The sequence below is a fragment of the Enterococcus sp. DJ147D b genome, assembly GCF_058216655.1.
Map to the genome: position 1 here is coordinate 2,364,529 of NZ_CM177104.1, position 52,972 is coordinate 2,417,500.

General features: G+C 37.8%; 32 protein-coding genes, 12 tRNA genes, 3 rRNA genes, 1 riboswitch and 1 other annotated feature (2 of these 49 running past the window's edge). Of the genes, 8 read left to right on the plus strand and 39 right to left on the minus strand.

The window, feature by feature from the left end; translation table 11 throughout:
• The 8 genes from AC4BD1_RS11170 to AC4BD1_RS11205 form a co-directional block, all read right to left on the minus strand.
• Positions 1 to 2,490, minus strand: partial view of an ATP-binding protein gene (locus AC4BD1_RS11170; protein ID WP_490485618.1) — the 5' portion only. It extends 204 nt beyond the left edge of the window; the window shows 2,490 of its 2,694 coding nt (coding positions 1-2,490); it begins with the start codon at positions 2,488 to 2,490; its stop codon lies off the left edge, out of view.
• Positions 2,487 to 3,707 carry a metallophosphoesterase gene (locus tag AC4BD1_RS11175; protein ID WP_206910347.1) on the minus strand — a complete coding sequence of 407 codons (1,221 nt, stop codon included), beginning with the start codon at positions 3,705 to 3,707 and terminating at the stop codon, positions 2,487 to 2,489. Before AC4BD1_RS11175 ends, AC4BD1_RS11170 begins: the two co-directional genes overlap by 4 nt.
• Positions 3,708 to 3,853: 146 nt before the next feature.
• Positions 3,854 to 3,969, minus strand: a 5S ribosomal RNA gene (gene rrf / locus AC4BD1_RS11180).
• Between the two features lie 92 nt (positions 3,970 to 4,061).
• Positions 4,062 to 6,975, minus strand: a 23S ribosomal RNA gene (locus AC4BD1_RS11185).
• A 229-nt stretch (positions 6,976 to 7,204) separates the two neighbouring features.
• Positions 7,205 to 8,764: ribosomal RNA gene (locus tag AC4BD1_RS11190) — 16S ribosomal RNA — on the minus strand.
• The 16S, 23S and 5S rRNA genes sit together here, the layout of an rRNA operon.
• Before the next feature lie 514 nt (positions 8,765 to 9,278).
• Positions 9,279 to 10,694 (minus strand): MFS transporter, encoded by a 1,416-nt coding sequence (locus tag AC4BD1_RS11195; RefSeq protein WP_490485619.1) that lies wholly within the window; start codon positions 10,692 to 10,694, stop codon positions 9,279 to 9,281.
• Between the two features lie 188 nt (positions 10,695 to 10,882).
• Positions 10,883 to 11,224: a YlbF/YmcA family competence regulator gene (locus AC4BD1_RS11200; RefSeq protein WP_067481657.1), complete on the minus strand. Its 342-nt coding sequence runs from the start codon at positions 11,222 to 11,224 to the stop codon at positions 10,883 to 10,885.
• A gap of 65 nt (positions 11,225 to 11,289) precedes the next feature.
• Positions 11,290 to 13,461, minus strand: coding sequence for a PBP1A family penicillin-binding protein (locus tag AC4BD1_RS11205; protein ID WP_490466538.1), 2,172 nt, complete (start codon positions 13,459 to 13,461; stop codon positions 11,290 to 11,292).
• 196 nt (positions 13,462 to 13,657) lie between these two features.
• Here AC4BD1_RS11205 and AC4BD1_RS11210 point away from each other — a divergent pair, with 196 nt between their 5' ends.
• Positions 13,658 to 14,512, plus strand: a complete 855-nt coding sequence (locus AC4BD1_RS11210; protein WP_206910383.1) for an RluA family pseudouridine synthase — start codon at positions 13,658 to 13,660, stop codon at positions 14,510 to 14,512.
• Positions 14,513 to 14,620: 108 nt separating this feature from the next.
• On the opposite strand, the gene AC4BD1_RS11215 is transcribed toward AC4BD1_RS11210, so the two are convergent.
• From AC4BD1_RS11215 to AC4BD1_RS11225, 3 genes are read right to left on the minus strand one after another with little or no spacing between them, the layout of a single operon-like run.
• Positions 14,621 to 15,484: an ROK family protein gene (locus AC4BD1_RS11215; RefSeq protein WP_206910381.1), complete on the minus strand. Its 864-nt coding sequence runs from the start codon at positions 15,482 to 15,484 to the stop codon at positions 14,621 to 14,623.
• Positions 15,485 to 18,169, minus strand: coding sequence for an alpha-mannosidase (locus tag AC4BD1_RS11220; protein ID WP_490485620.1), 2,685 nt, complete (start codon positions 18,167 to 18,169; stop codon positions 15,485 to 15,487).
• A gap of 10 nt (positions 18,170 to 18,179) precedes the next feature.
• Positions 18,180 to 19,469: a glycoside hydrolase family 125 protein gene (locus AC4BD1_RS11225; RefSeq protein WP_490485621.1), complete on the minus strand. Its 1,290-nt coding sequence runs from the start codon at positions 19,467 to 19,469 to the stop codon at positions 18,180 to 18,182.
• A gap of 151 nt (positions 19,470 to 19,620) precedes the next feature.
• Between AC4BD1_RS11225 and AC4BD1_RS11230 the strand changes: the two genes are divergently transcribed.
• On the plus strand, positions 19,621 to 20,688 hold the full coding sequence (locus AC4BD1_RS11230; RefSeq protein ID WP_206910375.1) for a GntR family transcriptional regulator: 1,068 nt from the start codon (positions 19,621 to 19,623) through the stop codon (positions 20,686 to 20,688).
• On the plus strand, positions 20,669 to 22,810 hold the full coding sequence (locus AC4BD1_RS11235; protein ID WP_490485622.1) for a GH92 family glycosyl hydrolase: 2,142 nt from the start codon (positions 20,669 to 20,671) through the stop codon (positions 22,808 to 22,810). The genes AC4BD1_RS11230 and AC4BD1_RS11235 overlap by 20 nt, the downstream gene beginning before the upstream one ends.
• A 202-nt stretch (positions 22,811 to 23,012) precedes the next feature.
• On the opposite strand, the gene AC4BD1_RS11240 is transcribed toward AC4BD1_RS11235, so the two are convergent.
• The 8 genes from AC4BD1_RS11240 to AC4BD1_RS11275 form a co-directional block, all read right to left on the minus strand.
• Positions 23,013 to 24,455, minus strand: a complete 1,443-nt coding sequence (locus AC4BD1_RS11240; RefSeq protein WP_206910371.1) for a response regulator transcription factor — start codon at positions 24,453 to 24,455, stop codon at positions 23,013 to 23,015.
• Positions 24,448 to 26,190 carry a sensor histidine kinase gene (locus tag AC4BD1_RS11245; RefSeq protein ID WP_490485623.1) on the minus strand — a complete coding sequence of 581 codons (1,743 nt, stop codon included), beginning with the start codon at positions 26,188 to 26,190 and terminating at the stop codon, positions 24,448 to 24,450. Before AC4BD1_RS11245 ends, AC4BD1_RS11240 begins: the two co-directional genes overlap by 8 nt.
• Positions 26,183 to 26,797, minus strand: coding sequence for a DUF624 domain-containing protein (locus tag AC4BD1_RS11250; protein ID WP_206910369.1), 615 nt, complete (start codon positions 26,795 to 26,797; stop codon positions 26,183 to 26,185). The genes AC4BD1_RS11245 and AC4BD1_RS11250 overlap by 8 nt, the downstream gene beginning before the upstream one ends.
• Before the next feature lie 85 nt (positions 26,798 to 26,882).
• Entirely contained in the window at positions 26,883 to 28,340 is a 1,458-nt protein-coding gene (locus AC4BD1_RS11255; RefSeq protein WP_206910367.1) for an ABC transporter substrate-binding protein, read from the minus strand.
• A 32-nt stretch (positions 28,341 to 28,372) separates the two neighbouring features.
• A complete protein-coding gene (locus tag AC4BD1_RS11260) occupies positions 28,373 to 29,293 on the minus strand; it encodes a carbohydrate ABC transporter permease (RefSeq protein ID WP_067481675.1) in 921 nt (306 codons plus the stop codon).
• A 12-nt stretch (positions 29,294 to 29,305) separates the two neighbouring features.
• Entirely contained in the window at positions 29,306 to 30,253 is a 948-nt protein-coding gene (locus tag AC4BD1_RS11265; protein ID WP_206899753.1) for an ABC transporter permease, read from the minus strand.
• Positions 30,254 to 30,508: 255 nt separating this feature from the next.
• Positions 30,509 to 31,228 carry a pseudouridine synthase gene (locus AC4BD1_RS11270; RefSeq protein ID WP_490485624.1) on the minus strand — a complete coding sequence of 240 codons (720 nt, stop codon included), beginning with the start codon at positions 31,226 to 31,228 and terminating at the stop codon, positions 30,509 to 30,511.
• Positions 31,229 to 31,308: 80 nt separating this feature from the next.
• A complete protein-coding gene (locus AC4BD1_RS11275; RefSeq protein WP_490466545.1) occupies positions 31,309 to 32,955 on the minus strand; it encodes a putative polysaccharide biosynthesis protein in 1,647 nt (548 codons plus the stop codon).
• 288 nt (positions 32,956 to 33,243) lie between these two features.
• On the opposite strand from AC4BD1_RS11275, the gene AC4BD1_RS11280 reads away from it, so the two are divergent.
• Positions 33,244 to 34,755, plus strand: a complete 1,512-nt coding sequence (locus AC4BD1_RS11280) for a UDP-N-acetylmuramoyl-L-alanyl-D-glutamate--L-lysine ligase (protein ID WP_490466546.1) — start codon at positions 33,244 to 33,246, stop codon at positions 34,753 to 34,755.
• A gap of 562 nt (positions 34,756 to 35,317) precedes the next feature.
• Here AC4BD1_RS11280 and AC4BD1_RS11285 read toward each other — a convergent pair.
• From AC4BD1_RS11285 to AC4BD1_RS11295, 3 genes are all read right to left on the minus strand, one after another.
• The gene (locus AC4BD1_RS11285; RefSeq protein WP_490466547.1) at positions 35,318 to 35,899 is read right to left on the minus strand and encodes an SGNH/GDSL hydrolase family protein; all 582 of its coding nucleotides are present in this window, start codon (positions 35,897 to 35,899) and stop codon (positions 35,318 to 35,320) included.
• Between the two features lie 425 nt (positions 35,900 to 36,324).
• Positions 36,325 to 38,739 carry a leucine--tRNA ligase gene (leuS, locus tag AC4BD1_RS11290; protein ID WP_206910357.1) on the minus strand — a complete coding sequence of 805 codons (2,415 nt, stop codon included), beginning with the start codon at positions 38,737 to 38,739 and terminating at the stop codon, positions 36,325 to 36,327.
• 103 nt (positions 38,740 to 38,842) lie between these two features.
• Positions 38,843 to 39,055: a binding site (T-box leader), on the minus strand.
• 69 nt (positions 39,056 to 39,124) lie between these two features.
• Positions 39,125 to 41,146, minus strand: coding sequence for a LysM peptidoglycan-binding domain-containing protein (locus AC4BD1_RS11295; protein ID WP_490466548.1), 2,022 nt, complete (start codon positions 41,144 to 41,146; stop codon positions 39,125 to 39,127).
• 343 nt (positions 41,147 to 41,489) lie between these two features.
• On the opposite strand from AC4BD1_RS11295, the gene AC4BD1_RS11300 reads away from it, so the two are divergent.
• From AC4BD1_RS11300 to mnmM, 3 genes are read left to right on the plus strand one after another with little or no spacing between them, the layout of a single operon-like run.
• Complete coding sequence (locus AC4BD1_RS11300; protein WP_490485625.1) at positions 41,490 to 42,122, plus strand: phosphatase PAP2 family protein; 633 nt, start codon at positions 41,490 to 41,492, stop codon at positions 42,120 to 42,122.
• A gap of 26 nt (positions 42,123 to 42,148) precedes the next feature.
• Complete coding sequence (mnmL, locus tag AC4BD1_RS11305) at positions 42,149 to 43,105, plus strand: tRNA modification radical SAM protein MnmL/YtqA (RefSeq protein WP_490485626.1); 957 nt, start codon at positions 42,149 to 42,151, stop codon at positions 43,103 to 43,105.
• Complete coding sequence (gene mnmM / locus AC4BD1_RS11310; RefSeq protein WP_490485627.1) at positions 43,106 to 43,690, plus strand: tRNA 5-(aminomethyl)-2-thiouridylate-methyltransferase MnmM; 585 nt, start codon at positions 43,106 to 43,108, stop codon at positions 43,688 to 43,690.
• A gap of 65 nt (positions 43,691 to 43,755) precedes the next feature.
• Here the strand turns inward: mnmM and AC4BD1_RS11315 are convergent, their stop codons facing one another.
• Positions 43,756 to 45,525 (minus strand): ABC transporter ATP-binding protein, encoded by a 1,770-nt coding sequence (locus AC4BD1_RS11315; RefSeq protein ID WP_206910350.1) that lies wholly within the window; start codon positions 45,523 to 45,525, stop codon positions 43,756 to 43,758.
• A gap of 3 nt (positions 45,526 to 45,528) precedes the next feature.
• Positions 45,529 to 47,241 carry an ABC transporter ATP-binding protein gene (locus AC4BD1_RS11320; protein WP_206910349.1) on the minus strand — a complete coding sequence of 571 codons (1,713 nt, stop codon included), beginning with the start codon at positions 47,239 to 47,241 and terminating at the stop codon, positions 45,529 to 45,531.
• Between the two features lie 114 nt (positions 47,242 to 47,355).
• Between AC4BD1_RS11320 and AC4BD1_RS11325 the strand changes: the two genes are divergently transcribed.
• Entirely contained in the window at positions 47,356 to 48,009 is a 654-nt protein-coding gene (locus tag AC4BD1_RS11325) for a TetR family transcriptional regulator (protein ID WP_206910348.1), read from the plus strand.
• A 47-nt stretch (positions 48,010 to 48,056) separates the two neighbouring features.
• Here the strand turns inward: AC4BD1_RS11325 and AC4BD1_RS11330 are convergent, their stop codons facing one another.
• The 15 genes from AC4BD1_RS11330 to AC4BD1_RS11400 form a co-directional block, all read right to left on the minus strand.
• Entirely contained in the window at positions 48,057 to 48,845 is a 789-nt protein-coding gene (locus tag AC4BD1_RS11330) for an alpha/beta hydrolase (protein WP_490466607.1), read from the minus strand.
• 18 nt (positions 48,846 to 48,863) lie between these two features.
• Positions 48,864 to 50,339: an MDR family MFS transporter gene (locus AC4BD1_RS11335; protein WP_206911169.1), complete on the minus strand. Its 1,476-nt coding sequence runs from the start codon at positions 50,337 to 50,339 to the stop codon at positions 48,864 to 48,866.
• 130 nt (positions 50,340 to 50,469) lie between these two features.
• Positions 50,470 to 51,663, minus strand: a complete 1,194-nt coding sequence (metK, locus tag AC4BD1_RS11340) for a methionine adenosyltransferase (protein ID WP_206911166.1) — start codon at positions 51,661 to 51,663, stop codon at positions 50,470 to 50,472.
• A riboswitch (SMK box riboswitch) is annotated at positions 51,661 to 51,738 on the minus strand. Its footprint overlaps the gene before it by 3 nt.
• A gap of 214 nt (positions 51,739 to 51,952) precedes the next feature.
• Positions 51,953 to 52,024, minus strand: a tRNA-Glu gene (locus tag AC4BD1_RS11345).
• Positions 52,025 to 52,036: 12 nt separating this feature from the next.
• Positions 52,037 to 52,110: transfer RNA gene (locus AC4BD1_RS11350), tRNA-Ile, on the minus strand.
• Positions 52,111 to 52,127: 17 nt separating this feature from the next.
• A tRNA-Gly gene (locus AC4BD1_RS11355) sits at positions 52,128 to 52,198 on the minus strand.
• Positions 52,199 to 52,204: 6 nt separating this feature from the next.
• Positions 52,205 to 52,277 (minus strand) — tRNA-Phe (locus AC4BD1_RS11360).
• A 3-nt stretch (positions 52,278 to 52,280) separates the two neighbouring features.
• Positions 52,281 to 52,353 (minus strand) — tRNA-Asp (locus AC4BD1_RS11365).
• 20 nt (positions 52,354 to 52,373) lie between these two features.
• Positions 52,374 to 52,447: transfer RNA gene (locus AC4BD1_RS11370), tRNA-Met, on the minus strand.
• 12 nt (positions 52,448 to 52,459) lie between these two features.
• Positions 52,460 to 52,549: transfer RNA gene (locus tag AC4BD1_RS11375), tRNA-Ser, on the minus strand.
• Positions 52,550 to 52,561: 12 nt separating this feature from the next.
• A tRNA-Glu gene (locus AC4BD1_RS11380) sits at positions 52,562 to 52,633 on the minus strand.
• A 22-nt stretch (positions 52,634 to 52,655) separates the two neighbouring features.
• Positions 52,656 to 52,743: transfer RNA gene (locus AC4BD1_RS11385), tRNA-Ser, on the minus strand.
• A gap of 24 nt (positions 52,744 to 52,767) precedes the next feature.
• A tRNA-Ile gene (locus AC4BD1_RS11390) sits at positions 52,768 to 52,841 on the minus strand.
• Positions 52,842 to 52,858: 17 nt separating this feature from the next.
• Positions 52,859 to 52,929: transfer RNA gene (locus AC4BD1_RS11395), tRNA-Gly, on the minus strand.
• Position 52,930: 1 nt separating this feature from the next.
• Positions 52,931 to 52,972, minus strand: a tRNA-Asp gene (locus tag AC4BD1_RS11400) (it continues 34 nt past the right edge of the window).

Consider the following 52,972-nt stretch of genomic DNA (forward strand, 5'->3'; position numbering starts at 1 on the left):
AAGATAAGCAAATCGCATTGCCATGATTAATTGATCTTTGGTTCCTGTAGATAGCTCATAAATAGGAAATTCTGTCTTTCCATCTGTGAGAGTCAATAAATCTTCTTTTAATAAAATTCTTTGATACTTGTGGTCGGTTAGTAATCCCAAATAATAAGTAGCCTCTTTTAACAACTGCGGTAATTGCCGCTCACTCATTTCAGTCGATAAATCACCTAAAAAAGTACCAGCAATTTCATATGCTCCCCACTCCACCATCAAATGTTCTAATTCTGCCTTCTGGCGGCTTTCTTCTTGGTATAGTTCATCAAGTGTACCATCTTTTTGTAATTCTTCAACTTGAATATTTAAACGTTGTTGTTGTTCACTTGCAGCTTTTTCTTCCAACTGTAGTTGTCGTTGTAATTGATCTAAACGAAGGCTTTCTTGTTCTAAAAATGAGCGTGTCATTTTTTCAGGAAATAATGGTGTGAGTATTTTACTTAGTTCAGCAAGTCTTTCTTGTTTTTGGATTGTCTCATGTGCTTTTTGCAAAAAGAATGGTACTTCAGATGGATACGTAAGTTGTGCCTCGTTAAGTTGTTGTGCATACTCTTGGAGCCATGCTTTTTGCTTCTTCTTCAATTGATTAATTTCTTGCGTGAGTAATGTATTTTGCTGGTAGCTACGAGCAAATTTCATTTGTTCCATTTCTTGAACAAATTGTGCCAGTAATGCCATTTTTTCAGAAATATGCTTGTCTTGAACAGGTAGCCATTCTTGAACAATATCAAATTTTCGTTCTAAGAATAGCAACTTCTCTTGAATTTCTCTTTCTCTTTTTTGCTTTCGCTCATAAATAGCACAAAGTCGTTGATAGTCCATAACTTCTTGGCCGTATTCTTTCATTAACTCAACTGTATTTAGTTGGTTTAGACACCATTGATCAACAAAATACTGTACTTGTTGATTAAACTGTTGTTTCATTTGTTGATTTTGTTTCCTATTTTCTTCTACTTCTGCGATTTGTGCAGATGCAACATCTAATTGTCCTAGTTTTTCTTGCCACATTCCTTTGACTTCTAAAGAATTATTTTTGCTATTATTTTCTTGATGCAAGAAATAACTTCCTATAATCCCAGCTCCACTGAGCAAGAAAATAATTTTCCAAGGAAGAGGGAAAAATAATCCTAAGGCTATAACTATCCCACCTGCAATTATATAAGGAATACTATTTCGTTTTTCCTCCTTCTCCTGCTGATTCTGTAAAAGAAAGGGATAGCGTGCTTCCAACTGACTGATTTCTGCATCAATCAATTCCTGCTGTTCTTTTGCAACTTGTAATCGAATTGTCAATTGTCGGTCTTCTTCTAAAAATTGTTGATTTTGTGAAAATAACGTTTTCCATTCGGAACTTTGTTGAAATTCTACTGGTTGATTTTGTCTTTGCCAACCCCAACGCTGTTCTAAAATCTTTAACTCTGCTTCTGTTTCGCGTGTTTCTACCTGAAGTCTTTGCCATTCATTAACTAACTGCTCAACTTGAGCCTGTTCTTTTAAAAGATTTTTTAATTCCGTTTCTTGTTCTAAGAAAAAATAGTATTGCGCTGATTGCAGATCCATCCCGCTATGTTTTTCTAAAGTTGCTTCTAGTTCTTCCAAACGTTCACTCATTTGTTGATATCTGTTAGAAAACTCTTGTAGATCTGTCATTAGTTGCTCATTTGGTAATTCATTAAGTGTCTTTTCTTGTAATTCTTGCCATTCCTCGTAAAGTGAGAAATTGATTTTTTGCTGGTTTAAATGCAATAATTTTTCATTATTCTTTGATATTTCTTGTCTTAATTTATCTTGCTCTTTTTTTGCGGCTTGCTCTTGCATCACAAGCTGACTAAAAAAATCTTCTTGTGCTTGTTTTTGATGAATTTTTTCTTGTAAACTTTTCCAATTATTTAACTTTTGGTTGATAAGTAATTTTTGTCCTTTTTTCTTATATAAATTTTGAGCCTGATTATAATACTCTTGTCTTTTTTTAAAAACTTGTGAACTTCCAGTAATTCCTAATGATATCAACATATCATGTAATTCTTTTTCTCTAAGATGATCTAATTCTGATAACTGCTCTTGCTGAAAAGTAAACACCTGTTGAAATAATTCTCTAGTTAATGGTGAAATCAACTGAGCTAATAATGTTTCACTTCCTATTTGTTCGCCAAAAACAACTTTTGCCTTTCCACGATTCTGCTGCTTATAACGTTCAACCATGAATTCACCATGGATTGGATGTTCTAACCAGATACGACCACCATAAGCCGCTCCATCTTTTGGTGTATAATCTTTCTTTTTTCTTCCTTTTGATGGAAAACCAAAGAGAATTGCCTGTATAAACTGATAAACAGTTGATTTACCTGCTTCATTCTCGCCATAAATCAATTGATTACCTGAAGAAAAATCAAAATTCTTTTGGCGCCATTTTCCAAAAGCATTAATTTCAATCCGTAAAATTTTCATTCATTATCCTCCTCGAATTGAAAATCCTGATTGATTAATTCTTGTGCAGCTATTAATGTTTCACTCTGATAATCAGGTAACTCATTCAATAATTTTATTGCTCCTGGATGGCTATACAATTCACTTAAAATTTGTTTGAAATCTTGAGACGTTTGATAGCTTTCAAATAATTGATGTTTCAAATTTTTTGAGACAGTTAGAATTGTCTGTTTCTGAGCAGTATTCTTCATAAGAGAGATACGCCATATAAAAAAATTTGATGTATATTTGCTTAATTCTCCAATCAAATATTCTAATACCTCACCAGAATTAATTCGCTCTACAAAATCTATTCCTAAATGTTCATAATTAGTAATCTCTAGCTCAACTAGATGAAATTTATTATTAGGGACTTCCAGTTGTCGTTGAACCATTGAGAAAATCTCATTAGTTGTACGAATATGTTCAAAAGAAATTTTTTGACGATACCAATATACCTCTGCTACCTCTATAGGAATAGTTTGATACGCACTTTTTTTCAACTCTACTAATGAAACAGAAATTGAGGTCTGTTCCTTTCTCGTGTGTCCTTGAGGTGCGCCAGGATACACTATTCTCCCGTTAGTACTAAGGACAGTTGGAACATGGATATGACCTAACGCCCAATAATCATAATTTTTTTCTTGCATTTGATTAGAACTAAATGGCGCATAATTACCATGATCTCTTGTGCCCAATTCCCCGTGATACATTCCAATGTGATAATCTACATTTGCTCGAGAGGGAAACTCTAATACTTTTTCTTGTTGTATCCATGGATGACAATAGCTAAAAGCACTGATAGCAACTTTTTCTCCAGAATTCAGTTTAAATTCATTTGTTTTTACTTCTTCGTTCACAAACAAATGAACATTTTCAGGAAAATCAAACCAATATCTTTCTTTCTGGTAATAGTCATGGTTTCCAAAAATCATGTACACAGAAATGTTTAGTTTATTTAAACGTTCCATTTGTTCAAAAAAGTACTTTTGTGTTTTAAGCGAAGGTTTATTTTGATGAAAAGTATCTCCAGCAAATAAAACAAAGTCAACTTCATGGAACACCGCTTGATCTACAATATTTTTTAGAACCATTTGATTTGCCTGTAATAATTTTTTTTGCACACGTTTGTCAAATGGAATTGAGCCTTCAAAAGACCTATCTACATGTAAATCAGCTGCATGGATAAATTTCACTATCAAATTCCCTCCTTTTTTTCTTTTATCATAACATTTTTACGTGTTTTTTTCATCAAAATACGAAAGTTTGTTCGTATTACAGTGTGATATTTCGTGAGAATACAAAAAAACAGATGAGCTTGATTGCTCATCTGTTTTTTACCGTTGCGTGGCGACGTCCTACTCTCACAAGGGGCAACCCCTCACTACAATCGGCGCTAAGAAGCTTAACTTCTGTGTTCGGCATGGTTACAGGTGTATCCTTCTCGCTATCGCCACCACACTGTGGTGTTATCTTATTGAGTTTGCTTTTGCTCACTCAAAACTGGATTTGAAGTAATTTCAAACTCTTCCGAGTTTTTTCTTTTACCATTCTTGGTTAAGTCCTCGATCGATTAGTATCAGTCCGCTCCATACATCACTGTACTTCCACTTCTGACCTATCTACCTGATCATCTCTCAGGGATCTTACTTTCTTAAAGAAATGGGAAATCTCATCTTGAGGTGGGCTTCACACTTAGATGCTTTCAGCGTTTATCCCTTCCCTACATAGCTACCCAGCAATGCCCTTGGCAGAACAACTGGTACACCAGCGGTAAGTCCATCCCGGTCCTCTCGTACTAAGGACAGCTCCTCTCAAATTTCCAACGCCCGCGACGGATAGGGACCGAACTGTCTCACGACGTTCTGAACCCAGCTCGCGTGCCGCTTTAATGGGCGAACAGCCCAACCCTTGGGACCGACTACAGCCCCAGGATGCGACGAGCCGACATCGAGGTGCCAAACCTCCCCGTCGATGTGGACTCTTGGGGGAGATAAGCCTGTTATCCCCAGGGTAGCTTTTATCCGTTGAGCGATGGCCCTTCCATGCGGAACCACCGGATCACTAAGCCCGACTTTCGTCCCTGCTCGACTTGTTGGTCTCGCAGTCAAGCTCCCTTCTGCCTTTACACTCTTCGAATGATTTCCAACCATTCTGAGGGAACCTTTGGGCGCCTCCGTTACCTTTTAGGAGGCGACCGCCCCAGTCAAACTGCCCATCTGACACTGTCTCCCACCACGATTAGTGGTGCGGGTTAGAGTGGCCATAACGCAGGGGTAGTATCCCACCAGCGCCTCCATCGAAACTAGCGTTCCGATTTCTACGGCTCCTACCTATCCTGTACATGCGGTACAGACACTCAATATCAAACTACAGTAAAGCTCCATGGGGTCTTTCCGTCCTGTCGCGGGTAACCTGCATCTTCACAGGTACTAAAATTTCACCGAGTCTCTCGTTGAGACAGTGCCCAAATCGTTACGCCTTTCGTGCGGGTCGGAACTTACCCGACAAGGAATTTCGCTACCTTAGGACCGTTATAGTTACGGCCGCCGTTTACTGGGGCTTCAATTCGTACCTTCGCTTACGCTAAGCACTCCTCTTAACCTTCCAGCACCGGGCAGGCGTCAGCCCCTATACTTCATCTTACGATTTTGCAGAGACCTGTGTTTTTGATAAACAGTCGCTTGGGCCTATTCACTGCGGCTGATCTGACGATCAGCACCCCTTCTCCCGAAGTTACGGGGTCATTTTGCCGAGTTCCTTAACGAGAGTTCTCTCGCTCACCTTAGGATTCTCTCCTCGACTACCTGTGTCGGTTTGCGGTACGGGCCATTGTTTTCTCACTAGAAGCTTTTCTTGGCAGTGTGACATCAGGAACTTCGGTACTATTATTTCCCTCCCCATCACAGCTTGTCCTTAAAAGATTAAGCATTTGACTCAACCTAAGACTTACTGCTTGGACAGACATTTCCAATCGTCTGCTTTCCTTAGCCTCCTGCGTCCCTCCATTGCTCAAACAAAAACAACGGGTACAGGAATATCAACCTGTTATCCATCGCCTACGCCTTTCGGCCTCGGCTTAGGTCCCGACTAACCCTGGGCGGACGAGCCTTCCCCAGGAAACCTTAGTCATTCGGTGGACAGGATTCTCACCTGTCTTTCGCTACTCATACCGGCATTCTCACTTCTAAGCGCTCCAGTAGTCCTCACGATCTACCTTCAACGCCCTTAGAACGCTCTCCTACCATAACACCATAGGTGTTATCCACAGCTTCGGTAATATGTTTAGCCCCGGTACATTTTCGGCGCAGGGTCACTCGACTAGTGAGCTATTACGCACTCTTTAAATGGTGGCTGCTTCTGAGCCAACATCCTAGTTGTCTGTGCAACCCCACATCCTTTTCCACTTAACATATATTTTGGGACCTTAGCTGGTGGTCTGGGCTGTTTCCCTTTCGACTATGGATCTTATCACTCACAGTCTGACTCCCGGATATGAATGAATGGCATTCGGAGTTTATCTGAATTCGGTAACCCGAGATGGGCCCCTAGTCCAAACAGTGCTCTACCTCCATCATTCTCAATTCCGAGGCTAGCCCTAAAGCTATTTCGGAGAGAACCAGCTATCTCCAAGTTCGTTTGGAATTTCTCCGCTACCCACACCTCATCCCCGCACTTTTCAACGTACGTGGGTTCGGTCCTCCAGTGCGTTTTACCGCACCTTCAACCTGGACATGGGTAGATCACATGGTTTCGGGTCTACGACTACATACTCAAACGCCCTATTCAGACTCGCTTTCGCTACGGCTCCGTCTCTTCGACTTAACCTCGCATGCAATCGTAACTCGCCGGTTCATTCTACAAAAGGCACGCCATCACCCATTAACGGGCTTTGACTTGTTGTAGGCACACGGTTTCAGGTTCTATTTCACTCCCCTTCCGGGGTGCTTTTCACCTTTCCCTCACGGTACTGGTTCACTATCGGTCACTAGGGAGTATTTAGCCTTGGGAGATGGTCCTCCCGGATTCCGACGGAATTCCTCGTGTTCCGCCGTACTCAGGATCCTCCTAGGTGCTTTCCAAATTTCATCTACGGGGTTTTTACCCTCTTTGACTGACTTTTCCAAGTCATTCGATTATCTGAAAAAACTACCATATCGGAGTCCTACAACCCCAACAAGCAAGCTTGTTGGTTTGGGCTTTTCCCGTTTCGCTCGCCGCTACTCAGGGAATCGAATTTTCTTTCTCTTCCTGCAGGTACTTAGATGTTTCAGTTCTCTGCGTCTACCTCAAATATGCTATGTATTCACATATTTGTAACATCCTATAAAAGATGCTGGGTTCCCCCATTCGGAAATCTCTGGATCATAGCTTACGTACAGCTCCCCAAAGCATATCGGTGTTAGTCCCGTCCTTCATCGGCTCCTAGTGCCAAGGCATCCACCGTGCGCCCTTATTCACTTAACCTTATCAACCTTACGGTTGGGTTTTGACTTCATTTCTAGCGATAGAAACGTGTCAAGAAAAATAAGCAATTGAACTTATTAAAAAACTCATTCAACGCGGTGTTCTCGGTTTGTTTTGATCTTACTTCAAATATCCAGTTTTCAATGAACAAAATGTTTTGAGAGTAAACCTCTCAAAACTGAACAAAGTAATAATGACAAACCTGTGTAGTCTCCGTAATATTCCTTAGAAAGGAGGTGATCCAGCCGCACCTTCCGATACGGCTACCTTGTTACGACTTCACCCCAATCATCTATCCCACCTTAGGCGGCTGGCTCCAAAAGGTTACCTCACCGACTTCGGGTGTTACAAACTTTCGTGGTGTGACGGGCGGTGTGTACAAGGCCCGGGAACGTATTCACCGCGGCGTGCTGATCCGCGATTACTAGCGATTCCGGCTTCATGTAGGCGAGTTGCAGCCTACAATCCGAACTGAGAGAAGCTTTAAGAGATTAGCTTAGCCTCGCGACTTCGCGACTCGTTGTACTTCCCATTGTAGCACGTGTGTAGCCCAGGTCATAAGGGGCATGATGATTTGACGTCATCCCCACCTTCCTCCGGTTTGTCACCGGCAGTCTTGCTAGAGTGCCCAACTTAATGATGGCAACTAACAATAAGGGTTGCGCTCGTTGCGGGACTTAACCCAACATCTCACGACACGAGCTGACGACAACCATGCACCACCTGTCACTTTGCCCCCGAAGGGGAAGCTCTATCTCTAGAGTGGTCAAAGGATGTCAAGACCTGGTAAGGTTCTTCGCGTTGCTTCGAATTAAACCACATGCTCCACCGCTTGTGCGGGCCCCCGTCAATTCCTTTGAGTTTCAACCTTGCGGTCGTACTCCCCAGGCGGAGTGCTTAATGCGTTAGCTGCAGCACTGAAGGGCGGAAACCCTCCAACACTTAGCACTCATCGTTTACGGCGTGGACTACCAGGGTATCTAATCCTGTTTGCTCCCCACGCTTTCGAGCCTCAGCGTCAGTTACAGACCAGAGAGTCGCCTTCGCCACTGGTGTTCCTCCATATATCTACGCATTTCACCGCTACACATGGAATTCCACTCTCCTCTTCTGCACTCAAGTCTCCCAGTTTCCAATGACCCTCCCCGGTTGAGCCGGGGGCTTTCACATCAGACTTAAGAAACCGCCTGCGCTCGCTTTACGCCCAATAAATCCGGACAACGCTTGCCACCTACGTATTACCGCGGCTGCTGGCACGTAGTTAGCCGTGGCTTTCTGGTTAGATACCGTCAAGGGATGAACAGTTACTCTCATCCTTGTTCTTCTCTAACAACAGAGTTTTACGATCCGAAAACCTTCTTCACTCACGCGGCGTTGCTCGGTCAGACTTTCGTCCATTGCCGAAGATTCCCTACTGCTGCCTCCCGTAGGAGTTTGGGCCGTGTCTCAGTCCCAATGTGGCCGATCACCCTCTCAGGTCGGCTATGCATCGTGGCCTTGGTGAGCCGTTACCTCACCAACTAGCTAATGCACCGCGGGTCCATCCATCAGCGACACCCGAAAGCGCCTTTCAAATCAAAACCATGCGGTTTCGATTGTTATACGGTATTAGCACCTGTTTCCAAGTGTTATCCCCTTCTGATGGGCAGGTTACCCACGTGTTACTCACCCGTTCGCCACTCCTTTTCTTTCGGTGGAGCAAGCTCCGGTGAAAGAAAAAGCGTACGACTTGCATGTATTAGGCACGCCGCCAGCGTTCGTCCTGAGCCAGGATCAAACTCTCATAATAAAAGTTAGAACAATCTTTCGATTGTTAAGCTCAATTTGTTTGCTAGCATATTGCTTGCTGTTTAAAAATGTTTGTTGTCTTGAATTGAATCAAGACGCCCTACACATTTGGTTTGTCTTACTTTGTTCAGTTTTCAAAGGTCTACTTGAATTGCTGTAGCAACTTTCATATCATATCAGAGCGACGTTTAAATGTCAACTCTTTTTTGAAAAAGTTTTTTCGATTTCGTTCAAGAAATCTTTCAGCAACTCATTTATCATATCGTATCGTTTGTTATTTGTCAAGAACTTTTTTGAAGTTTTTCTTGATGAAATCAAGCTTCATAAGAGGTTCTTTTTAAACGACTTAGTTATCTTATCATGTGATAACTCACACGTCAATAACTTTTTGAAATTATTTTTTTAACTTTCAGTTGCTTTTTAACAACTCATTTACATTATCATTAAAAAAAAGAATGGTCAAGCAAAATTTTACATTTTGCTTGACCTAATTTTAATTTCTATCTCTTCATAACTTAACGATTGATTTGTTTTAATTCTTCACCCATTTTAATCGTTTCTTTCTTATTAAGTGGATAACCAAAGAATAAAATCACCGCAGATACTAATAAACAAACTGCTGGCAATAAATTAGCAACCGTATAAATACGCTCTTGCACTAAAGCTGATTGAATTGTCCCACCTACTGAAGATGACTGATAACCAATCATTGTTAACATAAACCCACCAATCGCTCCTGCACATGCTTGTCCCAGTTTTCTAGCAAAAGAATTAACACCGTAAACTGTTCCGTCTTCTCGTAATCCTGTTGTGTATTGATGATAATCAATTACATCTGTAATAAAGGCCCAAACCATCAAATTGAATAAGCCCGATCCCAATGTCGCAATAAATAGAAGGAACAAATAAACCCATACATTAGTAATATGTAGAAAATACATTAATAAATACATGACAGAGGAGAATATCAGAGCGACGACACTCGCCTCTTTCTTACCAAACCACTTTGTCAACACCGTTGCAAAAGGAGCCAACACAATAACTGTTCCATACGTAAATAACAAGGCAATCGACATTGCTTCTTTATTATGGAAGTAATCATTAAAGAGATAGGTCATATTTGTCCCTGCTAAAATCTGGTTGATCACAATAAAAATGTCCACGATAACTAGCACTACTAGCGCACGATTTGAAACTAATCCTTTGACCAATTTAGCTGCTTGAATCTCTTCTTTTTTCTCTACTCTTACTCGTTCTGTAGATAGTTTACACGTTAATGTATACGCTATAAACGCTATCGATGCACAACCAATAGCAATCCAGAAAAATCGCTCGCTTGAGACAACTTGTTGACCACTTTTATTTTGCGTATACATTAATATTGGAATAAAGAAACCTGTCGTTGATCCTCCGATCGCTGATCCAATACTTCTGAAAGTCGACAATGAGGACCGATCATCTGGATTCGAGCTGATTGCTGCCGCCATTGCTCCGTAAGGGATATTAATTGTTGAAAGAAAAATACCATAGACAATGTATGAAACAAAAATATAAATCATTCTGGCGGTCATTGGTAAATGCTGAATAATAGGCAAAAACATTAGAATCGTTATGGTACAAAATGGATATTTCATTCGGCGAATCCATGGGATGAATCGCCCAACCTTTGTTAGCTTTGAAACATCACACAGACGTCCAACAAAAACATCCGCAAATGCATCTAAAATTCTCGAAACTAGAAAAAGCGTACCTACTATTGCTCCAGAAACTCCAAGGACATTTGTGTAATAAATCATCAAAAAGCTATTAACCAATCCCAAAATAAAACAATTTCCTAAATCACCAAACATGTAGCCCATTTTGTCCTTTAAGCCAAATACGTTTGTTGTCTTACTGATTTTCTCCTCTGAAACTGCTTGTTGAAAAAGCATTTTGATCACTCCTTTTCCCTTTTGGTAAACGTTTTCAAAATTATAACCCCCATTTTTTTATTTTTATATTCACAATGTTGTTATTTTCTTGCATTATCTTGGTTGATAAAAACTAAGAGAAAGAATCATTTGATTACAAAAAAAAGAGCAAGGCTGCAATTAGCCCTGCTCTTTTTTATTTACTGCATTTATTCGCTATATAAGTCACGTACTGGCGTCATAATGATTCGATTCAAATCATTGATGATTGTACTAAAACCTTGTTCTTTTTCCATTAAATCATTGATAACTGACTCGGATTGAATTTTCATAGCCATTTCTTGTGCTTTCATTGCATCCTCATCAGAGAATTCTTCACCACGCATTTGTTTTTCTTGTAATTCAATTTGCATTGCTTGGAAGTTTTTGAATAGTTCATGTGCCTCTTTATTCTCTTTTACTTTACCGTATGCTTCTTGTAAAGCTTTAAATTCAGGAAGTTCACGAATTTCGCGTTCGATTTGATTCGCACTATCATAGATATTTGACATAATATTGCCTCTTTTCTTTCAGTAGTTGAGTTTATTGTAACATGCAGCTATCCGTTTTCAAAGAACTACTCACTTTGATATTTCCGCCACAAATCTTTGGCTGCATCACCAATTCCTTGTACACCATCTTTCACAAAGTCGCCAAAGTTCTTCAATCCTTCTTTTGCTTTCTCACCATATTGATCTAAGCTTTCTTTCCATTTTGCAGAATCATCCTCTGTTCCTGATGGATTATTCACTTGATCTGCTGGAACGACCTCTCCACCTGTTGCATACGCATCTGCAACACTAAAACTTGTATTTGAAGTATATGGAAGAATTCCCTCTGCAGCAGACTTGAAGACTCGTCCCACAACATTCCCACTCGTTCCTTCTAAATAATGCAGTTCGCTAGACTCTTCGTAACCCATCCAAGTTGAAATAACTACGTCTGGCGTATAACCAACAATCCACTGATCATTTGCTTTCGTGGCATCAAAATTCGTTTCTGTAGTACCAGTTTTACCAGCAACCGTATAACCGGCTGGATTGGCAGCAACTGCAGTTCCATTAGAAAATGTGCCAAGTAGCATACTTGTCATTTGTTCTGCTGTTTCTTTTGAAATCACTTGTTTAGGTTTTTTGTCCGTATTATCTACAATAACTGCACCTGTAGAATCAACGATTTTTGTAATCAAGTGTGGCGAATACATCTGACCATCATTTGCAAAAGCACTATAAGCTCCAGCCATCGTCAACGGTGATACGCCTTTTTCCAATCCTCCTAATGCTAAACCATAATATTTATCAGATTTCGATAAACTCAAACCGAATTCTTCTGCTTTATCATAACCTTTTTGAAGACCAATCTCATGAAGTAACCAGACAGCAGGTAAGTTCAAACTTTGAGCTACTGCTTGATACATTGGCACTTCTCCTTGGTACGTACCATCATAATTTTGAGCATCATAATAACTTTGTGGCGTATCTTGTAAGGTGCTAGAGGGTAAGTAGCCAGACTCTAACGCAGCAGAGTACACACTTAACGGCTTGATTGTTGAACCTGGTGACCGCTTCATTTGTGTTGCAAAATTAAATCCTCGGAAGACGTGTTCCCCACGTCGGCCTACCAAGGCTTGCACGCCCCCATTTTTCGGATTTAATGCAACAGAAGCAGACTGGACCATTGCGCCGTCGGAAGCATCTGCCGGAAATAGTTGTCCATTTTGATAAGTTGCCTCTAGCTGTTTTTGATAATTTTGATCTAAAGCAGTGTAAATCTTATACCCCTTGTTCATTACATCTGACTCGTCCAATCCATATGCTTCCACTGCCTCATCAATTACCGCATCAAAATAATAAGGATAGCGATAACCTGATTCCGAATCCGTATATGTGTCATTTAAATAATCCGCAATATTCGTTTGACTCTCTGCATTAGCTTGATCAGCTGTGATTTTTTCGTTTTCTTTCATCACACTCAACACAGTATTTTTTCGGTTATTAGCATTTTCTGGATTATCAATTGGATTATAAATCCCTGGTCCTTTCAGCATACCTGCAATCGTTGCCGCCTCTGACAATGTTACATCACTTGCGTTAACACCAAAATATCTTCTTGCAGCATCTTGAACGCCCCAAACGCCATTACCAAAATAAGCGTTATTCAAATACATAGTTAAAATTTCTTCTTTACTGTATTTCTTTTCTATTTCTATCGCCAAAAATAACTCTTTTGCTTTTCTATCAAAGGTTTGATCTAGTGTTAAATACGCATTTTTCGCCAATTGTTGCGTAATCGTACTACCTCCGCCACCAGCCGTACTCCCTGAAGTTAGCATACGCACCGCTGCTCGAGCAATTCCCTTCACATCGAATCCGTGATGGTTATAAAAATTTCGATCTTCTGTAGAAATAACTGCATCCTGAATATATGGAGAGATTGCATCTAATTCTACGTAGGTTCCTTTTTGAGCATAAAGCGTGCCTGCTTCTTCATTGTCTTTATCGTAAATAACAGTTGATTGACTTAATCCAGATTTTAAAGTCTCCACATTTGCTTGTTTTGCCAAGATAAATAAATAAACACTCGTTATCAAAATAAAAATCAATCCCAATAAAAGAATAACTTTATTGATATGATATTTTTTCCAAATTCGCCTTCGCCATTTATGAAATCGGCTTAAATATGGCTTGATCCAGCGCCAAAAGCTAATCAAAGAAGCTTTTATTTTTTCCCAAACGCGTTGAAAATCCATTTGCATGTTCTCCTATCTTTTTATTCACACGGTCAGTTTACCACAACTAACTGCGCCTTTCTTCCTGCTTAAGATGTAAGTTTTGCAGTTAATGACGGTAGTTTAGCATAATAAATAGCAGATTGACTTAATCTTTTTCTTAAATATATTTTAAAAATGGTAAAATAAAGCTGACTTCGACGAAAGGAGCTTCTTTATGGAAATCACAATTACCTTACCTGCTGACCACTCAGTAATCACTATTCAAGAATTATTAGAAAGAGAATGGCTAGTGCCAAGAAAAGTTCGTCATTTTTTGCGTACCCGAAAAAACGTTTGGGTGAATGCTCAACTTGCTCCTTTTCATTCAGAAATTCGCGGAGGCGACACAATTACTTTGCATTTTGAAAAAGACGACTACAGTCATCAAGAAATCATCTTAGGAAACGCCAAAAAAATCCAAGTTCTCTATGAAGATGAACAGCTAGTGATTGTAAATAAGCCAGCTGGTTTGAAAACTCATCCCAATGACGTCAAAGAAACCGGCACTTTGTTAAATGATTTAGCTGCTTATTTAGCCCCCAAAAAACAAAAACCGTATGTCGTGCATCGCTTAGATCAAGAAACAAGTGGCGCTATTTTGTTTGCTAAGAATCCTTTTATTCTGCCTATTTTGAGCCAATTAGTGGAACAAAAGAAAATTTATCGTCGCTATCAAGCTGTCGTCTGGGGCAAGTTAACTAAAGACCTCACTATTACTAAAAAAATGGGACGCGACCGACACAACCGCCGAAAACAAGTCATAGATGAGCGTAATGGAAAAACAGCTGTCACCCACGTAACCATTGCGAAGAATCTACCGACACAAACACAAATCTATTGTGTTTTATCAACTGGAAGGACACATCAAATTCGGGTCCATCTCGAAAGTTTAGGTCATCCAATTGTAGGTGATCCACTTTATCAATCACGACCAGCGAAACGAATGATGCTTCATGCAATTGAACTACATTTGACACATCCATTCACACAAGAAAGAATCCTTGTCAGAGCAGCCCCAGGATTATGGTAGTTCTGGTGCAAATAAAAAAGGATTTCACGAAACATTTCTTATGAATGTTCATGAAATCCTTTTTTAGTTTTTTTGAGGATGTTTTTGTATCATTCTCTTTTTTTTAATTTATTTTTGTCGATACTCTTTTTCTGCTAATAACAAACTACCAATAATTCCACTTTCATTCGGTAACCCCCAACGAACAATATATTCGCTAGCTTCCGGAACTTCCATGTATCCTGCCATTAGTTCGACAAATTGTTGACGAATTTTTTGTAGTAAATGATCTTGATTCATTACACCGCCACCAAGGATAATTTTTTCTGGTGCTAAAGTTAATGTATAGTTGATTAAAGCTTGTGCAATATAAAACGCTTGGATATCCCATACAGGATGGTCTACTGGTAAATCTTGACCTTTGATTCCTGTTCTTGCTTCTAATGAAGGTCCTGCCGCCAACCCTTCCAAACAATCCCCATGGTAAGGACAAGTACCAGCATATGTGTCATCTGGATGACGTTTCACCCAAATATGTCCCATTTCCGGATGAGCAATTCCTGAAAAAATGTCTTGATTCAAGACGACACCTGCACCAATTCCAGTACCAACAGTTAGATAGATACAGCTATCCTTTCCCTGTGCTGCACCTTTCTTTAATTCGCCATAGGCTGCAGCATTAACATCTGTTGTCCACGCAATTGGAATTTGATAACGTGCTTTAACACTCCCTAAAAAGTCAAAATCAGCCCAACCTTTTTTAGGTGTCGCTAAAACGTATCCATAATTATCTTTTGTTTGGTCAATGCCAATCGGGCCAAATGAGCCGATCCCCATAGCAGATAAGTCAAACTTATCAAAAAAAGCAAACACTTGTTGCAACGTTTCTATTGGAGTCGTTGTAGGAATACTTACTTTCTCCATAATTTTATGTTGATCATTGGCCACCGCACAAACAAACTTTGTGCCACCCGCTTCTATTCCGCCGTACATTTACTTTTCCTCCTCGAATCCGATTGTCCGAATTTCATAAGGCATCAATGTCGGCTCAATCGTTTGCTTACTGTCTTTTTCTAAAAGATTCAACAATCTGCTAGTTGTTCCTGTTTTTTGAACAACGATTTCTTCTTCTTTTTCTGACAGATTGAATCCTCTCAGTACTACTTTATCATTAAACTTGCTTCGCTTCAAAGCAGTAATTGCAAACGTTTTAGCTTTTACTTCCAAATAACTATTTTTATTGCTTAATTCACCTTGTTGATTCGTTAACTGTTGCGTCGTAAATGGAACTTGCGCAGCATACGCATGTTGATAAGATTCAAACTTTTCATTTGGTTCATGAATTTCCATACTATATTGGAAGTGTTGTTGTCCTAAACACTGTGCTTCAGGAGTTGGAAAGTATCCCCAGTCCCCTAACTCACCAACACAACGCAATAACGTCAATGCAATTTGTCCTTCATCTAAAATTTCGTATTCATTCAAACCATAGTTTCCAATTGTGACACCATAATTTTTATCATGAAGATTCACAAAAGCGTGTTGATGTTGCGGATTCGTTGGATTCTCCCAGCTTGCAGAAACTTTATTTGGTCGTGTAACGACTTCAAATATACTATCTGCTTCATGGTGTTCCACATGTAACTTCGTTGGAAATAGTGCACGTAATCGATGATCTTTCATTTGATTATCAATTGTTGTTTCAAAGTCGATTTTTCGACTATTTTTTCTTAAAGTAATTTTTGTTTCTATTAATAATGGTTTTAATTCGTTCGCTCGTTTTGCTTTACGGTAACGAAATTCAACTACCATTTGTTGTTCTTTTTCCAAAAGCTCATCGGCAGAAACGGGAATCATCATCGTCTGATTGAGTTGGATTTGAGCAATCTCCGGTGTATCAATCAAGATTTCTACTTGAGAATCCTCTTGTTGGTTCGAAAGAATCGGTACTGTATCAATTGACTGTTTATAGATATACTCATTTCCGACATCACCCGTGTCTTCAAAAACAAGAATATCTTCAAATTGACGAGCCATTTTTTTGTCCATTACTGTTAACGAACCATTCTCTTCAATTTTGATTTTGAGAAATTCATTTTCGATTACTCGTCCTTGGTCGTTGACCATTGAACCAGTAATAGTTGATGATTCTCCTTCAGCTAACGTAAATGTCTCCCATGAAAAAGCAGCCATTTCTTCAAGTGGAATAGTTACAGTCACTACTTTTTCCATATAAGGTATCCGGAATCGATCTTTTGGTAAGTCATAATCAAAACGAACAGTTGCTTCAGAAACAGTTGCAGGAATGACTTCTCCTTGTGCGTTTTCAACATGATAACTCTTAGCAGGAGCATCTTCCAACTCTTTAAACAACGTTTCTGGTAATCCTTCAGCAAACTTTTTACGTTCCAGTTCGATTTCAATAACCGCTTCACCCGTTTTTGCTGTTCCAGCTGTATTGACTACAACAAAAGGATACGTATCTTCTGGGAATTCACTTGTATCGATAACTTGCGCCAATTGTCTCATTGCTTCTTCTGCCACAAATTTCCCAACTTCATCTGCTTTTTCAAATCGTGTAATCATTTCTCGATGAACAGAGTCCACTGAACAACCACAAATACTATCATGTGGATGATTCTGCATTAATGTTTTCCAAGCATAATCTAATTGATCATGAGGATAACTTCCCGAAAATTCATATGCCATCGTTGCTAATGGCTCAGCAATATTTTCTAATTGTCTTTGAACTTTTGTATTCCATTGTTTTAAATATACGCGCGCAGATGCAGTATTTGCCAAAGTATACCAGCCGTCTGTTTCTTGACTCGTTAATTCGCCTTCCACTGTTCCCAAATCTTCAGGCAAATCATTTGTTACCGCTGCTAAGTAGTCTGTAAAATTAGAATGAATGAATTCATAATCTGGATACAAACGATTGGCTAACGCAATTGCCTTTGATATATCTTTTTGAACAGGCTGATGATCAACACCATTCATCATCAATAAATGTTCGGTTGAAGCATATTGTTCTGCATCAGCCAATTTTTGGTCCCAAAATATTTTAGCTTCTTGTTCTTCAACTGGTATTTCATTTCCATTGCTATACCAATTTGCGAATAATAAGCCGAAAATTTCAGAACTATCAGGACCTTTCCATTTCATTTCAGAATATTGGGAAGAATAATTTTCTGCCTCAAGCACTTGATTATCAAAGCCAATCGGTTTTACCCCTCGACCGAATGCTGCTGCTTCAATTCCAACTTGTTTCATCATTTGAGGCGTTTGACCCATATTTCCAAATGTGTCTGGGAAGTAGCCAAGCATTACTGGTACACCCCATTTTTGTGTTTCTTCCATCCCAATCAACATATTACGCACGTTGGATTCTGAGCTAATCAAAAAGTCATCTTGCAAAATATAAAATGGTCCAATACGTAGCTTGCCCACATCAATTGCTTGTTGAACTAATGCTCTTTTCTCCGGTCTTACTTGTAAGTAGTCATCTAAAATAATTGTCTGTCCATCTAAGTGAAAGCTATCGAATGCAGGGTCATTCTCAAAAAGTTCTAACAAATCATCCATCAATTCAACTAAACGCATGTGGTGTTGTTCATAGGCCATGTACCATTCTCGATCCCAGTGACTGTGGGAAATAATATATACTTTCTTTTTCATTTAATCACTCCTATTTTTCTACTCGAATATCAAAATAATCCATTACTAATTCACAAAACATCATATTTGCCCAAGAAAACCATTCTCTTGTGTAATTGTTCGGATTATCCACATCAAAACCTTCGTGCATCAAGTTTGTTCCAGCATCTGTTGCTACTAATAAATCTAAAATTCGTTCTTTTTCTTTTCGATCGTTAGTAGTCATGCCTTCCATTGCTAAAGCAATTGGCCAAACATAATTTTCAGGTGTATGAGAAGAGCCAATTCCTTTCGCGTACTTTCCTTCATAAAAGTAAGGATTTTCTGAGCTCAGCAAGGTTTTTCTTGTTTGTAAATACGTTTCATCTTCAGAAGAACAGTAGCCTAGATAAGGTGCAGACATTAGGTTTGGCACATTGCTGTCATCCATTAATGAGGAGTTTCCTTGACCATCTACTTCGTATGCGAAAATAGTTTCTTGTGCTTGATTTTTAGTTTTACCGTATGCTTCAATCCCTTGTTGGATCTCTTCTCGTAACGCAGTAGCTTTTGCTACGATTTGATTATTTGATAACACTGTTTGAAAAATTTCTTCAATATATCCTAAAACAACTACTGCAAACATGTTCGATGGGACTAGATACCCATATCGGCAAGCGTCATCACTTGGGCGAAAACCTGACCAAGTCATTCCTGTAGGGACTACTTTTGCACCTTTCCCATCATTTACAAGCGTGTCTTCCAGACGAGTAGTATCACGTTCAAATTGGTAAGGTGATTTAGTATGATCTTGTTCTGTTTGAAAAACACCTAGAATTTTTTGGATTCCTGAAACAAATGAGTCGTCAAATTGATCTGTTTGTCCCGTATTTTTATATAAAAGATAAGCAAGTTGAACAGGGTAACATAATGAGTCAATTTCATATTTCCTTTCCCAGATCCAATTATTCATTTCGGTATGGTCACTTTGATGTCCTGCCCCGTTTGCTTCTTCATTGAACGCATTTGCATACGGATCAATATTGATATAAAAGAATTGTTTTTTTACCAATCCACTAATCATTGCTGCTAAGTCTTTGTCTTCTTTAGCAATCACTAAGTAAGGACGTACTTGTGCAGTGGAGTCTCTTAACCACATAGCTGGTATATCACCGGTTAACAAGAAAGTTGTTCCATCAGAATGCCGTTTTACTGTGGTTAGCAATGTATTAGCAAAGGCAGTAGAAAAATTTTTTGCCCAATCTTCATGCTCACTTCCACATTTTTGTTCAATTTTCCCCATGAATTTTTCAACTGATTTTGGTATATCTTTATATGGCATGTCTCAATATCCTCTTTTCTATTTGATATATCTTAGTAGATTATACTTCTTGAAATAATTTTTGTCTACGCTTTCATAGTATTTTTTATTGTTTACTTTTATATTATTTATGCTATCATTTATACATGATATATCATTAAGAGGTGTTATTATGGAGCAACCATTATATAAGAAAATATTTATTGATCTACACAATGCAATCCTTGATGGAACATTAGCTATTGATAGCCAAGTCCCTACTGAAAAAGAACTTTCTCAAAAATATCAAGTAAGTCGAATCACTTCCAAACGAGCATTAACAGAATTGGAACAACTTGGTTTGATTTATCGAATTCGTGGAAAAGGTAGCTTTGTCAAAGCAGACAAGCCAGAGGCATCGATTGTCTCTATCCAAAAAACAAAGCGAATTCTATTTTTATTTCCGTTCTTAACTGATTTGTCTGTTGGTGATTTCACTGAAGGATTGAACCCAATCATGCAAGAAAATCAATTTGAAGTATTAATGACTTCCCTTGATTTTCTCCAAACAAAGACGGCGCAAGAAGTGATGGATGAATTCGATGGATTGATTTACTACGCTATTGATACTGAGCAGCACTTGGATTTATTATTTGAACTTTCGCTGAAAGAATTTCCTGTCGTTATCTTGGATAAGAAAATTTATGAACTGCCATTTCCAACCGTTCTTTCTGACAACTTTGCAGGTGGCGCGCTAGCCACAAATCAATTGATTGCTGATGGACATCAGAAAATTGGTTTCCTATTTGGTGAGCCAACTCATCCACAATCTGTGCGTCAACGCTACTTAGGCTATCTTGAAGCTCTTGATAAAGCTAATTTAGCTTTCCATACTGCACTTGATGACCAAAAAGCCACGAATAAAGAGTTATTAAACTATATCCAAGAACACCAGCTTACGGCGTTTGTCTGCGAAAATGATCTTGTTGCCATTCAAACAATGAACCAACTGAAACAAGCTGGATTTTCAGTGCCTGCCGACTTTTCGATTATTGGTTTCGATGATATTCAAGCTGCCTCTTTAGTTGATCCACCTTTGACAACTATCGCCCAAAATTTTAAAGAACTTGGAAAATCAGCTGGAGAAAAGTTGATTCACTGGCTTGAAACCAAAGAAACACCAATCGATACCAAATACCCAGTTACATTAATAACAAGACACTCAACAAAGGAGCTTAACAATGAACATTCAACAAATTGATACTCGTCACGGGACTGCTAACCAGTCCAACTATTCAAACGGGAATTGCCTGCCTTACACAGGCGTTCCGTTTGGAATGAATTATTTTGCCCCACAGACAACCGATCAAAAGGGAAGTTGGTGGTTCCACCCAGAAGACCGTGTCTTTCAAGGTTATCGTTTAACTCATCAACCAAGTCCTTGGATGGGTGATTTCAGTCATTTCCTAATGACACCTGTTAGTGGTACTCTCCCTGAAAACAGTCTTTTTCACGCACAGAGTTCTTATCGACCAGAAGAAAGTACATTTTGCCCTACACATTTATCTATCAATCAACTACGATATGCTATTTCATCCACGTTGATTCCTAGTATGTATGGCGGGATACTTACAATTGACTACCAGAAAAATGATAGCGGTTTACTTTTAACTTTCCCTGAACGATATCAGATAAACATTGTAGATTCGCATACTATTACGGGTTCTTTTATCAACTTTTCTGGGTGTGAAGATCCTGATTTTCGCTTTTATTTTATCCTTTCCTTTGAAAAACCATTAGCTGACACTGAGTTAATGGTTTCAGAAAGTGATTCTTCTATTTTGCTACCGTTTGGTTCAATCAAACAGCAAACGATTCGCTTTGGTACTTCTTTTATTAGTGAAGAACAAGCACAAGTAAATTTATCGAGAGAGTCTGCGCAGTCACCTGATGCATATCTAGAAAAAAATCGTCAAATTTGGCAAGAATATTTCGATAAAATCAAAATCAATCATCATGATAAACAACAAGTAAGTACTTTTTATCACAACTTGTATCGCATATTTCTCTTTCCTCAAACATTCTATGAAGTAACTGATGATGGTGAAAAAATCCACTATGATACATTTAGCAAAACTGTTCGCCCTGGTGTTCTCTATACAAATAATGGATTTTGGGATACGTATAAAACAGTTTATCCACTTTATTCGTTGATAGCCACTGAAAAATATGAGGAAATGCTTGAGGGATTTCTTACAAGTTATCGAGAAACTGGCTTTTTGCCAAAATGGCTATCACCTGATGAACGTGGCCTAATGCCCGGAACACTGATTGATGCAGTAATTGCTGATGCTGCAGTCAAAGGAATTCGTACTGACTTGATGCCTGAATTTTTAACGGCAATGAAAAAAAGTGCTACTGTTCAAAGCAAACTGCCTAATTACGGACGTCAAGGAACACTTGATTATTTAACATACGGCTATGTTCCTAGTACCTACCATGAATCAGTCAATCATACGTTAGATTATGCTTATAGTGACTTTTGTATCAGTCAAGTAGCCGCTATACTAGGTGATGAAGAAACTAGTACTTTTTATCAAAGACAGTCCTTAAACTATCGCAATATTTTTGATCCTGCTGTCGGATTCATGCGTACAAAAGATACTAATCAAGAATTCAGAGAAAACTTCCTAGCGACTCGCTGGGGCCAAGATTATGCAGAAGGTAGTGCATGGCAAAGCAGTTTTGCCGTCTACCAAGATTTTAATGGATTGATTCGCGAACATGGCGGAGAAGCCGTTTTTCAAGAAAAATTAATCGAGCTTTGTAACCAATCCCCCTCCTTTGAAGTTGGTGGATACGGTTTTGAAATCCATGAAATGAGTGAAATGGCTGCTATTGAATTTGGACAACTAGCTATCTCAAATCAGCCTAGCTTCCATTATCCTTATTTATTCAGTTATCTTGGTAAACCAGAGATGGCACAGCCATTAATTAAACAATTACTTACGCAAACATTTAATGACTCATCAACAGGGTATCCTGGCGATGAAGACAATGGTAGCATGTCGGGTTGGTATATCTTTAGTAGCTTAGGCTTTTATCCAGTCACACCTGGTTCAGGAGAATATGTTATCGGTCTGCCATTATTCGATCAAGTTCAACTAAAACTCTCAAACGGTCAGACACTTACGATTGAAAGTTCGCCAAATCGGCCACAACAACAGTTTGTTCATCAAGTTGATCGTAATGAACAAAACTATTCTAAGTTATTCTTTACACACGAAGACTTACTCACAGGAGGAACGATCCGTTATCATTTAGGTACTGTTCCTCACCCAAAAAAATACACGGCAGACGCTTTACCATTTTCTTTAACCTAGTGACCCTTCGCAATTAACTACGTGCAAAAATAAAATTTGATTTTTTTCATAAAAAAGACTGAACCCAAGCGTAAACACGTTGTGGTTCAGTCTTTTTGATTTTTTTCTTGGTCACTAACATTCCACAATCAGAAATTCCAATCTATGCAAAAAAGCATCTGCATCTAACCACCGTTCCCGCTACCTTTTCCTTGAAACTAGTTTAAGTAAGAGGTTTTTCTCGATACTCCTTTGGTGATTGTCCCACGATTTTCTTAAATAACTTAGAGAAGTAAGTGGTGTTATTGTAACCAATCTCGTTTGAAATTTCATTGATATTTTGTTCACTATGCAAAAGCAACCATTTTGCTTGCTCCATTCGCAAATGATTTAAATAAGTAGAAAAGCTTTTTTTCGTTTCTTTTTTAAACAGTTGTCCAAGATACATCACGTTTAGGTGTAAACTTTCAGACACTTCTTTTAACGTTAATGGTTCTCGGTAATTTTCGTGCAGTATTTGTAGCACTTGTTTGATATTTTCACTGTAGTTTTTTTGCTTTTGTTGCTTACGAATTAAAGAGAGCAATAATTCTTGAAGATCATTTACATTTTTTGCCTGATTAATTTGTTGAATGCCTTTTAAGTATTCATCATCTTCTAGTGTAATCAGCTCTCGTTGAATATCCATAAATAATAAAAAAGTAAAATGTCGAATGTCCTCAGGAGTCATGACTGCTGACTGGAATTGTTCAAAAAACTCACGAATCATTTGTTGAACTAAATCCAGCTGATTACTTTGAAGTGCACGACTAAACGTTGAAAAATCAATTAACTGATCTTGATTCTCTGCAGGAATCGACCGAATGATTTCATGTCTAGTTTCACCGTAAAATTGTTGAAGCTGTAACTGGTCTTTTGCTCGACGAAAGCTTTCAGGAATATCATCCACTTCTTTTATTTCATCCCCCACGCTAATCAACCAATCTTGCTTTGGATACTTCATTTGAAAATAGTGACAAAAATCGCTGCCTTTTTGAGGACTAAGCAAGATGGTAAAGCAAGTCATATCCCCAAAACTTCGCTGATAATAAGTAGTTACTTGATGCTCCTTTAACCATGGAATAATAGCAGATTCATAGATTCTTTCTAGCTGAATCAATAAAATTTGTTGTGTCCCTTGAGGTAATCCGCTCAAAAATTCTTCTTCGCTGGTTTCATCTAGTTCTTCATTCAGCCATTGACTAAATAAAAGTTCTTGATAAATTTCTTGCTGATTTTTTTGTTCATTTTGCTGATCCAAACGTTCCTTGACCTTTTTTAAGCTTTCAATCAACTCTATTTTATTTACAGGCTTCATCAAATAATTAACTGCCCCAAGTTGCATACCACCTTTGAGGTATTCAAATTCTTGATAGCCAGAAAGAATCATGAATTCAAAAGCGTATTGTTCCTTTTGAGCTGCTTCAATAAACTCTAAACCATTCATTTCTGGCATGGTTACATCTGTAATAACTAAATCAATACCTGTTTTTTCTAAAACTAATAACCCTTCCATCGCGTTTTCTGCTGTTGCTACGATTTCAAAGCCAAAACTGGACCAATCAACAATTTTTTTCAATCCATTCAAAATCATGTATTCATCATCAACCAGCAACACTTTATACATTTTCAGACTCCTTCTTCTTAAATGTAATTTTGATCGTCAAGCCACCTTCTTCATTTGCAAATAACCTCATCCGGTAAGTACTCCCGAAATTAGCACGTAAACGTTCATTTACATTTTGCAAACCAATTGACTCGTGCAACTCAACCCTTGGGTGTACCAATCGATTTTCAATTGCTACTAATTGCTCTGGAGTAACTCCTTTACCGTTATCTTTCACTTGAATTTGTACCAATGATCCTTGTTGAAAAACTTTTACACTCAACGCATTGTCATAACGAGTAAAATCAATACCATGTTTAAAATAGTTTTCAACTAATGGTTGGATCACAAATTTTGGTACTTCAATTTGTTCTAGAGATTCCTCAATCATAAAATGATAGGCTACACGATTAGGATAACGCATTTGGTAGAGAAATACATACTTTTCACAAAAATTCAGCTCTTCTTTAAGACTGATTTTTGTTTCTTGATTCGTGTTATTTCTTAATAATGCAGAAAAAGCATAGACCACTTCCGCAAGTTCTTCACTTCCCTCGCTCAACGCATACATTCGAATATATTCCAAGGTGTTATAAAGAAAATGAGGGTTGATTTGTGCTTGTAGTGCGCGCATATGTGCATCTTTTTGTTTGATTTCTAATTTATAGATATCTTCAACATATTGGTTGATACTATCCAACATTGTATTGATACCTTGTGCTAAATCTTTCAACTCGTACTCTGTTTGTTCTTGGGCGATTCGTGTGTCTAGATTACCATTTGCCGCTTCGTTCATCGCACGCATTACTACGTCGATTTGCTGAGAATAACGCTTAAATGTTTTGTATAAGAAGACTAATAAAATACTAACTAAAAGAATCACACCAATAATTAATGGCGCCAGACTTCTTGCCGTCTCTCGATACACATTTTGTTGGTCTAACGTTGCTAGTATACGATACTCACCGGATAATTCCTGATAGGAAACAAAATTATGTTCTTCCAATTTCGACAAAGGTAATCCAGAATTCTTATCCAATTCTTGTGTGATCAGCGCTTCTTGTTTTTTTCGACTTTCTGGCGTAAGCCCTGCGCTATGAAAAGTGTACAGGCGATTAGCAGAGCCAGAAATCATATATAAAGACAAGCCATTAAAAGCATTCAGACTTTCCAAACTAGACTCTAGTTCTTTCTTTTGAAACCCAACAAAGATACTTCCCAATTCCGTGCCACCTTGGGTAATCGGCATTTTGATATAAAAAGCATTTTTTAGTGTTGGTGTTCCTGTTTTGACAATACCAGCCTTATGATCTCTGGTAGATTCAAAATACTCTGGCAATTGACTAAAAACAATGTAAAGAGAACTTATCTCTTCATAGTTGACGTAAAGATCCAACATCTCATTGGGAAAAGATAAAAGTTCATTCGTTTTGCTTTGTTGCGTGTATGCATACATTAAATACTGATCAATTGGTTGAGTCAGATAAGTTGTCGCATTTTCAATTTTTTCTGGACTTCCAAGAAGTTGATCTTTGATAATTTTGCTTAATGTTGTTTTGTCATTTAACATTCGATTTGTCGTTTGCAGTGCTTCATTGGTAACATTTTCTGCTTGATTTTTATTTTGACTCCAAGTATGGATACTAAAAATAATTGTTGCACCAATTGTGAGTACAGTCATTACTACTGCGTACTTACGTAACAAACGGTTGAGCAACGTTCCTTTTGAAAATAAAACTTTGAATGGATTATTCATAGTTTTCCATTCGGATCGCTAATTCTTCGCGCCATTTTTTCGTTGCCAACACATTCCACACGGTCAATAAACCCAGTAACCCAAATAACAATAAGCCTTTGAAATGCCATGTCAACATAAGAATAACACCACTGCCAATAATCATCTTCAACAATGTAGAGAAACTCGATAAACTTGAAATAAAACTTAACTTGATCACATTGCCGAATGTCATTTCATATTCACTATCTAAAATCAAACTCCATTGATACGTTGCAAACAAATAAAGTAACCCAAATAACAAAATAAAATCAATTCCCAAAAATAAGAGTCCCTGTATTTGAACAGAAAGGTAAAGATTATAACTTAGAATAGCTAGTGCTGCGAAAAAGAAGAAAAACAAATAATTTCCTCGCTTAAAATATTTCTTGAAACAGTACCAGCCTTGCTTGATTGTGATGTCTTTGTACGCAAACTCATAATGATAAAATAATTCATTGATTGTTTTCAACGCTGGTCCAATTCCTAAAATAATTCCTCCGGCTAAACTAAACAACCAGAAAAAAAGTGTTAGTTTAACTACTACCCACACGCGAATGAACAATGTCTCCAAAGCTTTTCCTAACATAATATCTCCTTTTCAAAACATAATCTTTTCTCTCTTATTATATAAAGAACAGCGAGCAGATGGAACCGCTCGCTGTCAGACTTATTTATTTTCGAAATTCATCGTATTGTTTTTGCATCTCAGTTAACACTTTTTCGTAACCAGCTTTATCTAATGCCTCGAGCAATTTAGGCAATGTTTCATCTGGATCAACCGTTCCGGTGTTTAATCCATCCATATACTGATTCATAACGTTTGAGATATTACTGATTTCTGTTTTAACACTATCTGTATTAAAGCTGAAGCCTAAGATTGGTGAAGTTTCAGCTTCTTCAATTGATTTGTCGCGTTTAGCGATCATTTCATCAGTAATCGATTCTTGTGTATATAAGATTGCATTATTCCCTGTGTTCCAAGCAGACATGTGAGTTTTTGGTTGATAGCCATCTAACAATTTGATCTTGTCGTTGGTTCCATCTACTTTTTCCCAAGCCTCGCCTTCAATCCCCCAAACTAATCCGTTCAATAATTCAGCATCGCTGTTAAGCAAGCCTAAAAATTCAACAGCTTTTTCTTTGTTTTTTGAAGTATTTGAAACAACGAAGTTTGCCATTTGTGCTTGTCCTGTTGATTTTAAAGGAACAGTGATTGATTTAGAAACTAATTCTTGGTTGGCTGCATTACTTAAAATTGTGTCGCCATAATCGAAAGGTCCTTGTGTTTCGCCACGTAGTAACCAAGTATTTCCTTCTAAAGGATAATCTTTGCTACTTGTTGCCGCATCACTTGGAATCAATCCTTGTTGGTACCAACTATGCATCGTACGAAGTAAATCAACATAAGTTTTGTTGTCATATTGATTGATGATCTTTGCTTTGTCTCCATTTAAGTCAATCGCAAACGGTAAGGTATTTCCTAAAGGATAATCAAAATCGCCTTGAACTTTGAAACCTTGACCAATGGCAAAAGCAGCCGTATTTGGTTCTTTTTTGTGGAATTCTTGTAACACTTTTTCGGCATCTGCATAAGATTCGATACCATCGATTGAAAGGTTGTATTTATCTAACAGTGGTTTATTAAAAGTTAACACTTGTTGAGCAAAAACATTTCCATTTACTGGAAAGGCATATAATTTATCATTGACTAAGTTTCCCTTGATATAAGCTTCATCTAACGCATCATAAGCATCTTTAGCATATTTAGGCGCTAACTCCGTTAGGTCGGCAAAAGCACCTTTTTGAGCGTTAGAAACATAGTTGTTTGCATAAGCGATATCATAATTTTCACCAGAAGAAATGATTACGTTCATTTTTTTCTCGTAATCCCCAAAGCCAATATAGTTGATATTGACTTTCACACCAATTTTGTCTTCGATTCGTTTATTCGCAACTTCCATCAAGGCATCATAATTGTCTGGTTTATCACCAATTTGATACATTTGCAACGTTTTGCTGTCAGATCCTTCTGAATTACTACTTGCACTTGATCCTCCCCCACAAGCAGCTAACGTACCAACCATCAACGCTGAAACTCCTGTAAAGGCTAGTTTCTTCCATAACTTCATCTTACTTCCTCCTAAATAAAATAATTTATTATTTATTCCTTGACTCCACCAATCGTTAATCCTTTGACAAAATGCTTTTGGAAAAATGGGTAGCTAATCGCAATTGGCAATGTTGAGATAACAACAATCGCCATTCGTGCTGATTCTCCTGGTACAGCTGCTAAACCTCCGGCAAGCTGGCTTCCAGCACCCGCATTTTGTGTTAGATATTGAATATTACTTTGAATCTTCATCAACAAGTATTGTAATGGAACTAAGTTATCGTTTTGAATGTAAAGTAATGCGTTAAACCAATCATTCCAGTAACCTAAAGCAGCAAATAAACTAATTGTCGCAATTCCAGGAACTGCTAAGGGTAACACGATTTGAATAAAAATCCGCAACTCACTTGCTCCATCGATTCGAGCAGATTCAATAATCGAATCTGAAACTGAACGTTTAAAGAAAGTTCGCATCACGATAATATTAAATGGGCTAACTGCCATTGGCAAAATCAGTGCCCAAATCGTATCTTTTAATTGAAGTAAATTGGTCATCACCAAATAGTTTGCCACCATCCCTGGTGAAAACAACATCGTGATTAAACAAAAAACGGTAAAGAAACGACGGAATGGGAAATTAGAGCGGGAGATTGCATAGGCATACAGCGAAGTGGCTGTGCTATTGATCAAGGTTCCTAAAACCGTCACTAAAACTGTTACAAATAATGCTTGGAAAATTTTCTCTTGCATTTGCCCAAATAGATACGTATAACCAAATGTACTGAATTTTTCTGGCCAGAAACTATAACCATTAGTTGCTAACGCTGTTTCATCTGTCAAAGAAATCGCGATAACAAATAGAAACGGCAAGATACAGGAGAAGGCAAAAATCGCGATCAATAAGTTAGAAAAGAGATTCATTGGTTTGCTGAAAGCTCGCACTTGAACCTGCTCTACTTTTTTCTTTTTCATCGAATCCTCCTCCTAAAACAATGCTGATTCGCTGTCGAAACGACGTGCGATCGCATTCGTAGTCATTAACAAAACAAATCCTACAACTGACTGATACAATCCAGCTGCTGCAGTCATTCCAAAGTCACCTGTAGAAGTCAATCCATTAAAGATATACGTATCTAAAACTTGAGTCACATCATACAGTGCGCCTGAATTTCGTGGAATATTATAGAATAATCCAAAATCAGCTCGGAATATATTTCCGACAGCTAAAATCGTTAAAATCGACATCAAGGGTACTAATTGAGGAATCGTCACATGTTTGATTTGTTGCCATTTGCTTGCGCCATCAACCATAGCTGCTTCATAGTAAGTTGGGTCGATTCCCATGACTGAAGCAAAGTAAATGATACTATTATAGCCGATTCCTTTCCACGTCCCAATGAACAATAGAATAAATGGCCAATATTTCGGTTCATTGTACCAATTGATTGCTTCTCTTCCATGACCTAAAAGCCATTGGTTGAAAATCCCTTTGTCTGGGCTCAAAAAGGCATAAACGAAGTAACTAATGATAACCCAAGATAAGAAATAAGGTAGTAATGACATTGTTTGATACACTTTTACTAACTTTTTATTCCTTAATTCACTCATGATAATGGCAAAAACAACCGAAATCAGTAAGTTTAGTGTAATGAAGCCTACATTGTACAAAATCGTATTCTTAGTAATTAAAAATGCCTGATCTGAAGAAAATAAAAATTTGAAGTTCTCCCAACCAACCCACGGGCTCTCTCTCAAACTTGCCAAAAATCCATCTGCAGAGATATGGAAATTTTTAAAAGCAACCACGTTTGCTAACACTGGAATATAGAAGAAGAAGATCATCCACAACATCCCAGGAACAGCCATTAAAATCAAGGCTTTAAAACGCCAAGCCATTGAAAAAAAATGTTTTAACCCCTTTCTTTTTTTCATCAAAAAACTCCTTTCAACTTGTTCGCACCGTTATTATAGCGCTTTCAAAAACAAGATTGAATAAACAAATTATAGGTATAATGAAACAAACTATAGCTGAGATTGAACTATTTTTAATTGGTTGTTGGCTAATTCTGAATTTGTCCAATAAAAAAAGGAGAAATACAGCAAATTCCACCTTCCTTTGTTTGTGCTAAAAAATAGTTGATTTGACTACGTAACTACGCAGTTAAATCAACTATTTTTTTTAAGTATTCATTTTTCTTGGATTTTTGCTAATTCTTCTACCGTCAATTCTCGATATTCACCTAGTGCTAAGTCTGCAGGCAACACAACATTTCCCATTCGGATTCTTTTGAGATAGGTGACTTCTTTTCCAACTGCTTTCACCATTCGTTTTACCTGATGAAATTTTCCCTCATGAAGAATCAAACGAATTTCTGAAGTCTCTTCTACTTCATTCACTGCATCGATCATTAAAACAGCAGGTAATGTTTCTTCTCCTTGGCTGATGACTAATCCTTTTGAAAAAGCTTGAACGTCTTCTGCTGTCATCACCCCAGTTACTTTTGCAAAATATTCTTTTTCAACATGTTTCTTTGGTGACAATAATCGATGTGCTAAAGCACCATCATTGGTTATGAGCAGTAAGCCTTCTGTGTCCTTATCCAACCTGCCTACTGGAAACAGATCTTCACGATAATCAAAATCATTCAACAAATCCAAAACAGTTTCATCATAGTTATCTTGTGTTGCAGAAACTACACCTGCAGGTTTATTTAAAAGATAATAAAAATTTTTTTGATAAGTAAGTTTTTCATCTAAATAAGCAATTTCATCCGTGAGTTCTTTTACCTGAAACTTATCACTTTTGATTACTTTACCATTAACGGTCACTTGGCCTTTTTTGATTAGCCCTTTGACTTCCTTTCGGCTACCTAGCCCTACATCTGCTAAAAATTTATCTAACCGCACGCGTTTCCCTACTTTCTATAAAGAAAGGAACTTGCAACAACAGTCTATTGACGTTTGTCGCAACTTCCTCTTCTTTCTTTTTATTTGATTCGTAAGCGATAACGTAATCGGACCATACTACTGCCCAATAATTTCTCCGCTAAGCGAATTTTTAATGCTAAATAGCCATAAACTGCTGCACCAACACCAGCCACACAGACGACTAAAATCAATGATTCAAATTTACTATCTTGGCTTAGAAATAAACTTAAAAACTGCTTTGCTAATCCTGCTACTAACAACATCAATAACGTCATGATAAAAATCAGCAATGTTCTTCGCCAAACAAAACCAACTCGAAAACGTACAACTTGGTGCATTTTTCGGAGAATCAAAATACAAGAAACAGCAAACCCGATCATTGTTGCAAGTAATGGTCCGTAAACTTGAAATATTCTAATTGCGGGATACTGTAAAATTACTTTCACGATAAAGCCGATCAGCAAATACCGAATAGCTGCGCGATTTTCAAACATTCCTTGTAACATATTAGAGATCAACATATACAAACCTAAAAATAATCCTACAAAACTTGCTTGAACCAATACTTTACTACCTAATACATCTGGTGTGTAAAATAGTGTGTTCAAAGGATACGCTAACAACATCACACCCGCTGTAGCAGGAAACATGACAAAAGAAAAAAGCTGTAGATTCCCACTAGTTAACTTAGCCAATCCAGGACGGTCTTTCAATGTGACTGCTTCTGTAATCAATGGTAAACCTGTTGCCGCAATCGATGTCGCTAGAGCAATGACTACCATCGTTAATTTATCTGGATTTGCACTGAAAATAGAAAATAGATCAAGTAACTGAGCCTTTGAATATTCTGTCGTTGCAGACATGATTCGAATAAACGTAAACTGGTCAACCAATTTGAAAATCGTTACTCCAGATCCAACAATGATAAATGGAATAGCTTCTTTCATAGTATCCAATAATAGTTTTCTAGTTGCTACATTCACTTGGTTATTGCTGTGTTCAACCTGCTGAGTCATCAGAGGTTGTTGTTTGCGTAAATAATAAAGTAGAACGACAATACTAACTAACATTCCGACAAATGCCGCAAACGTTGACTGAGTGACTGCAGCTACGTAATCGCCTGTAGTCATCTTCATGATGATAAATGTCATCAATAACATGTAAAAAATTCGTGCAACTTGTTCAACAATTTGTGAAAGCGCATAAGGCATCATGTCTTGATTTCCTTGGAAATACCCACGAATCACACTCATACATGGAAATACTAATACAGCAATACTTAATGAACGCATCGTTGGAATCAATTCATCTCCGCCGCCAGAAGCATGGGCAAGCCACGGTGAAGCAAGATACATGAATGCTGCAAAAATAATACCTAAAATCCCCATCATTTGTAACGCACGGAAGAAAAGTCGGCGAGAAGTACCATATTCATTCAATGAATTATAACGAGCTGTTTGTTTGGCAATCGCTGCTGGAATCCCAGCTGTTGAAATCAATAAAAACAATGCATAAATATTATAGCCCATGTTAAACAAACCATTTGCTGCTTTGGCGTTTTCACCCATCCAGGCATACCATGGAATAATATAAATTGCCCCCAATAAACGCGAAAGGATATTACTTGTTGTCATCCAAGCAGAGCCTCGAGCCATTTTTTCTTGGGCTGTTAAAACTTTTTCTGTCGGTCCTCTTTGATTATTCATCTCAATTTTTCCAACTTTCTTCAAAACATTACTATTATTTTAATTGTTAAACAAGAAACTGGCAATCTCTTTTCTATGGTTTTTCTGTGAAGATGTGCTTTTTTTGGATTCGGTTTCTTTTTAAAGCAGATTTTCGAGTCCTTTCTGTTTCACCCACCAAACCATGGCTAATTTTCTTAGGTAGTTTGATCCTAAACGTTTTTCCTAAAAAGAACCCTGCATTAAAGAAAAACATTTCATGCTATGCTATAATTAGTTAGAAATTTCAACGAAGCGAGGGATCAATCAATGAGCTTCTCCTTAGAAGATATCCGTGAATTATTACTAAAAGAAAATTTATTAAAAGAATTTGTTTCCGATCAAGGCTGGCATTTAACTGCGCCAACTAATTTTTCATTTGAAAATATTAGTTATGATTCTCGCCAAGTAGATGAATCAACTTTGTTTTTTTGTAAAGGTCTGAACTTTAAAGAAGCGTATTTACAATCTGCTGTTTCGCAAGGACTCGCTTATTATGTCGCTGAACAACCTTACGAAGTATCTGCTGTGGGCATTATCGTTACGGACATTCGTAAAGCGATGGCAATCTTAGCGATGGCCTTCTATGATTACCCACAACAAAAGCTACAAGTTATTGGTTATACTGGGACTAAAGGAAAAACAACAGCAGCTTATTTCACCAAGGCAATTTTAGACCATACGACAAATAATAAAACTGCCTTACTTTCGACAATGAATACAACGTTAGATGGACAAACTTATTTCAAATCTCATTTAACTACACCAGAATCTTTGGATTTATATCGTATGATGGCTGAAGCAGTCGCGAATGGGATGACTCATTTAGTGATGGAAGTTTCTTCTCAGGCTTATAAAACACAGCGTGTCTATGGACTAATATTAGATGTCGGCATTTTCTTAAACATTTCACCCGACCACATTAGTCCAATCGAACATCCAACATTTGATGATTACTTTTACTGTAAACGCCAATTGATTTTAAACTCTAAAACAGTTGTCTTGAATCATGAAAGTGATTATTTCGAGCTACTGAAAGAAACTGCTGACCTTTACCACATACCTGCAATCGTATATGGGCGTTCGCCTGAAACAACTTATCAAGTCACAAGCCTAGCTGGCTCTGGTCATCCATTTACTTTGACAAGTAATCAAGGTCAATTACCAATTGAAGCAGATTATAATATTTTACTTGCTGGCGGTTTCAATCAAGAAAATGCGGCTAGTGCAATCATTGCAGCTGCTTTGACTGGTGCTTCAATCGAAGATGCACAAACTGGCTTAAAAACAGCCCGTGTTCCTGGACGAATGGATCAGCTGATTCAGCACAACGGCGCGCATGTCTATGTCGACTATGCACATAATTATTTAAGTTTAAAAACCTTATTGAAATTTGCTAAAAGTGAACATCCTAAAGGACGTGTTATTGTTGTCTTGGGCAGTCCTGGAAACAAAGCTATTTCTCGACGCCATGATTTTGGAAATGTCTTATCAGAAACAGCAGATGTTGTTTTCTTAACTGCCGACGATCCAGCTTTTGAAGATCCTCAAAAGATTGCCGATGAAATTGCTGAGGCAATCACGAACGAAGAGTTACTTATTCATTATGAAATGGATCGGCCAACTGCGATTGAACAGGCTTTGGCTGCAAGTACAGCCGAAGATTCCGTAGTCATTGCCGGAAAAGGCGTTGATCCTTATCAAAAAATCAATGGTGAAGATGTCCCTTATGAAGGCGATTATGCTATCGTGAAGCGACTCATCGAGGATAAACACCTTTAATTTTTTGCTTATGCCTGTACACATTAATTTGTTAATCCCAAATAATGCAAATGGACTGCGAAGAAAATCGCAGTCTATTTTTATGTAAGGCGATTTATTTTTAGGTTGTTTTGTTTCGTTCTTCGACATTTCGTTGTTCAGTGGCTAAAAAATCTTTTAAATCGATTTTATTTGCTTTATTCAGCCCACCCTATCCGGAAGTCAGCTATTTTTCTCATCCTGTTTGCTTCTTTCTTCTATTTGGTTCTTGATTCCTGTTGCGAATTTTTCACTTTTTCCCACTCATTTCTTTTGTAAATAAGCTTCAACATTCTCTGTGAATTTCATACCATCTACTCCTTTTTTTCTCCATTGAAAGAGCATGTAGTTATCCTATAAATGCTCACTATTTATTTGCTTGACTACATGAAAAACCACCTTTCGATCTAAAACATGGGAACTAACCACTTTTAGTCTATGAAAGGAGGTTTTATTATTGAAACTATTTTGCGCACTTGTAAAACGGACAAGCCTTATCTCAATCCGTTTGTACAATGATGCACCAGATTAACGAATACGGAGATTATACCTGCGTCTCTTGACTCATTATGATTTGAGCAATCAACGAGCTTAAGAAATGATAACCTAATTTAGAAGGATGCAGACCATCTTCTTGTATAAATAAATTTGGTTCCTCAAAAGAAGTTTCTTGATGGTAACAATCGATAAATTCGACCGACAGTCTTTCAGCTATTTCTTTTGATAGTTGAACATACTCACCTAATATCTTAGGATCCGTTTGTTGTTTGATTGCTTCATCTACATAGCTAGGTCCTACTAAGATAACCTTACTGTCAGAAAAATAGTTGATGATTTTTTCAAGATTTCTTTGATACTCCAATTGATTGGTTCGAATGTTAATTGCATCATTAATGCCAAGAATTATCACTGTATAGTCAGATTGCAATGTTTGAGTATCCATCGTTACTAGACGTTTTAATCCACTTTCTGTCGAATCGCCTCTTTGACCTAAATTACTGATTACAAAATCTGAATGTCCTGAAAGTTCCAGTGTCCGTAAAAGATAGCGGTCTAGGATTTGTGCAACCTCTCCTTGAAAAAGTCCTGCAGCAATACTATCACCAAAGATGATGATTTTTTTCATATCTTTCATCCCTTTATATTTTATTCTTCTTAAATCTTAACACTGCTTGAAAGAAAGAAACAATTTTTTCATGCGTTATAAAAAATAACTATAACACCTATTTTAGATAATTATTCTTCTTAGCATCAGTGATGTATCTTTTCGAATACGCAATTTAAATATAGCGATTAAACAATCAAACAGGGGATTGATCGTTTTTTGTCTTTACCAACTTGAGCGGATGAATCCACGCTGATTTTTTTAGTCAATCTATTAGTTTCGTTCATAAACAAAAATGAAGTTAACAAAAAAAAATATAAAAAAACCGTCTAAAATTCGTTTTTGAAACGTTCATTTTAGACGGTTTTTAAATTTAAATTATGTTTGGAATAACTAGATTTTAACTGTTGTCCCAGACTTTATTCTTAGTACTTTTGATAATACACTTAGTTTGCAACAATATTAACTAATTTATTTGGGACAGCGATTACTTTACGAACTGTTTTCCCAGCGATTTGTTCTTGGATTACTTCATCTGCTAAAGCTACTTTTTCAAGTTCATCTTTCCCTAAGTCACGCGCAACATTTGCTTTAGAACGAACCTTTCCATTGACTTGGAAAACAACTTCGATTTCATCTTCAACTAACGCAGCTTCATCATACGTTGGCCAAGGAACATAAGAAATGCCATCTTCGTTTCCTAAAATTGACCAAAGTTCCTCGCCCAAGTGTGGTGCAACAGGAGCTAACAATTGAACAAATCCTTCAACATATTCATAAGGCAATGCATCAGCTTTATAAGCTTCGTTAACAAAGACCATTAGTTGGGAAATAGCTGTGTTGAAGTGCATACTTGCATAATCTTCTGTTACTTTTTTTACTGTCTGGTTGTAAACTTTTGCAAGCTTGCCGTCATTGATGGTTGTAATGCGATCACGCATTTTATTATTATCGTCTACGATCAAACGCCATACACGATCCAAGAATTTACGGCTACCTTCTAAGCCATTTTCACTCCATGCAATGGAAGCATCTAAAGGACCCATGAACATTTCGTACATACGTAATGTGTCCGCACCATAAGTTTCGACTACGTCATCTGGATTCACAACATTTCCACGTGATTTTGACATTTTCTCATTGTTTTCGCCTAAAATCATTCCTTGGTTATATAATTTTTGGAATGGTTCTTTTGTTGGAACAACGCCAATATCATACAAGAATTTATGCCAGAAACGAACATATAATAGATGTAGCACTGCATGTTCAGCACCACCCACATAGATATCCACTGGCATCCAACGTTCCAGTTTTTCATAGTTTGCTAATTCTTTTTTATTATGTGGATCAATGTAACGTAGGTAATACCAAGAGCTACCGGCCCATTGTGGCATCGTATTTGTTTCACGACGACCTTTTTTGCCTGTTTCTGGGTCAACAACATTGACCCAATCCGTGATATTTGCCAATGGCGATTCCCCAGTACCACTTGGTTTAATGTTATCTGTGATTGGCAAACGTAATGGTAATTCTTCTTCTGGTAAGGCAGTTACCGTGCCGTCTTCCCAATGAATGATTGGAATTGGTTCTCCCCAATAGCGTTGACGTGAGAACAACCAGTCACGTAAACGGTAGCTAACTTCTTTTTTACCAAATCCATTTTCTTCAAGCCAGCTATTCATTTTAGCAATGGCTTCTTCTGTATTCAAACCATCTAGAAACTCAGAATTGATATGTGATCCATCTTCCGTATGTGCTGCTTTTGAAAGATCGCCACCCTCAATAACTGGCTGGATTGGTAAATCGAACGTTTTGGCAAATTCATAGTCACGTTCATCATGCGCAGGAACAGCCATAATCGCACCTGTCCCATAAGAAGCAAGTACATAGTCGGCAATCCAAATTGGAATTTCTTTGCCGTTCACTGGATTGATTGCATACGCGCCGGTAAATACTCCTGTTTTTTCTTTGGCAAGATCTGTTCTCTTCAAATCAGATTTTTTCGCCGTTTCTTCAATATACGCTTCAACTGCTGCTTTTTGTTCTGGCGTCGTGATTTCACGAACCAAATCTAATTCTGGCGCTAGAACAGAATAAGTTGTTCCAAATAATGTATCCGGACGAGTAGTGAAAACTGTATAAGATTTATCTGTTCCAGCTACTTTGAACTCTACATTCGCCCCAACTGAACGACCAATCCAGTTTCTTTGCATTTCTTTAATACTTTCTGGCCAATCAACTGTTTCCAAATCGTCTAGTAAACGATCGGCATATGCCGTGATCTTCAACATCCATTGACGCATCGGTTTACGTACGACATCAAAGCCACCACGTTCGCTCTTTCCATCAATAACTTCTTCGTTTGAAATCACTGTTCCTAGTTCTGGAACCCAGTTCACAGCAACTTCTGCTTCGTAAGCTAAACCTTTTTCATATAATTTCGTAAAGATCCATTGTGTCCATTTGTAATACTCTGGATCTGTGGTGTTCACTTCTCGATTCCAGTCATAACTAAAGCCTAAAGAATTGATTTGACGACGAAATGTTTCAATATTTTTCTTCGTGAACTCTGCAGGATCATTCCCAGTATCTAACGCATATTGCTCTGCTGGAAGTCCAAATGCATCCCACCCCATTGGATGTAACACATTAAAACCTTGACTACGTTTTACACGTGAAAGAATATCTGTTGCTGTGTATCCTTCTGGATGGCCCACATGTAATCCTTGACCAGATGGATATGGAAACATATCTAGTGCGTAAAATTTTGGTTTTTGTGGATCATCTTGGGTATTAAAAGTGTGATTTTCCGCCCAATATTTTTGCCATTTTTTTTCTATCTCTTTATGGTTATAACTCATTTTTTGTCCCCCTGCATTTTTTTGTTGAAAGCAAGTTACTTTCGTCATTTTTTTCGTTCTACCGATAAAAAAACAAAAAAATCCTATAAAAAGATTGCTCTTTTTATAGGACGTAATCTACGTGGTACCACCTAATATTTACCTTTTCCATTGGAAATAGGCCTCAAACGTTGTAACGGTCGTCACCGCCACTGCTTACTTTTATGTTCAGCAAAGGCAACTCAAAGGCGAGTTCAAAAGCGTCCGTACACATTCTCACCAACCATGTGCTCTCTAAAACTTCCAACTTTTTACTAATTCCTTTTCAAGTGTTGTTTATTTAAGTAGATTCATAGTAACAAATATCTCCAGCAAGTTCAAATAGTATTTGACAAAATGTTCAGATTTATTTTGCAACTACCACACTTTGACCTGGATAAATGAAATTGTCTTTAATATTATTCCACTCAATAAATTGCGCCATTGAAAGATTGTGATCATTGGCAACGCTCCAAACAGATTCACCAGCTTTTACTGTATACTTTTTAGCCGCAGAGTTAGTAGCAGGTGCTGTTGTTTGTGCTGACCCTTTTTTCACAATGACTTTCTGACCTGGATAAATGAAATTGTTTTTTATATTATTCCACTCAATGAATTGTTCCATCGTGATATTATTTTTATTTGCTACACCCCAAACGGATTCGCCTGCCTTCACCGTGTAAAGTGTATCTCCACTGGTACTTGTGCTTGTCGTTGGCTTTGTATTATTTGAAGGCGTTGCATTATTCGCTGTATTATTTCCAGTCGTAGCTGCTGCCGAATTAGTTGATGCAGTAGAGCCACCCTTAATAATCAATTTTTGGCCCGGGTAGATGAAGTTATTTTGGATATTATTCCATTCAATCAATTGAGCCATTGTAATATTATTTTTATTTGCCACACCCCAAACAGATTCGCCTGCTTTCACCGTGTAGGTAGAAGAAGTAGTTGCTCCTGCTGAAGAGTTAGCTGAATTACTGTTGTTCGCAGTAGTATTATTATTGTTATTGGTTGTAGCACTACTTGATGTCCCGTTCTTCACGATTAGTTTTTGACCTGGATAAATGAAGTTATTCGAGATTTTATTCCATTGAACAAGTTGTGCCATCGTGATTCCATGGGCATTTGCCACGCCCCAAACAGAATCACCAGCTTTGACCGTATAAGAACCAGTTGTCGCTGCACCTGCATTCCCTGTATTAGTTGACTGATTTGTATTTGAGTTTGATGAACCTGTTGTCGTTGCGCCATTGGAAACAACTAATTGTTGACCTGGATAGACAAAATTATTTTTGATATTGTTCCATTGGATCAATTGATTCATTGTAATTCCATGGGCATTTGCGATGCCCCAAACAGAATCACCCGATTTAACGGTATATTTTGAACCATTGCTTGGTTGTGTATTTGTTGGATTACTATTACCCGAAGAATTTGTATTGCTTCCAGAATTATTGGTTGATGAGCCAGTTGATTGTTCCCCTTTGATCGTCAAACGTTGACCTGGGTAGACAAAATTATTTTTGATGTTGTTCCAATCAATCAATTGGGCCATCGTAATTCCATGGGCATTCGCAATACCCCAGACAGAATCCCCTGATTTAACAGTATATGTTGATGTTACAGTCGTAGAACCATTATCAGTTGGGTTCGTCACAGAACTATTCGAGCCTGCTCCTGTATTCACGCTACCGCCTGAACCAGTTGTAGCTCCCCCACCAGCGTTACCAGTTGCAGGCGTATCGTATCTAGTTAAGCCATAAGTTACAATAATATTGTTTAATTTTGTTGAATAAGTTGGATCTGTCGCGTAACGACCAGTTAATGCTGAAGTTGCTTCCGTATAGGACTTAGTATTACTTTTCCAAGTACCAGCATAATAATAGCCATTGCCAAAAGAAGTATTGCGCAACACATATGCATTATCACTAAATGATTCTGCAAAAGATGGGTAATGACGGAAAGGTTCTTTTTTTGTCACCCATTTGTTGTTTAAATATTCTAATGTATTCATATAAACAGTTTGACCTTGGTAACTGCCTTTGATTCCAAATAAATTGTGATAAGGTGCCTGTGACAACGCACTACTTCCCCAGCCACTCTCAACCACTGCTTGTGCGATCATAACCGAAGCATATAAGTCATTTGCTTGAGCAATGGGTTGCGCATAAGTCGATATTTCTGCGATAAATGCTGAAGTATTGATTCTCGCACCAACCTGAGCAGGTAGCTCATTTGCTGCTACAGGAACTGGTTGGATCAACGGTGCCGCAACAGAACAACCAACCATTGCAGTACCAACTGCTGCTACTCCACGTTTTGCATTTCGAAAACGTTTCTTTTCTTCTTGGCGTCTCCGCTCTTTTCTTCCAATCGTTGCCTTCTCCATTTTCTATCCTCCGCATCCATTTTCAGTTACTATAAGTATAACTTTTCTTAAACTACATTAAAAGTTCTTTAAACCCTTTGTTATCCTTTGTAATCTATATGTAATTTTACGTAACACCCAATCAACTAGTTTTGCAAAACCCTTGATAGCTATACCTTGCGAGAAATCAATATTTTTTAGGAACATCCATTTTTATTTCAGAAATATTACCAAACTTTTTCGTCAACATTACGTCGGATGTTATCATCGAAAATTCATCGTTTTTTCATTTGATTTTTTTGAGTAAAAAATCTAGCAATTAAAAAAATGCTATAATGATTTCATTATACGGAGGAGGAACTTTATGAACCATAACAAATCATTTCGAGTTACAGGGAGTATTTTTCTTGTACTTTTCTTAACTCTTAGTTATTTTGTAAAATTTCATTTATCGCAGCTTCATAGCTTCGATCAATTTTTTACTTCAATTATTCGAGCACCTTTACCACATTGGAACGCTTACCAAATGATGGTGACAAAATTAGGAAATCCATTAACCGTCATTTCTATTTTTGTTTGCTTGATATGTTTCTTATGGATCAAAAAGAAACATATCGAACTAATTTGGTTAGCAACTAATTTCATTTTGATTGCCGGAGTCACCAATCCATTGCTCAAATTATTTTTTATGCGTGATCGCCCTACATTACCCCACTTAGTTAGTGAGTCAAGTTACAGCTTTCCTAGTGGACATTCGACAGGAAGCATGATTTTATACGGTACATTGATTTTTTTGTTACCTTATTTGATAAACAATAAAACGGTACGAATTTTGTTGCAATTTATCTTAGGATTGATTATTTTAAGTGTTGGTATTAGTCGAATTTATTTGGGGGTACACTTCCCAAGTGATGTTTTAGGTGGTTACTTATTAGGATTAACTTGGTTATGTTACACTTACCCGATTTATTTAAAAAATAAGGAATCGATTACCTAACGAAGAAAAAGAAAGAAGGAATTTAAATGGAATTTCCTTATGCAGAAGGAAATAAACGTTACCATTCATGGAATTATGCTTTGCGTAATGAATTTGGTGGGAAAATTTTCAAAGTGCCTATCGATGGCGGTTTTGATTGTCCTAACCGTGACGGTACAGTAGCTCATGGTGGTTGTACTTTTTGTAGTGTTTCTGGGTCGGGAGACATGATTGTCGCACCTGAAGATCCACTACCTATCCAATTTCATAAAGAGATTGACATGATGCACCAAAAATGGCCACATGTACAGCAATATATTGTTTATTTTCAAAATTTCACTAATACACATGCTCCTGTTGAAGTGATTCGAGAACGCTTTGAACAAGTCATCAATCTTCCTGGCGTTGTTGGACTTTCAATTGGTACACGTCCAGATTGTTTGCCAGATGAAGTGGTAGACTATCTAGCTGAATTAAATACCCGTCTCTATCTTTGGGTTGAGCTCGGTCTACAAACAACTTTTGAAAAAACTTCGATTTCAATCAATCGCGCACACGACTATCAAACTTATTTAGATGGCGTAAGTAAACTACGTAAACACGACATTCGCGTATGTACACACCTAATCAATGGCTTACCTGGAGAGTCTTTAGAAATGATGCGAGAAAATGTTCGCCGAACAATCCTAGATTCCGATATTCAAGGAATCAAACTGCATCTCATGCACTTGATGCGCAAAACACGTATGCTTCGTGATTATCACGAGGGTCGCCTTCAACTAATGAGTCAGCAAGACTATGTTCATGTGATCTGTGATCAATTGGAAATGATTCCTCAAGAAATCATTATTCATCGTTTAACTGGTGATGCACCTTGGGATTCTCTAATTGGACCAATGTGGAGCTTGAAAAAATGGGAAGTTTTGAATGCAATTGATGAAGAATTAATTCGTCGTGATAGCTACCAAGGAAAGTTCAACGTTCGAACAAAGGAGCTCGTATAGATGCTACAAACAGCACTTCATTTTAGCCACACTTTATTAAAAGAAGTCTTACAACCCGGCGATCAAGTAGTTGACGCCACAATGGGAAATGGTTACGATACTATTTTCATGGCTGAGCTGATTGGTAAAACAGGGCATGTCTATAGCTTCGATATCCAACAAAAAGCAATGGATTCCACCCAAGAAAAATTAAAAGCCGCGAACCTGGTAGAACGTACTACTTTATTTTTACAAGGACATGAAACGCTTGGTGAAGTCATTCCAATTAGTCAACCAATCAAAGCAGGAATTTTCAATTTGGGTTATCTTCCACAAAGTGACAAAAAAATTATTACTTTGCCACAAACAACCAAGAAAGCAATGGAAGAAATTTTAGCGCGGCTAGTTCCGAAAGGTCGATTGATTTTAGTTGTTTACTACGGACATGCGGGTGGAGGACACGAACTTGATATGGTTCAAGAATTTTGCCAACAATTGCCACAGGAACAATACAATGTTTTAACTTATCAATTCATCAATCAAAAAAATCAGCCACCAATCCTTTATTGTATTGAGAAAAAGAAGAAAAAAAGAGAGTTCAGCTAAAAATAGCTGGACTCTCTTTTTGCAGAAACTCTCGTTGACGAAATTAATCGGTCTTTCACCAACTTTTATTCAAATACAAATTGATTATGATAAAGTTCTGCATAGAAGCCATCTTCCGCTAGTAACTCATGATGGTTTCCTTCTTCAATTACTACCCCATCACGTAAAACAACAATGCGATCGGCATTCAAAATTGTTTTGAGACGATGTGCGATCACAAAACTTGTACGACCTTTGATTGCTTCATCCATCGCCTTTTGGATTCTTGCTTCTGTGACCGTATCCACGTTACTTGTTGCTTCATCCAAAATCAACAAACTTGGTTCCGTAATAATCGTCCGTGCAATGCTAATCAATTGTTTTTGTCCCGTACTAAACAAATTATTTTCTTCTGAAACTTCCGTTTCGTAGCCTTTTTCTAGTGACATGATAAAGTCATGAATGTTGGCTTGTTTCGCCGCATTGACGACTTCTTCATCTGTTGCTTCTGGTTTACCAAACGTAATATTCTCGCGAATCGTTCCAGAAAATAATACAGATTCCTGCAACACAATCCCTACATGTTTACGTAACATATCTAAATCAAATTCACGAATGTCTGTCCCATCAATCATAACCGCACCGTTATTGACGTCGTAAAAACGATTCAATAAATTCATGATCGTTGTCTTACCAGAACCAGTTGGACCAACTAGAGCGACCATTTCGCCTTTGTTCACCTTAATCGAAACATCTTTCAAAACCAAATTATCTGGTTTATAGCCAAAATCAACATGTTTCAAGGCTAATTCTCGTTCCACACCGTCAAATGCTTTCCCATCAACTGGCTTAACTTCTTCTGGTTCATCAAACATTTCATTTAGTCTTCTCGCACCTGTAATTGCTAATTGGATCATGCTGTAACCAGAAGAAATTTGCATCAATGGTTGATAATATTGTTGTGAATATTGAACAAAAGTTACTACTAATCCTAATGCGACAGAACGTTCTAAATCACCATTCAAGGCTAACCATCCACCAAAGAAAATCACGATTGCCGTGTTGACCAACGACATTCCTTGCATCATTGGAAATAGTAAACCTGAATACACTTGACCTTTATAGGTTGCTTTACGCACTGTTTGGTTATGTTCCAGAAAACCATCAATCGTTTCTTCTTGTAAACCATTGGTAATGATCACACGTTGTCCACTGATTTTTTCATCCATATAACCATTCAACTTACCAACTTCATCTTGCTGTAAATCGACATATTTTCGTGCTTTTTGAATAATAAATACAGCAATCAAAATGGCAACTGGCGTGGAAGCAATCGTTGCCCAGGCCAATTCCACATTTTGACGAAACATCATAATTAAAATACCAACCATCAACACCGCATTCGTAATAACTTGAAGCAATGCTTGGTTCAAACTATTTTGGATATTATCCAAATCACTTGTAAAGCGGCTTAAGATTTCACCATCTTGATGCGAATCAAAGAAGCGAATCGTCAATTTTTCAAGTTTATTAAATAATCCAATACGCATTCTGTTTGTTGATTTTCCAACTACTTGCGTAAACAAAATACTATAAATAAAGTTTGCAGCACTAGCTAAAACATAGAAAATCAACAATTTCCAAATAATATCAAGGAATTTACTCTTGTCATCAACGCCTTGCATTAATCCTGTCACATAATTTGCTAGTTCCTGAAAAGCTTCCCCAACAAATTGTGGAGCCTTCACTTGTAAGTAAGTAGCAATAATCACTGTCACAAAGATAAAGAAAAAGGAGAATTTATAACGTTTCAAATAATGATAGAAAAATTTACTTGCTTTAATTAAATCAGTCATTGATTACTCCTCCATTCCTTTTTGTGTTTCAAAAATTTCTTGATACACTTGATTAGTTGCAACTAATTCTTCATGTGTACCTTCTCCCACTAAGCGGCCTTCATCTAATACTAGAATACGATTCGCTTTGACTACAGACGCAATTTTTTGTGCAATAACGATTGTCGTCGTTTCTTTCAATTCATGATTCAATGCTTCACGAACTAATTTTTCTGAACGAGCATCCAAGGCGCTAGTGCTATCATCCAAAATCAAAATTTTAGGATTACCAATTACGCCACGTGCAATAGATAAACGTTGCTTTTGTCCCCCAGAAAAATTACTACTTCTTTCCTCAACTGGTGCTTCATAGCTTTCTACCAATTTACTGATAAATTCTTGTGCTTGCGCAATTTTAGATGCACGTTCCATATCTTTTTCTGTTGCATCTTCTTTTCCTTGGCGCAAATTTTGTGCAATTGTTCCCGAAAAGAGAATGGCTTTTTGTAAAACAAAGGAAACTGTTTTACGTAAACTTTTCTCATTCACCGTTTTCAAGTCAACGCCACCCACTTCAACTGTTCCTTCTGTTGGATCAAATAGTCTTGGAATCAGTTGTGCTAACGTTGACTTACCTGCACCCGTTGCACCTACAATCCCAACCATTTCTCCGGGTTCAATCATAAAGCTGATATCTTTTAAGGTATCTTCATCATCACCAGGATAACGGAAAGAAACATGGTCAAACGTTACAGAGCCTGTTAATTCTTGTTCAGGTACATCCAGATAAGTTAAATCTGGTTCTGTATCCAAGATTTCTTTGATTCGTTTAAGTGAAACAGCAGCCCTTGAAGTCATCATCATCATCATACCGCCAATAATAATTGCCATCATGATTTGCATCAAATAGTTCATAAAAGAAGCGATCCCACCAATTAAAGTAGGGTCATCTTTCGCCAAATCACTCACAAAGAAAATCGCACCAACCACTGCTAAATTAGCTGCTAACATGAAGGAAGGAATCATGACTGAAAACAAAGTTCCAACAATAATGTTGTGTTCAGTTAATTCATCGCTCACTTTGGTAAATGTTTTTAGCTGGTTCTTTTCCTGTACAAAAGATTTGACTACACGAATGCCCATGAGATTTTCTTTCGCAATACTGTTCACTTTATCAATCAATTGTTGGATGATCATAAAGTGTTTCCCCATTCTTGTAAAAGAAAGTCCAGTAATGATAACAACTGCAACAATCAATGCAACAATGATCCACCACAATTGAGGCATTGTCATCATCGCCAAAATAAATGCACCAATAAATAAAAATGGAATTCTAAAAAGTGATTGTAAAGAAATCATCACTAAATTTTGAATTTGCGTGATATCATTTGTCAAACGAACAACTAAGTTTCCTGCAGAAAACTGTTCAATATTCCCAAACGAGAACGTTTGGATTTTTCGAAACGCCTCTTCTCGAATATCCGCACTTACACCTTGCGCTACTCTGGCAGAGAAAATCGTATTCGTCACACCTGCAAGCAGTCCTAATACAGCTAAACCAATCAGATAGACACCAATTGTTTTCATTTCATCGTTATCTTCTGTAATAATAGCTTCAAGTACTTGTTGTAATAGTTTTGGTTGCCATAACGTAGCTGCGACCATAATTCCTACGGAAACCAATGAAATAAAGACAGCCATCTTATACTTCTTCGCATGTCTTAAAATTAGATTCATGTGTTATCTACACCCCTTTAGTTAAATTGACAGTCTCTCTTTAACACTGTAAAATAAGACCGCATAACAATTTACCATGTTTAAAAAAATAATGCAATACAAGAGGTCGATTAAATGGAACCTAAGCTTTCACAAAAAATTATTATCCAAAATGCCTTTGAAATTTTAGCAGAAAAAAAAGAACTATCCGCTCTTTCTATGCGTATTCTAGCAAAAAAAATGGACGTTCAAGCACCTGCACTTTATTGGTATTTTAAAAATAAACAACAACTCTTACAAAAAATGGCTGAAACAATTGAAGATATGCTAGTCGTTCCCAATACCAACATGCCATGGAAGCAACAGCTTTTACAATTTATGGAAAACTATTATGACTTGTACTCTCAATTTCCTTGTGCTGCTGAAATCGAAATTCATACTGTTCCAGCATTTCCTAGTCGACTAGAGCATTTAGAAACAATGATTCAATTGCTCATCAATCAAAATTTTTCATTACAACAAAGCCACCAAGCAATCACAGCTTTGCATAATTTGTTAATTGGTCAATTAATGGACTACCAACAAGAACAAAAACTACGGCATGAAGTAATGAATGGTAATGAGCTATTAAAAGAATCTATTTTATATATGCGTACTTATGTCCAAGAACATCAGTTAACTGGTTTGATTGAAGATATTCATGCCCATCGTACGGCCAATAATAAACAAGAATTTCTCAATAATGTAACCATTTATCTAACTGGTCTTGAATATAGCAAGACTTTATAAAAAAAGTAAGCCAGTAATGTGATACCATACATTACTGGCTTACTTTTTTATTCTCCTTCAAATAGCCAACCGAAAGCACGTTGTATCCATTCGTCCCAAAAAATCCAATTATGCTCACCTGGCCCATGTTCAAATGTAACGGCTAAACCATTTTCTTTGATTGCCTCAGCCATCTCCTGATTAGCAGTAAATAAAAAATCAGATTCCCCACAAGCCAAAAAGATTCGTGGTGCTTGTTGACCACTAGCAATTAGATTATCCAGTAAAAATCTTGGATCATTTATCGAACCTTCAATTTGGTCTAGTGGTCCAAAGATTCCTTCCCAGAAAGACTGCTTTCGAATTTTTAATAAATCATCCATTCGATTGCCAACGGAAACAGCTCCAGACAATGAAATCACTGCTGCAAAATTTTCGGGTTTAGCTAAGCCCAATTTTAATGCACCATAGCCGCCCATCGATAACCCAGCAGCATATGTTTTCTCTCTTCTTGTTGTCAATTGTGGAAATAATTCGTGGCAAATAGCCGGTAGTTCTTCTGAAATAAACGTCCAATATTTCATATCATATGTCGTATCCGTGTACCAACCTAAATCTGTTGATGGCATAATCACAGCTAAACCATAATCTGCAGCATAACGTTCAATAGATGATCGACGCTCCCAGACACTATGGTTGCCACCCATTCCATGTAATAAATACATCACTGAAACATCCGTGATTTCTTGCTGTGTGCTTGTGCCAATTACTTTATTCGTTTTTTGTGGAAGAATAACATTTAAATTAACTTCCATTTCTAATATATTAGAATAAATATTTGCTTGGATAAATGCCAATTTTTTCGCCTACCTTCTTTAACTTTCTATTATTTTACCACTTTTAATGCGTACAAAAAATGTTAAAGCTAGTGCAAGAACGACTAGAAGCAAACCAGCAAAGTAAACACTGTGTAGTCCATCATATAAAATTTCTCTTAATGGAACTAATAATGTAGCATCAATTTGTTTAGCAGTTTGTGGATTCACTAATTTATTCATGATATCAGCATCATCAGTTAGTTGTTTAGCTGCTAATTCTCTTTGAGTAACTGCATTCATCAGCAACCCAAATACTGCCACCATCACTGTTTGACCAATCGTTCGCACTAGTGTATTAAACGAAGTTGCCACGCCTAATTGTTCATGTGGAACACTATTTTGTGCACTAACAGTTGAGGTAGTCATTGTGATACCCAATCCGACACCAATAATAGTTGAAATTGCAAAGAACCATAAAAAATTACTTGCAAAAGGCATCAAGTATAACCACATTCCACCAATAGTTGTAATCAATAGCCCAATTCGTAACACCCAATGAGTCGACATTTGTGACATCCATCGACTCGCTAAAAATGATCCTACCATCCAAACAAGTGAAAGTGGTGCTAAAACCAATCCACCTACTGCAGCATTCAGTCCAAGAACGCCTTGCATCCACATTGGAATATACACATCAATTCCCATCAAAAAACCACTCGCTAAAGCTGCTGCTAAATTGACAATCACAAACAATGGATTCTTAAATAAATCCAACATAATAACAGGATCTTTTGCGCGTTTTTCTGCCCAGATAAAAAGGAAAAATAGCAAAATACTAACTATCAATAAACTAATAACAAAAGTCGTAAATCCTTGGTCACCTAATAATTGAAATCCAAGTAATAATGTTACTAATGTTGCCATCAAGCTCAAACTTCCCAAAATGTCCATTGGTTTTGCTTCACGTTCAATCGCTGGCTCATTTAAATAAATCCAAATCAATATCATCAGTCCAATACCAATTGGCACATTAATGAAGAAAATCCAGTGCCAGCTAATCGTATCAACAATAAAACCACCAGCCAGAGGACCAAACACACTAGCAATTCCCCATGCAGAACTATTTAATCCTAATACTTTTGCACGTTTTTCTATTGAATATAAATCACCTATAATGGTCAAAGCCACAGGCATCATTGCTCCAGCCCCCATCCCTTGTAGTGCACGGGCTGCAATCAATCCAATCATTGTTTGAGATAACCCACAGAACAAAGAACCAATAATAAAAAGGAATGTACCAAAAATAAAAATTGGTTTTCGGCCAATTTTATCAGCTAATTTTCCATAAATTGGTGTCAACATCGCATTTGTCAATAAGTAAATTGAAAATACCCAGTTCATTATTTCCATTCCATGTAGTGAACCAACAATTGTTGGCATTGCTGTTGTTACAATTGTTCCTTCAATCGCCGTCATAAATGTAGCAATAAATACACCTATTGTTACTAACGTTACATTTGTTTCTTTTTTCATTTTTTCCTCCCCATATTCAATTGTCAAAAATAAAATATATTAAAACAAGAATGATTTCAGATAATTAGTGAATAAGACTATAAAAAAAAGCAGAACGACTATCTTAAAGATAATCGTTCCAGCATTTTTATTACTTACTTAAAGTTGCTTTCAATGCTTCTACTTTATCCGTACGTTCCCACGGTAAATCAACATCTGTACGCCCAAAGTGCCCATAGGCAGCTGTTTGTCTGTAAATTGGACGACGTAGGTCAAGCATCTCGATAATACCAGCGGGACGAAGGTCAAAGTTTTCCCGTACTGCTGCAATTAAATCATCTTCCGATACTGTTCCTGTGCCGAAAGTATTGATTGAAATCGATACAGGCTGTGCAACACCAATCGCATAAGCTAATTGAACTTCAACTTTTCTTGCAAAACCAGCAGCAACAATATTTTTTGCAATATAACGTGCAGCATAGCTTGCAGAACGGTCAACTTTTGTTGCATCTTTCCCAGAAAATGCTCCGCCACCATGGCGAGCATAACCACCGTAAGTATCAACGATGATTTTTCTTCCTGTTAAACCAGCATCCCCTTGAGGACCCCCGATAACAAAGCGACCAGTAGGATTGATATAGTATTTAGTCTTATCATCTAATAATTCAGCCGGAATAACTTCCTTAATAACTTTTTCAATTACATCTTTATGAATTGTTTCATTATCTACTGCATCATCATGTTGTGTCGAAATCACGATTGTGTCAACTCGTTCAGGCTGTCCATCTTCTCCATACTCTACGGTAACTTGTGATTTAGCGTCTGGACGTAAATAAGTTAATTCGTTCGATTTACGTAATTCTGCAAGGCGGCGAACTAGACGATGGCTTAAAGCAATTGGTAAAGGCATCAATTCTGGTGTTTCATCAACCGCAAACCCAAACATAAGACCTTGGTCACCTGCACCAATCTCATCTAATAAGTCTTTTTGGTCTTCTTCACGAATTTCTAACGCTTCATTTACACCTTGAGCAATATCTGGTGACTGTTCATCAATCGCTGCTAAGACGGCCACGGTATCTCCATCAAAGCCAAATTTTGCACGAGTATAACCAATTTCTTTAATTGTTTCTCGTACAACTTTTTGAATATCTACATAAGCAGTGGTCGAAATTTCTCCAAATACCAAAACTAACCCGGTTGTTACGGATGTTTCGCAAGCAACACGTGCCATTGGATCTTGTGCTAAAATTGCATCTAAAATTGCATCACTGATTTGATCAGCAACTTTATCCGGATGCCCTTCAGAAACGGATTCTGAGGTAAATAAATGTCTTTCTGTCATGGTGATTCCCCCTAGTTAAATTCGGTTACAAGGCATCTCCGTTCGTACGGATCCTCTCGGGAACTTGCAACGAAATCAGTATAGCAGATAAAGTAGATTTTAGCTCGCTTTTTCAAAAATTTTTCATCAAAAAATGATAATTACATACAGAATTGTTTAACAATAAAACATTTTTACATATATAAATAAAAAACTTAGCACAGCTATCTTGTAAGATAACTCTGCTAAGTTTTTTGAAATCATTCTTTCGAAAAAAGAAAAAAAGATACTTTTACAAAGTATCTTTTGATGACCCGTACGGGATTCGAACCCGTGTTACCGCCGTGAAAGGGCGGTGTCTTAACCGCTTGACCAACGGGCCAATAAAAACTAATGGGCCTAAATGGACTCGAACCATCGACCTCACGCTTATCAGGCGTGCGCTCTAACCAGCTGAGCTATAGGCCCATAAAAATTTAAAACTAAGCGGGTGACGAGAATCGAACTCGCGACAACAGCTTGGAAGGCTGTGGTTTTACCACTAAACTACACCCGCAAACAATGGCGCGGGACAGAATCGAACTGCCGACACATGGAGCTTCAATCCATTGCTCTACCAACTGAGCTACCGAGCCAAACGGTTCCGACGGGAATCGAACCCGCGATCTCCTGCGTGACAGGCAGGCATGTTAACCCCTACACCACGGAACCAATAGTTTTTAAATTTTTAATTGCGGGAGCAGGATTTGAACCTACGACCTTCGGGTTATGAGCCCGACGAGCTACCAGACTGCTCCATCCCGCGATAATATTAAAAAGGAGGATAAGGGATTCGAACCCTTGCACGGTTTTACCCGCCTGACGGTTTTCAAGACCGTTCCCTTCAGCCGGACTTGGGTAATCCTCCATATACTACTAATGACCCGTACGGGACTCGAACCCGTGTTACCGCCGTGAAAGGGCGGTGTCTTAACCGCTTGACCAACGGGCCAGTAAAATTAAAAATATTGAAACGGAGAAGGAGGGATTTGAACCCTCGCGCCGGTTTCCCGACCTACACCCTTAGCAGGGGCGCCTCTTCAGCCACTTGAGTACTTCCCCAAAACCAATAAGATTTTGAACTAATGGGCCTAAATGGACTCGAACCATCGACCTCACGCTTATCAGGCGTGCGCTCTAACCAGCTGAGCTATAGGCCCATAAAAATTTAAAACTAAGCGGGTGACGAGAATCGAACTCGCGACAACAGCTTGGAAGGCTGTGGTTTTACCACTAAACTACACCCGCGTGGCGGTTCCGACGGGAATCGAACCCGCGATCTCCTGCGTGA

Excerpts from the sequence above, each read along its gene's own strand:
- leuS (WP_206910357.1), bottom strand. The coding sequence starts at position 38,739 with ATGAGTTATAACCATAAAGAGATAGAAAAAAAATGGCAAAAATATTGG.
- AC4BD1_RS11220 (WP_490485620.1), bottom strand. The coding sequence starts at position 18,169 with ATGAAAAAGAAAGTATATATTATTTCCCACAGTCACTGGGATCGAGAA.
- AC4BD1_RS11265 (WP_206899753.1), bottom strand. The coding sequence starts at position 30,253 with ATGAAAAAAAGAAAGGGGTTAAAACATTTTTTTTCAATGGCTTGGCGT.
- AC4BD1_RS11225 (WP_490485621.1), bottom strand. The coding sequence starts at position 19,469 with ATGCCATATAAAGATATACCAAAATCAGTTGAAAAATTCATGGGGAAA.
- AC4BD1_RS11230 (WP_206910375.1), top strand. The coding sequence starts at position 19,621 with ATGGAGCAACCATTATATAAGAAAATATTTATTGATCTACACAATGCA.
- AC4BD1_RS11260 (WP_067481675.1), bottom strand. The coding sequence starts at position 29,293 with ATGAAAAAGAAAAAAGTAGAGCAGGTTCAAGTGCGAGCTTTCAGCAAA.
- AC4BD1_RS11195 (WP_490485619.1), bottom strand. The coding sequence starts at position 10,694 with ATGCTTTTTCAACAAGCAGTTTCAGAGGAGAAAATCAGTAAGACAACA.
- AC4BD1_RS11285 (WP_490466547.1), bottom strand. The coding sequence starts at position 35,899 with ATGAAAAAAATCATCATCTTTGGTGATAGTATTGCTGCAGGACTTTTT.
- AC4BD1_RS11280 (WP_490466546.1), top strand. The coding sequence starts at position 33,244 with ATGAGCTTCTCCTTAGAAGATATCCGTGAATTATTACTAAAAGAAAAT.
- AC4BD1_RS11295 (WP_490466548.1), bottom strand. The coding sequence starts at position 41,146 with ATGGAGAAGGCAACGATTGGAAGAAAAGAGCGGAGACGCCAAGAAGAA.
- metK (WP_206911166.1), bottom strand. The coding sequence starts at position 51,663 with ATGACAGAAAGACATTTATTTACCTCAGAATCCGTTTCTGAAGGGCAT.
- mnmL (WP_490485626.1), top strand. The coding sequence starts at position 42,149 with ATGGAATTTCCTTATGCAGAAGGAAATAAACGTTACCATTCATGGAAT.
- AC4BD1_RS11240 (WP_206910371.1), bottom strand. The coding sequence starts at position 24,455 with ATGTATAAAGTGTTGCTGGTTGATGATGAATACATGATTTTGAATGGA.
- AC4BD1_RS11320 (WP_206910349.1), bottom strand. The coding sequence starts at position 47,241 with ATGAATCTAATTTTAAGACATGCGAAGAAGTATAAGATGGCTGTCTTT.
- AC4BD1_RS11245 (WP_490485623.1), bottom strand. The coding sequence starts at position 26,190 with ATGAATAATCCATTCAAAGTTTTATTTTCAAAAGGAACGTTGCTCAAC.
- AC4BD1_RS11300 (WP_490485625.1), top strand. The coding sequence starts at position 41,490 with ATGAACCATAACAAATCATTTCGAGTTACAGGGAGTATTTTTCTTGTA.
- AC4BD1_RS11205 (WP_490466538.1), bottom strand. The coding sequence starts at position 13,461 with ATGGATTTTCAACGCGTTTGGGAAAAAATAAAAGCTTCTTTGATTAGC.
- AC4BD1_RS11200 (WP_067481657.1), bottom strand. The coding sequence starts at position 11,224 with ATGTCAAATATCTATGATAGTGCGAATCAAATCGAACGCGAAATTCGT.
- mnmM (WP_490485627.1), top strand. The coding sequence starts at position 43,106 with ATGCTACAAACAGCACTTCATTTTAGCCACACTTTATTAAAAGAAGTC.
- AC4BD1_RS11325 (WP_206910348.1), top strand. The coding sequence starts at position 47,356 with ATGGAACCTAAGCTTTCACAAAAAATTATTATCCAAAATGCCTTTGAA.
- AC4BD1_RS11255 (WP_206910367.1), bottom strand. The coding sequence starts at position 28,340 with ATGAAGTTATGGAAGAAACTAGCCTTTACAGGAGTTTCAGCGTTGATG.
- AC4BD1_RS11315 (WP_206910350.1), bottom strand. The coding sequence starts at position 45,525 with ATGACTGATTTAATTAAAGCAAGTAAATTTTTCTATCATTATTTGAAA.
- AC4BD1_RS11215 (WP_206910381.1), bottom strand. The coding sequence starts at position 15,484 with ATGTACGGCGGAATAGAAGCGGGTGGCACAAAGTTTGTTTGTGCGGTG.
- AC4BD1_RS11250 (WP_206910369.1), bottom strand. The coding sequence starts at position 26,797 with ATGTTAGGAAAAGCTTTGGAGACATTGTTCATTCGCGTGTGGGTAGTA.
- AC4BD1_RS11210 (WP_206910383.1), top strand. The coding sequence starts at position 13,658 with ATGGAAATCACAATTACCTTACCTGCTGACCACTCAGTAATCACTATT.
- AC4BD1_RS11235 (WP_490485622.1), top strand. The coding sequence starts at position 20,669 with ATGAACATTCAACAAATTGATACTCGTCACGGGACTGCTAACCAGTCC.
- AC4BD1_RS11335 (WP_206911169.1), bottom strand. The coding sequence starts at position 50,339 with ATGAAAAAAGAAACAAATGTAACGTTAGTAACAATAGGTGTATTTATT.
- AC4BD1_RS11275 (WP_490466545.1), bottom strand. The coding sequence starts at position 32,955 with ATGAATAATCAAAGAGGACCGACAGAAAAAGTTTTAACAGCCCAAGAA.